Origin of the sequence: Paracoccus aminovorans (assembly GCF_001546115.1) — a bacterium.
In the GTDB taxonomy this organism is placed as follows: Bacteria; Pseudomonadota; Alphaproteobacteria; order Rhodobacterales; family Rhodobacteraceae; genus Paracoccus; species Paracoccus aminovorans_B.
This window is the reverse complement of the sequence record NZ_KQ955209.1, coordinates 1-56,321: the sequence shown is the minus strand read 5'-3', so window position 1 is coordinate 56,321 and position 56,321 is coordinate 1. Positions and strand designations below refer to the sequence as shown.

Here is a 56,321-nt window from a genome sequence, read left to right as displayed (position 1 = left end):
GCAGAGGAGAGCCCGGGGCCGGACCGCGACGGGGCGGATGCGGCCGGGTTTGCGGCGCGCCAACCCGGACACCCGGGCGGGTCCGCCCCGCGTGCAACGATCATGGGAGGAACGTAATGAGGAAATTCCTGCTGGCGAGCGCCTGTGCCGCCACCTTCGCGGGCGCGGCTTCGGCCGAGACCATCGGCGTCTCTATGGCACTCTTTGACGACAATTTCCTGACCGTGCTGCGCAACGGCATGCAAGATTATGCCAAGGCGCAGGACGGCGTGACGCTGCAGGTCGAGGACGCGCAGAACGATGTCGGCAAGCAGCTGAACCAGATCGAGAATTTCGTGGCCTCGGGCGTCGATGCGATCATCGTGAACCCGGTCGATACCGATGCCACCGTCGCCATGAGCGCCGCCGCGCAGAACGCGGGCATTCCGCTGGTCTATGTCAACCGCCAGCCGGTGAATCTGGACAGCCTGCCCGAGAAACAGGCCTTCGTCGCCTCGGACGAAAAGGAATCCGGCACGCTGGAGACGCAGGAGGTCTGCCGGCTGCTGAAGGAGCAGGGCAAGACCGAGGCCAAGGCCGTGGTGCTGATGGGCGAGCTGTCGAACCAGGCGGCGCGGATGCGCACCCAGGACATCAAGGACGTGCTGGCGACGCCGGATTGCGGCTTCATCACCATCGTGCAGGAGCAGACCGCGAACTGGTCGCGCACCCAGGGCGCCGACCTGGTCAGCAACTGGCTTTCCGCCGGGACCGAGTTCGACGCCATTATCTCGAACAACGACGAGATGGCGATCGGCGCCATCCAGGCGCTGAAATCGGCCGGCCGCGACATGAATTCGGTGGTCATCGGCGGCGTCGACGCGACGCAGGACGCGCTGGCGGCGATGAAGGCGGGCGAGCTGGACGTGACGGTGTTCCAGGATGCCGCCGGCCAGGGCAAGGGCGCGGTCGACACCGCGCTGAAGCTCGCGCGCGGCGAGGTGGTCGAGCAGAAGGTCTTCGTGCCCTTCCAGCTGGTCACGCCGCAGAACCTGGACCAGTTCCTGTCCAAGAACTGAAGCCTGCGGCGGGGCCGCCCAAGGCCCCGCCCGAACACGACAGGGGGAAGGCGATGCTTGACCGGACCGGCGCCTGGCAGGGCGAGTTCATTCTGGAAGTCGACAATATCACCAAGGAATTCCCGGGCGTGAAGGCGCTCGACGGGGTGCAGCTGAAGATCCGCCCCGGCACCGTCCATGCGCTGATGGGCGAGAACGGCGCCGGCAAATCGACGCTGATGAAGATCATCGCCGGGGTCTATACGCCCGACGGCGGCGAGGTGCGCTTTGCCGGCCAGCCGCTGAGCGTGAAGACCCCGCTCGACGCGCTGAACTCGGGCATCGCCATGATCCATCAGGAGCTGAACCTGATGAACTGGATGACGGTGGCCGAGAACATCTGGATCCGGCGCGAGCCGCTGAACCGCCTGGGCCTGGTCGATCACGGCCGCATGCGCCAGATGACCGCCGACCTGCTGGGCCGGCTGAACATCCGGCTGGACCCCGACGCCCAGGTCAGCGACCTGACCGTGGCGCAGAAGCAGATGGTCGAGATCGCCAAGGCGGTCAGCTACAATTCCGACGTGCTGATCATGGACGAACCGACCAGCGCCATCACCGAGGCCGAGGTCGAGCATCTTTTCGCCATCATCCGCGACCTGAAATCGCGCGGCATCGGCATCGTCTACATCACCCACAAGATGAACGAGCTGTTCGAGATCGCCGACGAATTCACCGTCTTCCGCGACGGCAAATATGTCGGCACGCATCCCTCCAGCAGCGTCACCCGCGACGACATCATCCGCATGATGGTCGGGCGCGAGATCACCGAGATGTTCCCCAAGATCGACTGCGAGATCGGCGAGACCATCCTGGAGGTCCGCAACCTGACCCTGCCGGGCGTGTTCCACGACGTCAGCTTCAACGTCCGCAAGGGCGAGATCCTGGGCATCGCCGGGCTGGTCGGCTCGAAACGCTCGAACGTGGCCGAGGCGATCTTCGGCGTCCATCCCGCGCCCTTGGGCGACATCCTGATCGACGGCCGGCATGCGCGCATCACCTGTCCTTCGGACGCCATGGCGCATGGCATGGCCTTCCTGACCGAGGACCGCAAGGAGACCGGCTGCTTCCTGATCCTCGACTGCCTGGAAAACATCCAGTCGGCGCTGATCACCCGCGGCCATGTGAAGAACGGCTTCCTGGACCAGAAGACCATCACCGCCAAGGCCGAGGAGATGGCCGCGACGCTGCGCGTCAAGACCCCGAACCTGTTTGAGCGGGTCGAGAACCTGTCGGGCGGCAACCAGCAGAAGCTCTTGATCGCGCGCTGGCTTCTGACCGAGCCGCGCATCCTGATCCTGGATGAGCCGACCCGGGGCATCGACGTCGGCGCCAAGTCCGAAATCCACCGCCTGATCACCGGCCTGGCCGCGCAGGGCGTGGCGATCGTGATGATCTCCTCGGAAATGCCCGAGGTTCTGGGAATGAGCGACCGCATCATGGTCATGCACGAAGGCCACGTCTCGGGCTTCCTGAACCGCGACGAGGCGACCCAGGTCAAGATCATGTCTCTGGCCGCCAAGTAACCAAGAGGGATACCCATGTCAGACGCAAGCCTTGCCGCGCAGCCGCGACGGCACCGCCCGATGATGGCGGAACTCAATATCCTGCTGGTCCTGGTCGGCATCAGCCTGACCTTCGAGATCCTGGGCTGGATCACCCAGGGCCAAAGCTTCCTCGGCAACTGGCAACGGCTGTCGATCATGATCCTGCAGGTCTCGGTGGTGGGCATCATCGCCATCGGCGTGACGCAGGTCATCATCTCGGGCGGCATCGACCTGTCCTCGGGCTCGATCGTCGGCGCCACGGCCATGGTCTCGATGAGCCTGGCACAGGCCGCCGGCTATGAGCGCGCGGTCTATCCGGCGCTGACCGGCCTGCCGGTGCTGGTGCCGCTGCTGGTCGGGCTGCTGTTCGGATTGCTCTGCGGCATTATCAACGGCGCGCTGATCGCCTATACCAGGATCCCGCCCTTCATCGCCACGCTGGGCATGATGGTGACGGCGCGCGGCTTTGCCAAATGGTATACCAAGGGCCAGCCGATCAGCTTTCCCTCGGACAGTTTCGCCGCCATCGGCAAGGGCATGATGCCGGTCGTCATCTTCCTGGTGGTGGCGCTGATCTTCCATGTCGCGCTGAAATACACCCGCTATGGCAAGTTCACCTATGCCATCGGCGCCAATCCGCAGGCGGCGCGCGTCTCGGGCATCAATGTCGAGCGGCAGCTGGTCAAGATCTATGCCGTGGCCGGGCTTCTGTCGGCGCTGGCCGGGATCGTGGTCGCGGCGCGCGGCCTGACGGCGCAGGCCGGCATGGGCACCATGTACGAACTCGACGCCATCGCCATGGCGGTGATCGGCGGCGTGTCGCTGACCGGGGGCAGGGGCTCGATCCTGGGCACGATGATCGGCATGGTGATCTTCGGCGTCATCATCTCGGGCTTCACCTTCCTGCGGCTCGACGCCTATTACCAGGAAATGATCAAGGGCGTGATCATCGTCGCCGCCGTGGTGGCCGATGTCTATCGTCAGAAAAAGCGCAAGAAGGTCTGAGCCATGACCCGCGCTTCCCTGGGTGTCGCCCTGATCGGCACCGGCTTCATGGGCAAATGCCACGCGATGGCCTGGCGCAACCTGGCGACCGCCTTCGGCGGCCTGCCGCCCCGGCTCGAGATCCTGGCCGACACGCCTGCCGACAAGGCCGAATCCCTGGCCGCGTCATGGGGCTTTGCCCGCGCCGGCGGCGACTGGCGGGCGGCGGTGGCGGACCCGGCGGTGGATGTGGTGTCCATCACCACGCCGAACGGCCTGCATCGCGAGATGGCCGAGGCGGCGCTGGCGGCCGGCAAGCATGTCTGGCTGGAAAAGCCGATGGCGCTGACGCTTGCTGATGCCGAGGCCATGCAGGCCGCCGCCACGGCCTCGGGCCGGGTGACGATGCTGGGCTACAACTACACCCGCTCGCCCGCCTTCCGCGCCGCCGTGGACCTGGTGGCCCAAGGCGCCATCGGCCGGCCGATCCATTTTCGCGGCGTCTATGACGAGGATTACATGGCCGACCCGGCTTTGCCCTGGAGCTGGCGGCTGACCCGCAAGGACGGCGGCCTTGGCGCGCTTGGCGATCTGGGCTGCCACCTCGTCTCGGTCATGCTGGCGCTGATGGGTCCGGTCGCCCGGCTCTATGCGCAGGCCGATACCGTGATCGCCACCCGCCCGCACCAGGGCGGCACGGCGCGGGTCGAGAACGAGGACCAGGCCCAGGCGCTGATCCGCTTCGCCTCCGGCGCCTCGGGCGAGTTCTCGTGTTCGCGGGTGGCGCGCGGCTATCGCTGCCGCCTGGCCTGGGAGGTGCAGGGCAGCGAAGGCACGCTGCGCTTCGACCAGGAGCGGATGAACGAGCTCTGGCTCTATCAGCCCGGCGCGGCGCAGGCGGACGGCTTCCGCCGCATCCTGACCGGCCCGGCGCAGCCCGGCTTCGCCGCCTTCTGCCCGGCACCGGGGCATAACTTCGGCTTCAACGAACAGAAGGTGGTCGAGGCGCAGATGCTGCGCGAGGCCATCGAGACCGCCACCCCCGCCTGGCCCGATTTCACCGCCGGGCTGACCATCGAACGCATCATCCACGGCATGGCCCGCTCGGCCGAGACCGGCCAGGCCGTCAACCTGTAAAGGCCACCATGAAAATTGCCATCGACCCCTTTATGCACCGCCATCTGCCGCTGGAGCAGATCCCCGCCAAGGTCAAGGAACTCGGCTACGACTGGATCGAGCTCAGCCCGCGCGGCGATTTCCTGGAATGGTTCAAGGCGCCGCGCGTCTTTCCCGACCGCATCAAGGCGCTGAAGCAGGCACTGAAGGGCGCCGAGGTGGGCATCGCCAGCCTGTTGCCGATGTATCGCTGGGCCAGCAATGACGAGGCCGAGCGCCAGGCCGCCGTCAAGCACTGGAAGCGCGCCATCGAGATCGCCGTCGAGCTGGGCGTGGACACCATGAACAGCGAATTCGGCCGCGGCCCGCATCCCGACAAGGGCAGCTGCTATTGCTGCCACACCGGCAGCATGATCGAGGCCTGCGAGGATGCCTGGTGGCGCAGCATCGAAGAGCTGGTGCCGATCCTGGAACGCGAGGGCATCCAGCTGAACGTCGAGCCGCATCCCGAGGACTGGTGCGAGACGCTGCAGCCGGCGCTCGACATCATCCGCACGGTAAACAGCAAGGCGGTGAAGTTCCTTTATTGCGCGCCGCATACCTTCTATTTCGGCGACGACACCAAGGCGATGCTGCGCGAAAGCGCCGATGTGCTGGCGCATGTCCATGTCGGCGACACCTTCAACCACAAGGCCAGCTCGGGCCTGCGCTATATCCTGAACCCTCCGGGCACCCAGGCGCGCGTACACCAGCACCTGAACATCGGCCAGGGCGAGGTCCCTTGGGACGATTTCTTCGGCACGCTCCACGAGATCGGCTTCGACGGCATCATGACCGCCTGCGTCTTCGCGTGGGAGGACAAGGCGGACCAATCCGGAACCTTCATGCGCAACGAAATGCAGCGCTACATCGACCAATACTGGGGAAAGAAATGACAGTGAACATCGGAGTCATCGGCACCGGCGCCATCGGCCAGGACCACACGCGGCGCATCAACCAGGTGCTGGCCGGCGCCAGGGTCGTGGCGCTGAACGACTTGAACCGCGCCAATGCCGAAAGCTGCCAGCGCGATTTCGCCCCCGAGGCGCGGATCTTCGACGATGCCCATGCGCTGATCGCCGATCCCGGCGTCGATGCGGTGCTGGTCTGTTCCTGGGGCCAGACGCATGAGGAATATGTCCTGGCCGCCATCGCCGCCGGCAAGCCCTGCTTCTGCGAAAAGCCGCTGGCCACCACTGCCGAGGGCGCCCGCCGCATCGTCGAGGCCGAAGAGGCCGCCGGCAAGCGGCTGGTACAGGTCGGCTTCATGCGCCGCTACGACCCGGGCTATGTTGCGCTGAAGCGCGCCGTGGCCGAGGTCACCGGCGCGCCGCTGATGGTCCATGCCGCGCATCGCAACCCGCGCGTCGGCGACAGCTACCTGACCCCGATGGCGATCCACGACACGCTGATCCATGAAATCGACGTGCTGCGCTGGCTTCTGGACGACGATTATGTCAGCGCCCGGGTGTTCTTCCCGCGCAAGTCGCCCCGCGCCCATGAAAAGCTGCGCGATCCGCAGGTGGTGGTGCTGGAAACCGCCAAGGGCGTGGTGATCGACGTCGAGGTCTTCGTGAACTGCCATTACGGCTATGACATCCAATGCGAGATCGTGGGCGAGGACGGCATCGCCAGGCTGCCCGAGCCGATGTCGATCCAGACCCGATCCGGCGCGGTCCTGGGCAATCCGATCCTGATGGACTGGAAGGACCGCTTCATCGACAGCTACGACGTCGAGCTGGCCGATTTCGTCAAGGCGGCCGCCGCCGGCACCGCCGCCGGGCCGACCGCCTGGGACGGCTATGTCGCCGCCGTCACCGCCGATGCCTGCGTGGCCGCGCAGGAAACCGAAGGGCAGGCGGTCGACATCGCGCTGCCCGCCCGTCCCGCGCTTTACAACTGAGGTGTGCCCATGCGTTTCGCCCTGAACCATATCGTCGCCCCGCGCCTGCCGCTCGCCGATTTCCTGGCGCTGGCCGGCCGGCTCGGCTGCCATGAGGTCGAGATCCGCAACGACCTGCCCGACGTGACCGGCCAGCCCCCGGCCGAGGTCGCCCGCATGGCCGGCGACGCCGGCCAGACCATCCTGTCGGTCAACGCGCTTTACCCTTTCAACCAGTGGTCGTCCGACCTGGCCGCGCGCGCCGAGCGGCTGGCGGATTTCGCCGCGGGCGCCGGGGCGCAGGCGCTGGTGCTGTGCCCGCTGAACGACGGCACCGCCATCGCCCATTCGGCGACGGTCGAGGCGCTGGACCGGCTGGGCGAGATCCTGGCCGCGCGCGGCCTGCGCGGCCTGGTCGAGCCGCTGGGCTTTCCGCAAAGCTCGCTGCGCCGCAAGGCCGAGGCCATCGCCGCGATCACCGAGGCCGGCGGCTTCGACCGCTTCGGCCTGCTGCACGACACCTTCCACCACCATCTGGCCGGCGAGACCCAGGTCTATCCGCGCCGCACCGCGCTGGTGCATGTCTCGGGCGTGACCGACCCAGGCCTGCCGGTGGCCGGGATGCTCGACGCGCATCGCGTGCTGGTGGACGGCGCCGACCGGCTGGAGAACCTGGCGCAGCTGCGCGCGCTGATCGCCGACGGCTATGACGGCCCGGTCAGCTTCGAGCCCTTCGCGCCCGAGGTCCACGCGCTTGACGACATCGAGGCCGCGCTGCGCGCCAGCATGGAGCTGCTGCGCGCCGGTGTCGAAACCGCCGAGGCATAGCGCCATGAAATCCCTTGACGTCATCACGATCGGCCGTTCGTCGGTCGATCTCTATGGCCAGCAGATTGGCGGCCGGCTGGAGGATATGGGGTCGTTCGCCAAGTATATCGGCGGCTCGCCCACCAATATCGCCTGCGGCACGGCGCGGCTGGGGCTGCGCTCGGCGGTGATCACCCGGGTCGGCGACGAGCATATGGGCCGCTTCATCCGCGAGCAGCTGGTCCGCGAAGGCGTCGATGTGCGCGGCGTCGCCACCGACCCCGAGCGGCTGACAGCGCTGGTGCTGCTGGGCATCCGCGACGAGGACAGTTTCCCGCTGATCTTCTATCGCGAGAATTGCGCCGACATGGCGCTGTCCGAGGCCGACATCGACGAGGGCTTCATCGCCGAGGCGCGCTCGGTGCTGGCGACCGGCACGCATCTGAGCCATCCGCGCACCGAGGCGGCGGTGCTGAAGGCGCTGAAGCTGGCGCGGAAGCACGGCGCGAAGACGGCGCTCGACATCGACTATCGCCCGAACCTCTGGGGCGTGGCCGGGCATGACGCGGGCGAGAGCCGCTTCGTGGAAAGCGCCGCGGTGACCGCCAAGCTGCAATCGACGCTGCATCTCTTCGACCTGATCGTCGGCACCGAGGAGGAATTCCACATCGCCGGCGGCTCGACCGACACCATCGCGGCGCTGCGCGCGGTGCGTGCGGTCTCGGGGGCCACGCTGATCTGCAAGCGCGGCGCGGCGGGGGCCGTGGCCTTCCAGGGCGCGATCCCGGACAGCCTCGATGCGGGCGAGACCGGCCCCGGATTCCCGATCGAGGTGTTCAACGTGCTGGGCGCGGGCGATGGGTTCTTCTCGGGGTTGCTGAAGGGCTGGCTCGACGGCGAGGACTGGCCCAGGGCGCTGGAATACGCCAATGCCTGCGGCGCCTTCGCGGTTTCCCGCCACGGTTGCACGCCGGCCTATCCCTCGCTGGCGGAGCTGGAGTTCTTCCTCGGGCGCGGCGTGCTGCGGCCGGACTTGAGGAACGATGCCGAGCTGGAGCAGATCCACTGGTCGACGAACCGCCAGGGCCGGATGGGCGGCGACTGGTCCAGCATGCGGGTCTTTGCCTTCGACCATCGCCTCCAGCTCGAGGAGATGCCGGGCTACACGCCGGAAAAGGGCGGCGCCTTCAAGGAGCTGTGCCTGCAGGCGGCGCTGAAGGTCGCCGACGGCCAGCCCGGCCATGGCATCCTGTGTGACAACCGAATCGGCCGGCGGGCGCTGCATGCGGCCTCGGGGACGGGGCTGTGGATCGGGCGCCCCTGCGAAGCCCCCGGCTCGCGGCCGCTGGACCTGGAGCCGGAACTGGGCCCGGATTGCGGCGCGCTGGCCGAATGGGCGCGCGAGAATGTGGTCAAGGTGCTGTGCTTCTGCCATCCTGGGGACGGTGCCGAAACGCGCGCCGCGCAGGAAGCGACGGTCAAGCGGCTGTTCGCGGCCGCCCGCCGCAATGGGCTGGAGTTCCTGCTGGAGGTGATCCCCTCGAAGGTCGGGCCGGTCGATGACGACACCACCGCCACGCTGATCCGGCAGTTCTATGCCATCGGCGTCTATCCCGACTGGTGGAAGCTGGAGCCGATGCAGACCCGGGCCGCCTGGGCCAATGCCATCGCCGCCATCAAGGAGAACGACCGCCACACCCGCGGCATCGTGGTGCTGGGGCTGGACGCGCCCGAAGAGGAGTTGCGCGCCAGCTTCCAGGTCGCCGCCGGTTTCGACCTGGTCAAGGGCTTTGCCGTTGGCCGCACGATCTTCGGCACGGTCGCGCGGCAATGGCTGACGGGCGAGGTCGGCGACGAGGCGGCCGTGGCCGAGATGGCCGACCGCTACCAGAGACTCTGCGCGGTCTGGGACCAGGCGCGGGAAAAGGCGCTGGCCGCGGCCTGAGCGGTGGGGCGCGAGCGGCGAGGCGGGGCCGGGGGCTCTGCCCCCCACGTCCGGCAGACCCCTCGACGGGGTCTGCCGGACGTCCCCCCCCGGGATATTTGGACACAAAAGAGAAAGCACGGGCGTGGACCCGGGAAGGTGCGAGATGAGCGGAACGGTGCGTTTGACGGCGGCGCAGGCGATGGTGCGCTGGCTCTCGGTGCAGATGACGGAAGAGGGCGAGCGCTTCGTCGAGGGCTGTTGGGCCATCTTCGGCCATGGCAACGTCGCCGGGATCGGCGAGGCGCTGCACGGCATCGGCACCGCCTTTCCGACCTGGCGCGGCCAGAACGAGCAGACCATGGCCCATGCCGCCATCGCCTATGCCAAGGGCAAGGCGCGGCGGCGGGCGCAGGCGGTGACCAGCTCCATCGGGCCGGGGGCCACCAATATGGTGACGGCGGCGGCGCTGGCGCATGTGAACCGGCTGCCGGTGCTGTTCATCGCCGGCGACGTCTTTGCCAGCCGCCGGCCCGACCCGGTGCTGCAACAGGTCGAGGATTTCGGCGACGGCACCGTTTCGGCCAATGACTGTTTCCGCCCGGTGGTGCGCTATTTCGACCGCATCCAGCGCCCCGAGCAGTTGCTGAGCGCGCTGCCGCGCGCCCTGCGGGTGATGACCGATCCGGCCGATTGCGGGCCGGTCTGCCTGGCCTTCTGCCAGGACGTGCAGGCCGAGGCGTTCGACTGGCCCGGGGCCTTCTTTGCCGAGCGGGTCTGGAAGATCCGCCGGCCCGAGCCCGATGCGGCCGAACTGGCCGAGGTGGCGGCGCTGATCCGGGCGGCGAAGGCGCCGGTGATCGTGGCCGGTGGCGGCGTGATCTATTCCGGGGCCGAGGCGGCGCTGGCGGAATTCGCCAACCGTCACGGCATTCCGGTGGCCGAGACCCAGGCCGGCAAGTCGGCCCTGGCGCAGTCGCATGCGCTGAACCTGGGCGCCTCGGGCGTCGACGGCTCGGCGGCGGCGAATGCCGCGCTTGCCGCAGCCGACCTGGTGATCGGCGTCGGCACGCGCTTGCAGGATTTCACCACCGGCTCGCGCACGCTGTTCTCGGGCCGGCTGGTGTCGATCAACGTGCAGCCCTACGACGCGGCCAAGCATGGCGCGGTGAGCCTGGTCGCGGATGCCCGGGTGGCGCTGGAGCGGCTGACGGCGGCCCTGGGCGATCATCGCACCGCCTTCGACGGCGCGGCGCGGGCCGAGTGGCTGGCGGCGGTCGATGCGCATTGCGCCGCCCCGGCCGAGGGCAATGCGCTGCCGACCGACGCGCAGGTGATCGGCGCCGTGCAGCGCGCTGCCCCCGAGGCCATCGCCATGTGCGCCGCCGGCACCATGCCGGGTGCGCTGAAGTTGCTCTGGCAGCCGGCGCAGGGCGGCTATCACATGGAATACGGCTATTCCTGCATGGGCTACGAGATCGCCGGCGCGCTGGGGTTAAAGCTGGCGCGGCCGGAGCGCGAGGTGATCTGCTTCGTCGGCGACGGCAGCTACATGATGGCCAACAGCGAGCTGGCGACGGCGGTGATGCGGCGCGTGCCCTTCACCGTGGTGCTGACCGACAACCGCGGCTATGGCTGCATCAACCGGTTGCAGGCCGGCACCGGCGGCGCGGCCTTCAACAACATGTATGCCGATTGCGCCGTCGAGGCGCAGCCGCAGATCGACTATGTCGCCCATGCCGCATCCATGGGCGCCCATGCCGTCAAGGCCGGCGGCATCGCCGATCTGGAGGCCGAGATCGCCGCCGCCCGGTCCCGCGACATCCCCACGGTCATCGTCATCGACACCACCGCCGCCCCCGGCCCCGGCGACGGGCTGACCGGCGCCGGCCATTGGTGGGACGTCGCCGTGCCCGAGGTCGGCGACACCGACCGGCTGCGCACAGCCTATGCCAGATACATCGAAAACAGCCGCAACCAGGCAACCGTCAATTGAAGGACTGACAGAATGATCCGCTATGGCACCAATCCCATCGCCTGGGCCAATGACGACGACCCGTCGATCGGCGCCCATATCCCGACCGAACAGATCCTGCACGAGGCGGGCGAGGTGATCGGCTTCGACGGCATCGAGAACGGCCACCGCTGGCCCGAGGATCCGCAGGCGCTGAAGGCGCTTCTGGGCCGCTATGGGCTGGCCTTCGTCTCGGGCTGGTATTCGACGGCGCTGCTGACCCGCTCGGTCGAGGAGGAAATCGCCGCCGTGCAAGGGCACCTGGCCAAGCTCAAGGCCAATGGCTGCACGGTCTGCATCGCCTGCGAATGCTCGAACACCGTGCATGGCAGCCCCGACGTGGCGGTGAACGACCGGCCCCGGCTGACCCCGGCCGAGATGGCGGAATTCGGCGCCAGGATGGAGGTATTCGCCGCCTATCTGGCGGGGCAGGGCATCACGCTGGCCTATCACCATCACATGGGCACCGTGGTCGAGACGCCCGAGGAGATCGACGCCTTCATGGCCGCCACCGGCCCGGCCACGCATCTGCTGTTCGACAGCGGGCATTGCACCTTTGGCGGCGGCAACCCCGAGGAGGTGTTGGCGCGCCATGTCGGCCGCGTCGCGCATTTCCACGCCAAGAACATCCGGCCGGCCGTGACCGCGCGGGTGCGGGCCGAGAACCTGTCCTTTCTCCAGGGCGTGCTGGCCGGGGCCTTTACCGTGCCGGGCGATCCCGAGGGCGCCATCGACTTCACGCCGCTGCTGAAGATCCTGGCCGGCGCGGGCTATGACGGCTGGCTGGTCATCGAGGCCGAGCAGGATCCCGAGGTCCGCAACCCGCTCGCCTATCAGTCCATGGGCCTGAAGGCGCTGAAGGACATGGCGCAGGCCGCCGGTCTGCACTAACCTGCCGCCATGCTGGTCGATCCCCAACACCCGTTCTTCCGCCGCCTCTGGGTCCGTGTCCTCTGCGCGCTCCTGCCGCTTCTCTGGGCGGGGGTGGAGCTGACCTCGGGCAATGTGTTCTGGGCCATCCTGTTCGGGGCGGCGGGGATCTACCTGGTCGTGGCGCTGTTCATCATCCGCAAGGAGGAGCCATGAAACTGCTGCGCAAGCCGGACGGCCAGACCGGCCTGGTCCATCACGTCACCCCGGAAAACGCCGGCTGGTCCTATGTCGGCTTCGACCTGTGGCGGCTCGGGCCGGGCGAGTCCGCCTCGGGCAGCCTTGGGGGCGACGAGGCGATCCTGGTCATCGTCGAGGGACGCGCCCGCGTCACCGCCGCCGGCCGCGACTGGGGCGAGCTCGGCCAGCGGCTCGACGTCTTCGAAAAGACGCCGCCGCATTGCCTCTATCTGCCCGATGGCAGCGACTGGCGGGCCGAGGCCACGACACCACTGACGCTGGCGGTCTGCCGCGCGCCGGGCAAGGGCGGCCATGCCGCCCGTCGCATCGGCCCCGAGGGCATCGCGCTGACCCAGCGCGGCCAGGGCGCGAACACCCGCTTCATCAACAACATCGCCATGGAAAGCGAGGATTTCTGCGACAGCCTGCTGGTGACCGAGGTCTTCACCCCGGCTGGAAACTGGTCGAGCTATCCGCCGCATCGTCATGATGAGGATGACTTTCCCCGGATGACCTATCTGGAGGAGACCTATTACCACCGGCTGAACCCGGCCCAGGGCTATGGCATCCAGCGCGTCTTTACCGAGGACGGCAGCCTGGACGAGACCATGGCGGTCGCCGATCACGACGTGGTGCTGGTGCCGCGCGGCCACCACCCCTGCGGCGTGCCCTATGGCTACGAGATGTATTACCTCAATGTCATGGCCGGGCCGATCCGCAAGTGGCGCTATGAGAATCATCCCGACCACGACTGGATCTGGCAGCGCGACAACGCCTGAAGGGCGCCGATCCGCATGGTTCGGGCACCGCGGCCGGCCTTCCGGTCGGGGCGCCAAGCAAGCATAACGCCGGAATCCTGACGCGGTTTTCGGCGTTTCGTCGCGTCATTCCAGCAGAACGACGATAAATCCCGGCAAAGCACTTGACCTGTCAGGCAGATTCGTTTGCATCAGGGACAGTGCAAAATAAGTCCAGACATGGGAGGCAATATGTCGTTCTTCTCCACCCGTTTCCTCGCTGCATCCGCGCTGGCGCTGGTCGCGGCGACGCCCTTGAGCGCCAAGACCTTCGTCTATTGCTCCGAGGGTTCGCCCGAAGGCTTCGACCCCGCCCCCTATACCGCGGGCACGACCTTCGACGCCTCGGGTCACGCGGTCTACAACCGCCTGGTGCAGTTCAAGCCCGGCACCACGGAAATCGAGCCGGCGCTGGCCGAAAGCTGGGATGTCAGCGAGGACGGGCTGACCTATACCTTCCACTTGCGCAAGGGCGTCAAGTTCCACTCGAACGACAAGTTCACCCCCTCGCGCGACTTCAACGCCGATGACGTGATCTTCACCTTCGAGCGCCAGGCCAGCGCCGACAATCCCTGGCACGAATACATCTCGGGCATCACCTACGAATATTATTCCTCGATGGAGATGGACAAGCTGATCAAGTCCATCGAGAAGGTCGACGACAACACCGTCAAGTTCACCCTGAACCACCCCGAGGCGCCGTTCCTGGCCAACGTCGCCATGCCCTTCGTCTCGATCGTCAGCAAGGAATATGCCGACACGCTGGAAAAAGCCGGCACGCGCGAGGACCTGAACAACGCCCCGATCGGCACCGGCCCGTTCAAGTTCGTGGCCTATCAGAAGGACGCGGTGATCCGTTACCAGAAGAACGCCGATTACTGGGGCGAGGCGCCCAAGATCGACGACCTGGTCTTTGCCATCACCCCCGACGCCTCGGTGCGGCTGCAGAAGCTGAAGGCCGGCGAATGCCACCTGATGCCCTATCCCTCGCCCGCCGACATCGCCGACATCAAGGCCGATCCGAACCTGAAGCTGGACGAGCAGGCCGGGCTGAATGTCGGCTATCTGGCCTATAACACCACCGTCGCACCCTTCGACAAGCCCGAGGTGCGCAAGGCGCTGAACATGGCCATCGACAAGAAGGCGCTGGTCGACGCGGTCTATCAGGGCGACGCGGAAATCGCCAAGAACCCGATCCCGCCGACCATGTGGGGCTATAACGACGCCATCGAGGCCGACAAATACGACCCCGAAGCCGCCAAGGCCGCGCTGGAGGCCGCCGGCGTCAAGGATCTGTCGATGGAAGTCTGGGCCATGCCGGTGCAGCGCCCCTACATGCCCAACGCCCGCCGCGCCGCCGAGCTGATCCAGAGCGATTTCGCCAAGGTCGGCGTCAAGGTCGACATCGTCAGCTACGAATGGGGCGAATACCTGAAGAAGTCGATGGAGCCCGGCCGCAAGGGCGCGGTGATCCTGGGCTGGACCGGCGACAACGGCGACCCGGACAACTTCCTGTCGGTGCTGCTGAGCTGCGCCGCGGCCCAGGACGGCGGCGCCAACCGCGCCTTCTGGTGCAACCAGGAGTTCTCGGACGTGATCGCCAAGGCCAAGGCCACCAGCGACCACGACGAGCGGGTCAAGCTCTATGAAGAGGCGCAGGTCATCTTCAAGAAGGACGAGCCCTGGGCCACGCTGGCGCATTCGACGCAATATGTGCCGATGCGCAAGGAAGTCACCGGCTTCGTGCAATCGCCGCTGGGCGATTACACTTTCGAAAACGTCGATCTGACCGAATAATCTTCGGCGATCATGACAGCGGCCGTGCGGGGACATGCCCCGCACGGCCCTTTTGGATCAGGGTTCGATGCTGAGATTCATCCTCACCAAACTGCTTTACCTGATCCCGACCATGCTCGGGATCACGCTGGTGGCTTTCGGGTTCATCCGCCTGCTGCCCGGCGATCCCGTGCTGCTGATGGCCGGCGAGCGCGGCGTCTCGGCCGAGCGCTACGCCCAGATCGCGGCGCAGCTCGGCTATGACAAGCCGATCTGGCAGCAATATCTGCATTACCTCGGCAATCTGCTGCAGGGCGACCTCGGCAATTCGCTGGTGACGAAAAAGCCGGTGCTGGCCGAATTCCTGACCCTGTTCCCGGCCACGGTCGAACTGGGCCTGGTCGCCATCATCATCGCCACCGTGATCGGCGTGCCGGTCGGCGTCATCGCCGCGATCAAGCGCGGCAGCTGGTTCGACCAGATCTCGATGACCGGGGCGCTGGTCGGGTTTTCCATGCCGATCTTCTGGTGGGGGCTGCTGCTCATCATCCTGTTTTCCGGCATCCTGCAATGGACCCCGGTCTCGGGCCGCATCAGCCTGATGTATTTCTTCCCGCCGGTGACCGGCTTCATGCTGATCGACAGCCTGATCTCGGGGCAGGCGGGCGCGTTCAGATCGGCGCTGAGCCACCTGATCCTGCCCTCGGTGGTGCTGGCGACGATCCCGCTGGCGGTGATCGCGCGCCAGACCCGTTCCGCCATGCTGGAGGTGATGGGCGAGGATTACGTCCGCACCGCCCGCGCCAAGGGCCTGTCGCCCCGCCGCGTCATCGGCGTGCATGCGCTGCGCAATGCGATGATCCCGGTCATCACCACCATCGGCTTGCAGATCGGCGTGCTGCTGGCCGGCGCCATCCTGACCGAGACGATCTTTTCCTGGCCCGGCATCGGCAAGTGGATGATCGACTCGATCTCGCGCCGCGACTATCCGGTCGTGCAATCCGGCCTCTTGCTGATCGCCGCCATCGTGATGATCGTGAACCTGATCGTCGACCTGACCTATGGTCTCATCAACCCGAGGATCCGGCACAAATGACCGATACCACCGTGAAACTCTCGGATGCGGCCATCCGGCGCCGGCAGATCAAGGAATTCTGGTTCTATTTCAGCCAGAACCGGGGCGCGGTGATCGGGCTCGCGGTCTTCGTGCTCTTGGTGCTGACCGCGTTCCTAGCGCCGCTGCTGGCGCCGCACGATCCGACGCAGCAATACCGCGACGCGCTGCTGGTGCCGCCGATCTGGCAGGACGGCGGCCGGGCCGGTTTCCTGCTGGGCACCGACGCCGTCGGCCGGGACATGCTGTCGCGGCTGATCTACGGCGCGCAATATTCGCTGTTCATCGGCATCGTCGTCGTCGCCATCGCCCTGACCGGCGGCATCATCATCGGGCTGATCGCCGGCTTCTACGGCGGCTGGGTCGACAGCGTCATCATGCGGGTCATGGACGTGGTGCTGGCCTTCCCCTCGCTGCTTCTGGCGCTGGTGCTGGTCGCCATCCTGGGCCCGGGCCTGACCAATGCGATGATCGCCATCGCCATCGTCTACCAGCCGCATTTCGCCCGCCTGACCCGCGCCGCGGTGATGGGCGAGAAGGCGCGCGAATATGTCGCCGCCGCCAAGGTGGCCGGGGCCTCGAACCTGCGGCTGATGTTCAAGACCATCCTGCCGAACTGCCTGGCGCCGCTGATCGTGCAGGCGACGCTTTCGTTCAGCTCGGCGGTGCTCGACAGCGCGGCGCTGGGTTTCCTCGGCATGGGCGCGCAGCCGCCGGCCTCGGAATGGGGCACCATGCTGGCCGAGGCGCGCGAGTTCATCCTGCGCGCCTGGTGGGTCGTCACCTTCCCCGGCCTCGCCATCCTCATTTCGGTGCTGGCGATCAACCTGATGGGCGACGGTCTGCGCGACGCGCTCGACCCGAAACTGAAGCGGAGCTGAGCCATGGCCTTGCTGACAATCCGCAACCTGACCGTGCGCTTCGCCACCTCGACCGGCAGCTTCACCGCCGTGGACGGCATCGACGTGACCGTGGACAAGGGAGAGGTGCTGGCCATCGTGGGCGAGTCCGGCTCGGGCAAGTCGGTCTCGATGCTGGCGGCGATGGGGCTCTTGCCCGATACCGCCATGGTGACTGCCGACGAGATGAGCTTCGACGGCAAGGACCTGCTCAAGATGACCCCGCGCCAGCGCCGCCGCGTCATCGGGCGCGAGATCACCATGATCTTCCAGGAACCCATCGCCTCGCTGAACCCCAGCTTCACCACCGGCTACCAGATCGAGGAGGTGCTGCGCTTCAACGCCGGCATGTCGAAACGCGCCGCCCGCGCCCGCGCGCTGGACCTGTTCCGCCAGGTTGGCATTCCCGACCCCGAGGAAAAGCTGAAATCCTATCCGCACCAGATGTCCGGGGGCCAATGCCAGCGGGTGATGATCGCCATGGCCATCGCCACCAACCCGCGCCTGTTGATCGCCGACGAGCCGACGACGGCGCTGGACGTGACCATCCAGAAGCAGATCCTGGACCTGCTGATGGATCTCCAGGAAAAGACCGGCATGGCGCTGATCCTGATCACCCATGACATGGGCGTGGTCGCGGAAACCGCCGACCGGGTGCAGGTGCAATACAAGGGCAGGAAGATGGAAGAGGCCGACGTGCTGTCGCTGTTCGAGGCGCCGAAACACCCCTATACCCGGGCGCTGCTCTCGGCCCTGCCGGAAAACGCCACCGGCGACCGCCTGCCCACCGTGGGCTCGTTCCTCGAGGAGGCCGCGAAATGAGCGTGGTGCAGGGCAAGAACATCATCCGCGACTATCACGTCCCCGGCTCGTTGACCCGCCGGGCCCGCGAGGTGCGCGCGGTCAAGGGCATCAGCTTCTCGGTCGATCGCGGCAAGACCCTGGCCATCGTCGGCGAATCCGGCTCGGGCAAGTCGACGCTGGCGCGCATCGTCGCGCTGATCGACCCCGCGACCGAGGGCGAGCTCAAGATCGAGGGCAAGCCGGTCGACATCACCAAGGGCCTGACGCGCGAGATGCGCTCCAAGGTGCAGATGGTGTTCCAGAACCCCTATGGCTCGCTGAACCCGCGCCAGAAGATCGGCGACGTGCTGATGGAGCCGCTGCTGCTGAACACCGACACCCCCGCCGCCGAGCGCCGCCGCCGGGCCGAGGAAATGCTGGTCAAGGTCGGGCTGCCGGCCGAGCATTTCAACCGCTATCCGCATATGTTCTCGGGCGGGCAGCGCCAGCGCATCGCCATCGCGCGGGCCCTGATGCTGAACCCGACGCTCTTGGTGCTGGACGAGCCGGTCTCGGCGCTGGACCTGTCGGTGCAGGCGCAGGTGCTGAACCTGCTGGCCGATCTTCAGGACGAATTCGACCTGGCCTATGTCTTCATCAGCCATGACCTGTCGGTGGTGCGCTACATCGCCGACGACGTTCTGGTCATGCACAAGGGCGAGGCGGTCGAGCAGGGCACGCGCGAGGCGGTCTTCGCCGCGCCCTCGCACCCCTATACCCGCGAGCTTTTCGCCGCGACCCCGGTCGCCGATATCGAGGCGATCCGCCAGCGCGTCGCCCGCCGCCAGGCGCTGCGCGCCGCCACGGCTTGACCCTGCCCCGGGGCGGGGCCGAACGCTCCGCGCCAGGCTTCTTTGTTTGCCAAATACCCTCGGGGGGTCCGGGGGGCGAAGCGCCCCCGGTCCTCAACCCTGCGGATCGCGATAATCGTGCCAGTTTCCGCGCCAGTCGCGGATGCGCCAGCGGCCGCCGCCCTCGGCCACCGCATCGCCCGATTCCAGCCCGACCTTGCCATGGCCGCCCGGCAGGTCCAGCACATAGCGCGGCAGCGCCGTGCCCGAGATCCGGCCGCGCATGCTCGCCATGATCGCCAGCCCCTCGGCGATGCTGGTGCGGAAATGCCCGGTGCCGCGCGCCAGGTCGCAGTGATGCAGGTAATAGGGCTTGACCCGGTTCCGCAGCAGCGCCCGGAACAGTTCCTCCAGCACCGCGGGATCGGCGTTCACCCCGCGCAACAGCACCGTCTGCGACAGCAGCGGCAGCCCGGCATCGGCCAGCCGCGCCAGGGCGGCCCGCGCCGCGTCGGTCAGTTCCGCCGCATGGTTGGTGTGGATCACCACCCAGACCGCCAGCCGCCCGGGACGCAGCGCCGCCAGCATGGCGTCGTCGATGCGATGCGGCGCCACCACGGGCACCCGGGTATGAAAGCGCACCAGGTCGAGATGCGGGATCGCGTCCAGCCGCGCCAGCAGCGCCGCGATGCGCCGCGCCGACAGCACCATCGGATCGCCGCCGGTCAGGACGACCTCGCGGATCGCCGGCACCGCCGCGATGTAATCCAGCGCCGCGGCCAGGTCGGATTCGGGCAGGCTGCCGTCCTCGCCCACCACCTCGCGGCGGAAGCAGAAGCGGCAATAGACCTCGCAGGTCTTGGTGATGTGCAGGATGACGCGGTCGGGATAGCGATGCGTCAGGCCGGGGGCGGGGCTATGCGCCGCATCGCCGATCGGGTCGACCAGCTCCTCGGGGCGCACCAGCAATTCGCGGGCATCGGGCACGAATTGCGCGGCCACCCCGGGGGCGGCCGCAGCCTGGCGCATGGCCGGCGTCACGCGGATGCGAAAGCCGGCCGCGACCTGCTCCAGCACCCCGGCCTCGGCCGCATCGACCAGCCCGGCATCGACCATGCCGGAAACCGAGGTGAGGGGGCGGGTGGACAAGCGGCGACTCCGGCGGCTGAAAAACCCGGCTTATCGACCCGGCAAGGCCGCTTGACAAGCCCCGCGCGCCATGAAGGCGCGGCGGGGCAGGGGATCAGAACGTGAAGTCGCCCATGTCGAGCTGCGCCCGGTCCATGTCGCGGATCGTGACCGTGGTATCGGCCGACAGCCGGAGCACCAGATCGTCGCCGACCTGGCGGGCGCCATTGATGACCTGTTGCACCTGGGCGCGGCTGAAATCGTCGAAGTCGAGCCGGTCGACGCCGTTCTGGAAGTCGCCGATCACATCGGCGCCTTGGCCGCGTTCGAATTCGAAGACATCGGCTTCGGCGCCGCCCCACAGCACGTCATTGCCGCGCCCGCCGTCCAGCGTGTCCCGGCCGGCGCCGCCATAGAGGATGTCGTTGCCGGCATCGCCGTCCATCTCGTCATTGCCGGCCTCGCCATGCAGCGTGTCATTGCCATGGCCGCCCTCGAGATCGTCATTGCCGAGGCCGCCGAACAGCCGATCCGCGCCGTGGCCGCCGTCCAGCTCGTCATTGCCGACACCGCCCCAGAGCGAATCATTGCCGTGCCCGCCTTCCAACTCGTCATTGCCGACGCCACCCCACAGCGAATCGAAGCCGTTGCCGCCGAACAGGTCGTCATGGCCGTCGCCGCCGGCGATGGAATCATTGCCGTCGCCGCCCCAAAGGCTGTCGTTGCCGCCGCCGCCATACAGGCTGTCCTGGCCGCCAAACCCGTAGACCCGGTCATTGCCGTTCAGTCCTGACAGCCAATCGGCCAGGTTGGTCCCCTGCAGCACATCGGCGAAATTCGTTCCGGTCTTGCGTACCATGATCATGGTCCTTTCAGGTTGCGGGCGGGCGCGTTGCGCGCGTCGATGGCCCGGGGTTGGCTCGCGGCGATCAAGGGTGCCGCGATCAGAATATCCTGCTGATGCCACAGGCTGGCTGACAGCCCTCTGACCCGGGCTGTCAGCGTTCTGTCAGCACCGCGACCAGGAAGATCCAGGTCGCAAAATGTCAGGCCGCTGTCAGTCGCGCCACGCTATCCGACAGGCATGAAACCGCTCATCGCCCTCTTTCTGGTCCTGTTGCTGCCGCCGGTCGCCGCCCGGGCGCAATTCACCCCGACGCCCGATTACGAATTCGCCCGCGACGCGGTCGCGCGCGGCGAGATCCTGTCTCTTGCCGAGGTGCTCGCCAGGTTGCAGGATTCGCATCCCGGCCGGGTGGTCGATGTGGAGCTGGAACAGGACGACGACATGCTGATCTACGAGGTCGAATTGGTGACGCGCGACGGCCGGCTGATCGAGGTCGAGATCGACGCGGCCACCGGTCGCATCATCAGCCTCGACGAGGACGCCGGCTGATGCGCGCCCTAGTGGTCGAGGACGACGCCCGCATCGCCGCCGATCTGGAACGCGCGCTGACCGCGGCAGGCTTCCGGGTCGAAGGCGCGGCCGATGGCGACACCGCTTGGTTTCGCGGCGGGACCGAGAATTACGACCTGATCGTGCTGGACCTGAACCTGCCGCGTCTTGACGGGTTGACGGTGCTGAAGCGCTGGCGGGCCGAGGGCTGCGAAAGCCCGGTGCTGATCCTGACCGCGCGCGGCGGCTGGACCGAGCGGGTCGAGGGCATCGACGCCGGCGCCGACGACTACCTGCCGAAGCCCTTCCGCATGGAGGAACTGATCGCCCGTGCCCGCGCCCTGGTGCGCCGCGCCGGCGGGCGCGGCACCGCCACCCAGCAGGTCGGCCGGCTGACCGTGGACCTGAACCGGATGACGGCGGCCATCGACGGCATCCCGGTGGCGCTGACACCGCTGGAGTTCCGGCTGATCGCCTATCTGGCGCTGAACCGCGACCGCACCGTGCCGCCGACCGAGCTGCTGGAACATCTCTACGGCGACGACGATGCGCGCGAGGCCAATGCCGTCGAGGCCGTCATCACCCGGCTGCGCCGCAAGCTCGGCGCCGGCGTGATCGCGACCCGGCGCGGCTTCGGCTATCACCTGGAGGGCGGCGCGGCCCCGGGGGCGGCATGATGCGTTCGATCCGCTGGCGGCTGGTGCTGGCGGGCGGGCTCGCCATCGCGCTGGCGCTGGCGCTGTCGGGCATGGGCCTCGCGGTGCTCTTTGATCGCCATGTCGCCCGCGTCGCTGCCGCCGACCTGCGCAACCGCGCGCTGGCGCTGGCCGCCATGGTCGAGCCGCGCGGCGCCAGCCTGCGCGCCCCGCCGGAAGACCCGCTCTATGACCAGCCCTTCTCGGGGCATTACTGGCAGGTCAGCCTGGGCGAGGAAACGCGCCGCTCGCGCTCGCTCTGGGACTATGCGCTGCCGCTCGAGGGCAGGCCGCTGCCGCCGGGCCAGAGCCGGGTGCTGAACCTGCCCGGCCCGCGCGGCGAGCCGCTCCTGGCGGTCGAGCAAAGCCTCGCGGTCGGGCAGGGCGCGGCGGCGCTGCCCCTGCGCATCGTGGTGGCCGAGGACCGCAGCCGGCTCGCCCTGGCGAAACAGGGCTTTCTGGGCGATCTGCTGCCCTATCTGTCGCTGCTGGGCCTGGCGCTTCTGCTGGCCAGCTGGGTGCAGATCACCATCGGCCTGCGCCCGCTGGCCCAGGTCGGCGCCCGGGTGGCGGGGCTGGTTGCCGGCACCCGGCCGCGCATGGGCCGGGACCTGCCGACCGAGGTGACGCCGCTCGCCAACCAGATCGACAGCCTGCTCGACGCCCGCGACCAGGAACTGGAACGCGCCCGCCACCGCGCGGCCAATCTGGCGCATGGCTTCAAGACCCCGCTCCAGGCCCTTCTGGGCGATGCCGCGCAATTGCGCGGCCGGGGCGAAACGGAACTCGCGCGCAGCATCGAGACCATTGCCACCGAAATGCGCCGCCACGTCGACCGCGAGCTGGCCCGGGCCCGGATCCAGACCGCAGGCCCGGCCAGCGGCGCCGTCCCGGCCGAGATCGCCGGCAAGCTGATCGGCGTGCTGCGCCGCACGCCGGCGGGCGCCGGACTCGACTGGCAGCTCGACGCCGCGCCCGGGCTGCGCGCCCGCATCGACCCGGGCGACCTGACCGAGGCCATGGGCGCGCTGATGGAGAACGCCATGCGCCATGCCCGCAGCCGCGTGCAGATTACCGTCCGCGCCGAAGCCCCGCGCCTCGTCATCGCCATCCGCGACGACGGCCCCGGCGTCGCCGAGGCCGAGCTTGCCAGCCTGACCCGGCGCGGCCTCAGCCTCGATCCCAGCGGCCAGGGCCAGGGCATCGGCCTGGCCATGGTGGCCGACATCACCGACGCCGCCCAGGGCGAGCTGAGCCTGCAAAACGCCCAGCCCGGTTTCCTGGCCGAGCTGCGCTTCGACCTCATGCCCTGACCGGATTTTCACCGTTTTCCAAATACTCCGGCGACGCTTCAGCCGGTCGCCACCGCGACATTGTCGATCAGCCGCACGCCGTCCAGCCAGGCCGCGACCAGCAGCCGCGCCGGTTGCCCGGGCCGGGCCGGGCCCAGGCTCTCGCCGTCGCGCAGCTCCAGGTAATCGACCGGGCCGATGCCCGCCGCGTCCAGCCCGGCGCGCGCCTCGGCCAGAGCCGCCTCTGGCTCGGCGCCCGCCTCGATCGCCCGCGCGGCCGCGAACAGCGCCTGCGGCAGGGCGGCGGCGCGGGCGCGCGCCTCGGGGTCCAGCCGCTGGTTGCGCGAGGACAAGGCCAGCCCGTCCTCGGCCCGCACGCAGGGGCAGGGCACGATCTCGCAGGGCAGCTTCAGGTCGGCGACCAGCCGGCGCACCAGCTGCAATTGCTGCCAGTCCTTCTCGCCGAAATAGGCCCGGTCGGCGCCGGTCATGTTCAGAAGCAGTGTCACCACCGTCGCCACGCCGTCGAAATGCCCGGGCCGATGGGCGCCTTCCAAAGGCGCGGTCACGCCCGAGACCGAGACCACCGTGGCGTGGTCCGGCGGATAGATCTCGGCCGCGTCCGGCACGAACAGCGCATCGACCGACAACGGCGCCAGCAGCGCGGCATCGGCATGTTCGGTGCGGGGATATTTGGCGAAATCCTCGGCATTGTTGAACTGGCGCGGGTTGACGAACAGCGTCACGATCACCCGGTCGCAGCCGGCTTTCGCGGCTCGGACCAGGCTCAGGTGCCCCTCGTGCAGGGCGCCCATGGTCGGCACCACGCCGATGGTCTCGCCTGCGGCCTTCCAGCCCCGGACCAGGGCGCTGAGCTCGGCCAGCGGCCGGATGATGGGCGTGGTCATTCCGGCTTGCCCTCGGCGAAGCCGTGCTCGGGGCCGGGGAAGGCGCGGGCGCGCACCTCCTCGGCATAGGCGGCGATGGCAGCCCCGGCCGCTTCGCCCAGTTCGGCATAGCGCTTGACGAATTTCGGCCGGAAGTCCGAGAACAGCCCCAGCATGTCATCGACCACCAGCACTTGGCCGTCGCAATCCACCCCGGCGCCGATGCCGATGGTCGGCACCGCGATCTCGGCGCTGATGCGGGCGCCAAGCGCGCTCGGCAGTTTCTCCAGCACCACGGCGAAGGCGCCGGCATCGGCCAGTGCCGCGGCATCGACGGCGATGCGGTCGGCCTCGTGATGGCTGCGGCCCTGCACCTTGTAGCCGCCCAGCGTGTTGACCGATTGCGGCGTCAACCCGACATGGCCCATGACCGGGATGCCGCGCGCGACCAGGAAGCCGACCGTCTCGGCCATGTGCCGCCCGCCCTCGAGCTTCACCGCCTGGCAGCCGGTCTCGGCCAGCAGCCGCGCGGCATTGCGGAACGCCTGCTCGGGGCTTTCCTCGTAGCTGCCGAAGGGCATGTCCACGACCACGCAAGAGCGCGTGGCACCGCGCATCACCGCCTTGCCGTGCAGGATCATCATCTCCATGGTCACGCCCAGGGTCGAGGGCAAGCCGTGCAGCACCATGCCCAGGCTGTCGCCGACCAGGGTCACGTCGCAATGCGCGTCCACCAGTTGCGCCATGGGCGTGGTATAGGCGGTCAGGCAGACCACGGGCTGGATGCCCTCGCGGGCGCGGATGTCGCCGGGGCTCAGCCGGGCCTTGCGCTCGGGTGTCGCGCTCATCAGTTCCTCCGTTATCCAAGGCCTCGGCGGCCGCTGCCCGAATATTTGATTCCTTCCGCCATGTCTCGCAATAAAATGATGCAGATGCAGCATTCCTGCGCACGAAAAGAAGCCTCGTCCTTCATGCGCCCTGCCGAGTTCTCAACTTTAATAAATAAATTCAACAGGATAAGTTTCGTCGAACGGACCGAAGCGAGCATGGCAGTGCCGACGGGACTGCCATTGGCGCGCTGTCAGCGACCTCATCTGCAAGAGGTCTGAAGTTTATATAGCATTTTCCGCTAGTTGAACTTGATTATTTATCCTATTTCTCAAGAAAATGACAACGAGCGGCGCGCGCATTCGTGCAAACGGGCGTGCCCTGCAACCTGGCCGGCGGCTTGACATGCCGGAAGCCCGGGCCTAGTGCCGGTTTTCGGCCCCCGCGGGCCTGACAACCAGCGCCGCGCCTGCGCGGCCAGTTTCCTCGGGATCACGACATGACGCTGAAAGCTGCCATCCTGGGCGCCTCGGGCTATACGGGCGCCGAACTCGTGCGGATCCTCGCCACGCATCCCTCGATCGAGGTCGCGGCGCTGTCGGCCGACCGCAAGGCGGGGCAGGGCTATGACACGGTCTTTCCGCATCTGCGTCACCTGAACCTGCCGGCGCTGGTCCGGATGGAAGAGATCGACTTCTCGGCCATTGACCTGGTGTTCTGCGCCCTACCGCATGGGCTCAGCCAGCCGCTGGTCGGGCAGATCCCGGGCGATGTGAAGATCGTCGACCTGGGCGCCGATTTCCGGCTGCGCGACCCGGCGGAATACAAGAAATGGTACGGGCTCGACCATGCCGCGCCCGAGGTCCAGCCGCAGGCGGTCTATGGCCTGACCGAATTCTATCGCGACCAGATCAAGGGTGCGCGGCTGGTCGCCGGCACCGGCTGCAACGCCGCCACCGTGCAATTCGCGCTGCGGCCGCTGATCGGATCGGGGCTGATCGACCTCGACGACATCATCTGCGACCTGAAGAACGGCGTGTCCGGGGCAGGGCGGTCGCTCAAGGAAAACATGCTGTTTGCTGAACGCTCCGAGGATGTGGCCGGCTATTCCCAGGGCGGCAAGCACCGCCACCTGGGCGAGTTCGATCAGGAATTCTCGCTGCTGGCCGGCCGGCCGGTGCAGATCCAGTTCACCCCGCATCTTGTGCCGGTGAACCGCGGCATCCTGGCCTCGTGCTATCTGAAGGGCGAGCCGCAGGCGGTCCATGCCGCGTTGGCCCAGGCTTACGCCGACGAGCCCTTTGTCGTGGTGCTGCCCTTTGGCCAGTTGCCGGCGATGGCGCATGTGCAGGGCTCGAACTTCTGCCATATCGGCGTGACCGGGGACCGCATTTCGGGCCGCACGCTGGTGGTCTCGACGCTGGACAACCTGTGCAAGGGTTCCTCGGGGCAGGCGGTGCAGAACGCGAACCTGATGCTGGGCCTGCCCGAGACCGAAGGGCTGATGCTGGCGCCGATCTTCCCCTGAACCCAGCGGCCTGCGGCGCTTTCTTCCGCGTTTTCCCGGGAACCCCGGGCCTTCCCTGCGCGTCTTGTTGCCAGAGCGGCGGCGGCATGTCGCCGCAGCAGAGGAGGATCTGGAATGCGTAGCCTGTTTGCGACTGCCGCTTCCGTCATGGTGCTGGCGCTGGCCGCCTGCGGCGACAATGCCACCGAACGCGCCGCGACCGGCGGCATCGGTGGCGCGGTGGTGGCCGGACCCGTCGGCGCCGTGGCCGGGGCCACCGTCGGCGCCGCGACGACCCCGTGAGGCCATGAAAAAGGGCAGGGCCTCGCGGCCCCGCCCGTCATGCGCCCGTCAAGACCTCAGGCCTTGGCGCGTTCCACATAGGTCAGGTCGGCGGTGTTGATGATCACCTTGGTGCCGACGCCGATATGCGGCGGCACCATGATGCGCACGCCGTTATGCGCCATCGCCGGCTTGTAGCTGGACGAGGCGGTCTGGCCCTTGACCACCGGCTCGGTCTCGACCACCTCGACGGTGACTTTCTGCGGCAGTTCGATGGCGATGGCGACGCCGTTATGGACCTGCAGGAAAACGCTGATGCCGTCCTCCAGGAACACCTTGTCGTCGCCGACCACGTCGGGCGAGACGACGACCTGCTCATAGCTTTCCGGCTCCATGAAATGGAAGCCCTCGCCGTCCTCGTAGAGGAAGTTGTAGGCGCGTTCGTCGACATGGGCACGCTCGACCTGTTCGGTGGTCTTCCAGCGTTCCGAGACCTTGTTGCCGTCCGAGATGCGGCGCAGGTCGACCTGCGTCGTCGGCGTGCCCTTGCCGGGGTGGAAGTTGGTCGCCGTCAGGACGACATGAAGCTTGCCGTCGATCTCGACGACATTGCCTTTGCGAAGGCTGGAGGCGATAACTTTCAAGGCGGTTTCCCTTGCCTGCTTTTCAAATTCCGACGCGCCGGCTATGCCGGCGATGATGGTTTCCCTTAGCGCCTCGCGCGGCTTTGCGCCAGTCGCAAGCGGCGAAAAACGAGGTCTGCGATGAAAACCGCCCCTGAAACGCCCTGGTGGGACCGCGACCGCCACGCCGGCCGCCGGCCGCTGCTTCTGGCCCGCAACCGCATCCAGCGCGCCATCCGAGACTGGCTTGAGGCCCAGGATTTCACCGAGGTCGATCCGCTGGCCCTGGCCGTGAGCCCCGGAAACGAGGCGCATCTGCATGCGTTCGAGACCCGGCAGATCGGCAACGACGGCCAGCCCCGGCCGATGTATCTGCATACCAGCCCGGAATTCGCCATGAAGAAGCTGCTGGCGGCGGGTGAGGCGCGCATCTTCGCCTTCAGCCATGTCTGGCGCAACCGCGAGCGCGGCCGGCTGCACAGCCCCGAGTTCTGCATGCTGGAATGGTATCGCGCCGGAGAGGATTATCGCGTGCTTTTCGAGGATTGCGCGCAGTATCTGCGGCTGGCCGCCGAGGCTGCCGGGGCCGAAATGCTGCGGTTCCACGATATGGAATGCGACCCTTTCGCCGCGCCGCAGGTGATGAGCGTGGCCGAGGCGTTTCGCGAACATGCCGGCATCGACCTGCTCGCGACCTGCGACGGCGCCGAGACCGATGCCGCCGGCTTGCGCGCCCAGGCCGAGGGGCAGGGCATCCGCCTTGGTGCCGACGATAGCTGGTCCGACATGCTGTCACGGATCCTGGTCGAGAAAGTCGAGCCGCATCTGGGCCAGGGCCGGCCGCTGATCCTGGACCGCTATCCCGCCGCCGAGGCCGCACTGGCCCGGCCGGCAAGCGACGAGCCGCGCGAGGCCGAACGCTTCGAGCTTTACGCCTGCGGCGTCGAACTGGCGAATGGCTTCGGTGAGTTGACCGATCCCGCCGAACAGCGCCGCCGGTTTGAACTTGAGATGCAGGAAAAGGCCCGAATCTACGGCGAGCGTTATCCGCTGGACGAGGATTTCCTGGCGGCCTTGGCGCAGATGCCGCCGGCCTCGGGCTGCGCGCTGGGATTCGACCGGCTGGTGATGCTGGCCACCGGCGCGCCACGCATCGACGAGGTGATCTGGACGCCACTGGCGCAATAACAACCTGTTGCACGCGACAGTTGATGTTTTTTCGAGATGCGGCGCGGCCGCGGATGCGCGACGCCTTGCCGCCGCCGTGATTTCGCCTTTCGGCCCGATCACGGGAACGCTAGGTTGAAAAAAACACATGCGCGAGGGGCAGGGGAATGCGGTTTTCATTGCGACTGACAGCCACTTTGACGGCTTTGGCCTTGGTTCTGGGCGGATGCAGCGGCGGGATGTACTCCCCGCGCGGTGGCGTGCCGCAGCAGAGCCAGGAGATCAAATGGGGCCGCAACCAGAACCCGCCGCCGGCCAAGGTCGCCGGGCTGAACCAGTGGATCGCCGGCTTCAAGGCCAATGCGCGCGCCCAGGGCATCAGCGACAGCACGCTGGATTTCGCCTTCCGCGACGTGGTCTACAACCCCGAGGTGGTCAAGCGCAGCCAGAACCAGGCCGAGTTCAAGAAATCCCTTTGGGAATATCTGGAAAACGCGGTCTCGGAAAAGCGCCAGACCAACGGCCGCGCCGCGCTGGGGCAATATGGCGGCGTGCTGAGCCGCGTCGAGGCGACCTATGGCGTCGACAAGGAGATCGTCGCCGCGGTCTGGGGCATGGAATCGACCTATGGCGAGCGGCGTGGCGACCTGCCGCTGATCGAGGCGCTGTCCACCTTGTCCTATGAGGGATATCGCGGCGATTTCTTCCGCAGCCAGTTGATGGCCTCGCTGAAGATCCTGCAAGCGGGCGATATCGACCCCGCCCATATGACCGGCAGCTGGGCCGGCGCCATGGGGCATACCCAGTTCATTCCGACGACCTATCTGGCCTATGCCGTTGATTTCACGGGCGATGGCCGCCGTGACATCTGGTCGAACGACCCGTCGGATTCCCTGGCCTCGACGGCGAATTACCTGGCGAAATCCGGCTGGCAGCCCGGCCTGCCGGCCGCGGTCGAGGTGACGCTGCCCGCCGGCTTTAACATCGGCCTTGCCGGCAAGGGCAAGCGGCGCTCGGTTTCGGAATGGCAGTCGCTGGGCATCCGCCAGGCCACCTCGCGGCCCTTGCCGCCGGCCGGTGCCTCGACCGAGATGCTGATTCCCGGCGGCGCCGACGGCGCGGCCTTCCTGATCACCCGCAACTTCCACGCCATCCTGCGCTACAACAACGCCGACAGCTATGCGCTGGCGGTGGCGCATCTGGCCGACCGGCTGAAAGGCTATCCGGGACTGGCGAACCCGTGGCCGGCCAGCCACCCCGGCCTGCGCATCGAGCAGCGCAAGGAGATGCAGCGCCTGCTGACCGCGCGCGGTTTCGACACCCAAGGCGTGGACGGCAATGTCGGCTCGAACACCATCAACGCGATCCGGGCCTATCAGACCTCGCGCGGGCTGCCGCCGACCGGCACGCCCTCGGCCGCGCTGCTGGAGCAGCTGCGCCGCGGTTGACGGCAGGAATGACGAACGGGCGAAGGCCACCACAACCTTCGCCCGTTTCGCGTCGGAACGACTTGGGACCGCTTACCACCACAACAAGCGCACCGCTGACCGACATGATCCTTTTGTCGCGCGCCGGGCGCCGGATGTGAAGCTGGCATTTTGGGCAGGTCGTGGCCGGCAGGATGCGCAGCACAGTTTATTTTACATAACTCTGGTTATCGGAAAATCCTTGCGGAAGGGCGGCGGTTCTATTGTCGAACAACCGGGATTCATCCATCCGAGCCGGACAAATTCATCCTAAACCCGATCCACCAGATGCCGGGACTGAACAGCTGGGATGCGCTTTGCCGGGGTTCAGCTTTATGTCATCAATCCGCCCAATCGATAGATTGCAGCGCATCCTTGACGGTCGCGAGGTCCAGCCCGGCGCGCCATGTCTTGCAGCATGGCCGCCCGCTCGCGCCTTGCCGCCGTGGTCGTAAGCCTGCATCGAGCGCACCACGTCGATAGCGACGGCCGCAGGCGCGGTTGCGGATCGGATCGCCCATGGCCGCCTCATCGTTGCAGGACATAGGTGCCGGGCGCAGCGGCCAGCGCCGGATAACCGCGCTCGGGCGCGCCCGCGCCGGGGGGCGGAACCTGCGGGCCGGAGGATTGCGCCGCCAACCAGTCCGCCCATTCGAGCCACCACGAGCCCTCCTTCTCGGCCGCGCTTTCCAGCCATTCGGCGGGAGCCAGATAGGGATCGGCCATCCGCTTCAGCGCCACGCGGAAATGCCGGTGCCCGGTGCCCGGCTCGCTGAGGATGCCGGCATTGTGGCCGCCGCCGGTCAGCACGAAGGTGATGTCGGTGTCGCAAAGCTGGTGGACCTTGTAGACCGAGGGCCAGGGCGCCATGTGGTCGCGCTCGGTTCCCACCACGAACAGCGGCACGCGGATGTTCTGCAACGCCGCGGGCCGGCCGTCGACCATGAACCGGCCGCTGGCCAGTTCGTTGTCGATGTAAAGCCGCTGCAGATATTCGGCGTGCATCCGGTAGGGCATCCGGGTCGAATCGGCATTCCAGGCCATGATGTCGAACATCGGCGTGCGCTCGCCCATCAGATAGTCGTGGACCAGCCGCGACCAGATCAGGTCGTTGCTGCGCAAGAGCTGGAAGGCCCCCGCCATCTGGTCCGCCGACAGATAGCCGCGGTTCCACATCATGCTTTCCAGGAAATGCATCTGGCTGTGGTCGATGAACAGCGCCAGTTCGCCCGGCTCGGTGAAATCCGTCTGCGCCGCCAGCAGCGTGAGCGAGGCCAGCCGGTCGTCCCCGGCATGCGCCATGGCCGCCGCAGCGATGGAGAGCAGCGTGCCGCCCAGGCAGTAGCCCGCGGCGTGGACCTTTTGTCCCGGCACGATGGCGTTGATCCCATCCAGCGCCGCCATCACCCCCAGCCGGCGATAGTCGTCCATGGTCAGGTCGCGGTCCTCGGCGGTCGGGTTGCGCCACGAGATGCAGAACACCGTATGCCCCTGCCCGACCAGATAGCGGATCAGCGAGTTCTGCGGCGACAGGTCGAGGATATAGTATTTCATGATCCAGGCCGGGACGATCAGGACCGGCTCGGGCCGGACCGTTTCGGTCGCGGGGGCATACTGGATCAGCTCGATCAGGTGGTTGCGCCAGACCACCTGCCCCGGCGTGCCGGCGACGTTGCGGCCGACGACGAAATCCTCGGTCCCGGCGGACGGCTGGCCCGCCGCCAGCCGACTGGCATCCTCCAGCCAGTTCTGGAACCCCTGCACGAAATTGGCGCCGCCGGTGGCCAGCGCCTTGCCGATCACCTCGGGGTTGCCGAAGGGATTGTTCGAGGGCGAAAAGATGTCCAGCCATTGCCGGGCGGCGAAAGAGATCACCTCCTCATGGTGGGGGGTGACGCCGGGCACCTCGCGCGTGGCATTGTGCCACCATTGCTGGTTCAGCAGGAACGCCTGCGACCAGAAACGCCATGGCTGCTTTTGCCAGCCCTCGGCCCGGAAGCGGTGGTCCCCCGGCAAGGGCTCGATGCAGGGCGGGGTGTCGGGGCACAGCCGGGCGGCGGCCATATGGGTCGCCAGCCGCTGGAGCTTGGTCATCGCCTTGTAGGCCAGTTCCAGGCGCTTGCCCGGCGCCATCGCCAGATGGATGGACCAGTCGAACACCGCCAGCGCCAGCGCCGCCGGCGACAGGCCGCCGGTCATCTGCGCGGCCAGCGCCTCGCGCATCCGGTCCATGCTGCGGAACGCTTCGAAGCCAAGGGTTCCGTCCTGTCCCTGCGGGGATTGCGGCAGGTTCTTCGTCATTTGTCCGGGTCCTCCTCTGCGCCCGCGGCCGCGCCGGCAGGCAGGCCGCCGATATGGGCGATCGTGGTTGCCAACAGGTGGTCGAGGTCGCCGCCCGCGCCCTCGCGCAGCGGCGCGATCTCCAGAACGTTGCGCAAGATGCCGACACCGGCCAGCAGCGCGGCGATGACAGCGGCCCGCATCGCCGCCGGATCGTCCAGCCGCGCCCCGAGGGGTGCGACAAATTCGCGCATGATGCAGTCGCGCACCACGCGGGACGCCGCCGGGCTGGACAAGGAATGGATGATGATGTCCAGCGGCCCGATTTCCCTGGGCGTCGCCTGCCCGTCGCGGTGGAACACCTGCGCGGACAGGTGACGGCTCAGGTCGCGCGGCTCTTCGGCCAGGACATGCTGCATTCCGGTCGAGGCCAGGACGGCCTGCGCAAACAGCTGTTCCTTGGACCCGAAGCAGCGGTGCGCATAAGCGACGTCGACACCGGCATCGGCGGCGATGTCGCGCAAGCCGGTTTCCTCGTAGGAATTCCGTGCAAACCGCTGGACCGCTGCCTGCAGAATGCGGGCGCGGACGGGAATTGCGTGCAGATCGGGGGCCGGGGCGCGGCGCATCGGGGGACTCGCGGGATCAGGTTGCCAATACCGCATTTGGTAAACTCGAACGCAGTCAACCGTTGTTGTCCTGGATCAAGGTGCGGCGCATTTTTCGCGGGCATGTCACCTCTGCCGGGATCGCAAGCAGGAGACGAGCATGGCGAATCATCGAAGGGTCGCGGGCGCGGCTGCGGCGGCAAGCCAGCCGCGGATCGAACGCCCCGGAAACGAACGGCTCCGAACCAAGAGGGTGCTGCCATGAAGTCCAATTCCAGAAGGTGGCTGCTGGCCGCCGTTGCCATCATCATCGTCGCGGGCGCCTGGCTGGCCTGGCAACGGCTGGGCGCGGCCGGCCTGCCTTCGGGACTGGCCGGCGGCAATGGCCGCATCGAGGCGGTGGAAATCGACATCTCGACCCGGACGGCGGGCCGGCTGAAGGAAATCCTTGCCGACGAAGGCGATTTCGTCGAGGCCGGCCAGCCGCTGGCCCGGATGGACACCGTCCAGCTGGACAGCAAGCGCCTGCAGGCCGAGGCCGAGCTGAAGCGGGCGCGGATCGGCGTGGACACCGCGAAGATCCAGATCCTGCAACGCGAGGCCGAGCGCGAGGCAGCCGCGGCCGTGGTCGCGCAGCGCGAGGCGCAGCTGGACGCCGCCGACCGCCGGCTGGCCCGCAGCGAGCAGCTGGCCCGGAGCAACGCGACCAGCCAGCAGGTGCTGGACGACGACCGCGCCACCCGGCAGGGCGCCAGGGCAGCAGTCGAGGCCGCGAAGGCCCAGCTGGCCGCGACCGAAGCCGGGATCAACGCCGCCCGCGCGCAGGTGGTCGATGCCGAGGCCGCCGTCGGCGCCGCCGAGGCCGCGGTCGCCAGCATCGTCTCGGACATCGACGACAGCACGCTGACCGCGCCGCGCGCCGGCCGCATCCAGTATCGCGTCGCCGAGCCGGGCGAGGTTCTGGGCGCCGGCGGCCGGGTGCTGTCGCTGGTCGATGTGGGGAATGTCCATATGACCTTCTTCCTGCCGACCTCGCAGGCGGGACGGGTGGCGCTGGGAAGCGATGTCCGCATCGTGCTGGACGCGGCGCCGCAATATGTCATCCCCGCCCGCGTCAGCTTCGTGGCCGACGTGGCCCAGTTCACCCCCAAGACCGTCGAAACCGAGGAGGAGCGCCAGAAGCTGATGTTCCGCATCAAGGCCAAGGTTTCGCCCGAATTGCTGGGCAAACACGTCCAGCAGGTCAAGACCGGGCTGCCCGGCATGGCCTATGTCAAGATCGACCCCGCCGCCGAATGGCCGACCGAACTGGCGGAAACCGTGCAATGATCCCGGCGGGGGAAGCGGGGCCGGTGGTCCGGGTTCAGGGCGTCGGCCTGTCCTATGGCAAGACCCGCGCTTTGCGGGACGTGACGCTGGATGTGCCCGCCGGCTGCATGGTCGGGTTGATCGGGCCGGACGGGGTGGGCAAGTCCAGCCTGCTGTCGCTGATCGCCGGGGCCCGCGTGCTGCAGTCCGGCCGCGTCGCGGTGCTGGGCGGCGACATTGCCGATGCCCGCCACCGCCAGGCCGCCTTTCCCCGCATCGCCTATATGCCGCAGGGTCTGGGCAAGAACCTTTATCCGACGCTTTCGGTGTTCGAGAACATCGACTTCTTCGGGCGGCTGTTCGGCCATGACCGGGCCGAGCGCGAACGCCGCATTCAGGAATTGCTGGCCCGCACCGGCATGTCGGCCTTTTCGGACCGTCCAGCCGGCAAGCTGTCGGGCGGGATGAAGCAGAAGACCAGCCTGTGCTGCTCGCTGATCCACGACCCGGACCTGCTGATCCTGGACGAGCCGACCACCGGCGTGGACCCGCTGTCCCGCCGCCAGTTCTGGCAGCTGATCGACGACATCCGCCGCGACCGGCCGGGGATGAGCGTCATCGTCGCCACCGCCTATATGGAGGAAGCCGCGCGCTTCGACTGGCTGGTGGCGATGAACGACGGGCAGGTGCTGGCGACCGGCGCGCCCGACGCGCTGTTGCAGCAGACCGGCGCCGCCAGTCTGGACGCCGCCTTCATCGCCCTGCTGCCCGAGACCGCGCGCAAGGACCACCACGAGGTCGTGATCCCGCCCCGCCCCGCCACCGCCGACCAGGACATCGCGATCGAGGCCCGGGGCGTCACCGTCCGCTTCGGCGACTTCACCGCCGTGGACAATGTCAGCTTCCGCATCCCGCGCGGGGAAATCTTCGGCTTCCTGGGCTCGAACGGCTGCGGCAAGACCACCACGATGAAGGTGCTGACCGGCCTTTTGCCCGCCAGCGAAGGCACCGCGCGGCTGTTCGGGGCCGAGGTCGATCCCGACGACATCGCCGTGCGCCGCCGCGTCGGCTACATGAGCCAGGCGTTCTCGCTGTATACGGAACTGACGGTGCGGCAGAACCTGCAATTGCACGCGGAACTGTTCGGCATAGCCGCCGGCGCGATCGGGCCGCGGATCGCGGAACTGGCCGGGCGCTTCGACCTGACCGAGGTCATGGATACGCTGCCCGACGCGCTGCCGCTGGGCATCCGCCAGCGGCTGTCGCTGGCGGTGGCGCTGATCCATTCGCCGGAAATCCTGATCCTGGACGAGCCGACCTCGGGCGTGGACCCGGTGGCGCGCGACGGCTTCTGGCAGATTCTCTCGGACCTGTCGCGCAAGGACAATGTGACGATCTTCGTCTCGACCCATTTCATGAACGAAGCCGAGCTTTGCGACCGCATTTCGCTGATGCACGCCGGCAAGGTGCTGGTCAGCGACACGCCTGCCGCCATCGTGCAAAGCCGCGGGGCCGGGACGCTGGAACAGGCTTTCGTCGCCTGTCTGGAGGAGGCGATCGGCACGCCCCCCGAAGCGCCGGCCGCAGCCCCTGCCCCGCCGGCCGGACCGGCAGCCGGGCGCGCGCCACCCGCACCTGCGCCCGCGCGGCGGTTTTTCGACCTGCGGCGCATGCTGGCCTATACCCGGCGCGAGGCGCTGGAATTGCGCCGCGACCCGATCCGGGCGACGCTGGCGATCATCGGCAGCGTGCTGTTGATGTTCGTGATCGGCTATGGCGTTAACATGGATGTCGAGGATCTCAGCTTTGCCGTCCTCGACCGCGACGACACCACCGTCAGCCGCGACTATGTGCTGCAACTCTCGGGCTCGCGCTATTTCACCGAGCAGCCGCCGATCACCGATTACGACGACATGGACCGGCGGATGCGCAATGGCGAGATCAGCCTGGCCATCGAGATCCCGCCCGGCTTTGGCCGCGACGCCACCCGCGGGCGCGCGGTCGAAATCGCCGCCTGGATCGACGGCGCCATGCCGACGCGGGCCGAGACCGTCCGCGGCTATGTCCAGGGGATGCACGCCGCCTGGCTGACCCAGAAATCGCGCGAGCTTTACGGCGACGCCGCGACGCAGGGCAATTTTCAGCTGGCCCTGCGCTATCGCTATAACCCCGATGTGCAAAGCCTTGTCGCCATGGTGCCCGCCGTCATCCCGCTGCTGCTGCTGATGATCCCGGCCATGCTGGCGGTGCTGAGCGTGGTGCGGGAAAAGGAACTGGGCTCGATCATCAACTTCTATGTCACGCCGGTGTCCAGGGCCGAGTTCCTGCTGGGCAAGCAGATGCCCTATATCGCGCTGGCCTTCCTGAATTTCCTGATGCTGGCGGCTTTCGCGGTCTTCGTCTTCCGCGTGCCCTTCACCGGCAGCTTCGCCACGCTGGTGGCGGCGGCGCTGCTGTATTCCTTCATCACCACCGGCATGGGGCTGGTCATCTCGACCTTCATCGACAGCCAGATCGCGGCGCTGTTCGCCACCGCGCTGATAACGCTGATCCCGGCGGTGCAGTATTCCGGCCTGATCGACCCGGTGTCGTCCTTGCAGGGGCTGGGGGCCTTCATCGGCCGGATCTATCCGACAACCTATTTCGTGACGATCACCCGCGGCACCTTCTCCAAGGGGCTGGACTTTGCCGACTTGGCCGGGGCCTTCCTGCCGCTGCTGATCGCCGTGCCGGTCCTGCTGGGTGCCGGCGTTCTTTTCCTCAAGAAACAGGCAAGCTGACATGAGCATGGCCAATGTCCTGAAACTGGGGATCAAGGAGCTGCGCCGGCTGATGCGCGACCCGGTGCTGCTGGTGCTGATCGTCTATGCCTTCTCGCTGGCGATCTATACCGCGGCCAAGGCGATGCCGGAAACGCTGAACCAGGCCGCCATCGCCATCGTGGACGAGGACCAGTCGCCGGTCTCATCCCGCATCATCACCGCCTTCTACCCGCCCTATTTCGTGCCGCCGCACCTGATTACGGCGCAGGAAATGGACAGCCGGCTGGACGCGGGAACCGACACTTTCGCGCTGAACATCCCGCCCGATTTCCAGCGCGACCTGCTGGCCGGGCGCGTGCCCACCATCCAGCTGAACGTGGACGCCACCCGCATGAGCCAGGCCTTCAGCGGCGGCGGCTATGTCCAGTCCATCGTCACCAGCGAGATCAGCGAATTCCTGGACCGCCATCGCAGCCAGGCCACCGTGCCGGTGGCGCTGAACCTGCGCGCCCGCTTCAACCAGGAACTGAACAAGGGCTGGTTCGGCGCCATCTCGAACGTGATTTCCTCGGTCACCATGCTGTCGATCATCCTGACCGGCGCCGCGCTGATCCGCGAACGCGAGCATGGCACCATCGAACATCTGCTGGTGATGCCCGTCACGCCGACCGAGATCATGGTCAGCAAGATCTGGTCCATGGCGCTGGTGGTGCTGCTGGCCTCGGGCTTCGCGCTGGTCTTTGTCGTAAAGGGCGCGCTGGCGGTGCCCGTACAGGGCTCGATCCTGCTGTTCCTGGCCGGGGCGGCGCTGCACCTGTTCGCCACGACCAGCCTGGGGATATTCCTGGCTACGGTCGCCGGGTCCATGCCGCAGTTCGGGCTGCTGCTGATGCTGGTGCTGCTGCCGCTTCAGGTGCTGTCGGGCGGCGTCACGCCGCGCGAGAGCATGCCCGAGGTCATCCAGACCATCATGCTGGCCGCGCCGAACACGCATTTCATGATGCTGTCGCAGTCGATCCTGTTCCGCGGCGCAGGGCTTGGCGTGGTGTGGCCGCAGTTCCTGGCGCTGTTCCTGATCGGGCTGGTGCTGTTCCGGTTCTCGTTGCACCGGTTCCGCAGCTTTTTGCGCTAGGTCAGGACTTCGGTAACGGGGTCGTCCCAGTCAAGCGGTTTTGCGCATACGGGATGTGCCGCCGGAGCGCGCGGTCTTGTTCTTTGAGAAAGTGATCTGCTTCCCTGTTCGGCAGCCTTCGCCTGAGATCGACCCGGGTGCATGCTTCGGTCCGTGGTCAGCGCTGTGGCTGCCAACATGATGCTGGTTCAATGCAATTCCGATGTGCCCATCTCATTGGCGTGCTCGATACGATCGGCATCAGTCCTGAGCACGGCATCACCGGAACCGCGTCCCGTGGGGACCTCGAAGGCCCGCGATCAGGCGGGCAGCAGTCTGGAATCTGTGTCTTCAGCCGGCATGAAGCACGGGAATGTCAAAACGGAAGTCGGTGTCATCCTTCCACATCCGGTGCAGGATCACGGCGATGCGGCGGGCCAGCGCAACCATCGCGCGCTTGGCACCCCGACGGCGCGCAAGTTTTGCCGCCCAGGTTCGCAGCCAGCTCGCCCGTCCACGATGCATCATGACGGTTGCGGCCTGGCACAGCGCGCGTCGAAGGTTGACGTCGCCTGCCTTGGTGATCCCGCCCGAGATGTCGCGCTCGCCCGACTGGTTGCGAGACGGCGTCAGGCCGACCCATGGTCCGACCTTCTTCGAGGATGTGAAGCGGGCGGGATCATCGACAGCGGATCGATAGGTCAACGCCACGACGGCGCCGATCCCGGGCATCGACATCAGCCGACGACAGACCGGATCTTCCTGGGAGAGTTGACGGACATTGCGTTCAAGACCCGCCAGCTCTCGCCGCAGCGCCGCGCGCGCGCGAAGCATGGGTTCGGTTGCCGCTTCCAGCATCGGGTTGCCCGCCGCCAGTTCGCGGATACGCTGTTCGAACCTGCCGCGGGATATGGTGCCAACCTTGAGCCCGAAGTTCCGCAGCAGCCCGCGCAGTGACATTTCCAGCGTGATAAACCCTTGTTGCACAGCCTTACGAGCGCTGAGCACCGCTCTAACCTCCTGTGCAGACACCGATTTGCAATGAACGGGTCGGAACCAACCAAGATGAATCAGACGTGCAATACCCTCTGCATCCCGCCGGTCCGTCTTGATCGGCATGGCCTTCAGGGCGCCTTTTACCTGTCTGGTTTCCATTAGAACGACAGGTAGTCCCGCATCTGACAACCCGCGATGCAGCCACTGCGACAAGGGGCCAGCCTCAAGCCCGACGGCGGCAATTGCGCCGTCCTGGTCGCAGATCCAGCACGACAGCGCTTTGGGCTCGCTGGCCACCTGCGCCTCCTTCACGATCTTCCCATGCTCGCTGATCACGCAGATCGCGGTCTTCTCCAGCGACACATCCAGCCCGACAAACAGCTTCATCCCGCAGTCCTCCATGTAGATCCGATACGGGAATGGCGCCAGCTTGCCCTCAATCTTGCAACGGTAACGGGCGGGTCGCGACGCAGGCCCCGTTACGGCATCTCGTTCACGTGTCATAGCCAGAACATGACGGTTGCGGCGAGAGCGACGGCAGACAGGAAGACCCCTTCGGGCACGCGCGCAGATCGCTTCGCGGAACCGCGCGCCGCCGCCTCTGGTGCAGTCGCGGATTGCAGCCTATGCAACCGCTATGAGCAGCCCTGCCGATCCCGACAGCGATTCCCCCCGTGGCCTGGTCCTGGTGATCCTGACCTATGTCCTGTGGGGCTTTCTGCCGCTTTACATGAAGGCGCTGGCGCATGTGCCGCCGATCGAGGTCGTCGCCCATCGGGTGATCTGGTCGCTGCCCATCGCGGCGGCGGTGCTGATCTGGCAAGGGCGCGCGGCCGAGGTGATCGCGGCCCTGCGCACGCCGCGCCTGCTGGCCATGGCGGTGCTGACGGCCATGCTGATCTCGGCCAACTGGCTGATCTATGTCTGGGCCATCGCCAACGATCACGCGATGGAGGCGGCGCTGGGTTACTATATCAATCCCCTGTTCAGCGTCTTCCTGGGGGCGGTGCTGCTGAAGGAGCGCCTGGGCCGGACGCAGCGCATGGCCATCGCGCTGGCGGCGGCCGCGGTCGTCATCATGACCGTGCAGGCCGGCCGCCTGCCGCTGGTGGCGCTGGGGCTGACCCTGTCCTGGGGCATCTACGCCTATTGCAAGAAGAGCCTGCCGCTCGGCCCCAACCAGGGCTTCACGCTCGAGGTCCTGGTGCTCTGTCCCTTTGCGGCGGCCATCCTGCTGTGGCTGGCGCTGACCGGGCAGTCGCATTTCGGCGTGGGTTCGGGCGCCGACACGCTGCTCTTGCTGGGCTGCGGCGTGGTCACGGCGGTGCCGCTGATGCTCTATGCCAATGGCGCCAAGCTGGTGCGGCTGTCCACCGTCGGCATCCTGCAATATATCGCGCCGACGCTGATCTTTCTCTGCGCGGTGCTGGTCTTCGGCGAGCCGTTCGACCAGTCGCGGCGGATCGCCTTTCCGCTGATCTGGGCGGCACTGGTGCTGTATTCCCTGGGGTTGTGGCGGCAATATGGTGCCGCGCGCCGCAAGGCCAGGGTGACCGGCCGGATGCAATAGGCCGGCTCCGTCGTCGTGCCGGACTTGCGGTAGGACCGGCGGCACATTCCGGCGAGCCGTCTCTCGCGCCACATATCCCCGATAGAGAAACCGGTCAGCATGAAGCTCGGAGGTGACCGGTAATCGTCAGGTGCGGAGGTTCACGGTGCAAGCACCCACCGGATGACCATGGCCACAAGGCCAAGGGTCAGGACGCTGGCGGTCCAGATCGCGGCCATCCAGGCCAGCCGCTTCCACAGCGCAGCCTCGCCCGCCATCAATGGTAGCCGTGCGTTCCGACCTTGCCGCGGAACACCCAATAGGCCCAGCCGGTATAGGCCAGGATGATCGGGATGATGAACACGGCGCCGGCCAGCATGAAGGACTGGCTGCGCGGCGGCGCGGCCGCGGCCCAGATCGTCACCGAGCGCGGCACCGCATAGGGAAAGATGCTGATGCCCAGCCCGATGAAGCACAGCAGGAACAGGGCAAGGAGCATCAGGAAGGGCAGCCGCTCGGCCCCGGCGGCCAGGCTGCGCAGCAGCACGAAGGCGCAGATCGCGACCAGCAGCGGCACCTGCGCCGTCAGCAGCACGCCCGGGACGTCGAACCAGCGCCGCCAGTAGTCGTAATTCAGGAAGGGCGTCGCGGCGCTGACCGCGATCAGCATGGCGATCATGGCCGGGACAAGCAGATGCACCATGCGACGGGCGTGGCTCTGGGCGCCGCCCTCGGTCTTCCAGTTGAGCCAGGCCGCGCCGAGCGCCGCATAGCCCGTCAGCAGCGCCACCCCGGTCAGCAGGCTGAACGGGCTGAGCCAGTCCAGCCAGCCGCCGGCATAGGCACCCTCCCGGACCCGGATGCCCTGCAGGATGGCGCCAAGCGCGATGCCCTGCGACAGCGCCGCCACCACCGAACCGGCGGTGAAGGCCAGATCCCAGAAGGCACGGTGGCGGGGATCGCGCCAGCGGAATTCGAAGGCGACGCCGCGAAAGATCAGGCCCAGCAGCATGGCGATCATCAGCGGATAGGTCGCCGGCAGGATGATGGCATAGGCCAGCGGAAAGGCCGCCATCAGCCCTCCGCCGCCCAGCACCAGCCAGGTCTCGTTGCCGTCCCAGACCGGCGCGATGGAGTTCATCGCTTGGTCGCGCTCTTCGCCGACCTTCAGCGTCGGGAACAGGATGCCGATGCCCAGGTCGAACCCGTCCATGACCACATAGGCGAAGACCGCAAAGCCGATGATCAGCGCCCAGACGACGGTCAGGTCGATGCTTTCCATGTCAACGCTCCATGCTGGCGGTGGCGGGCGCGGGGGTGATCCCGGCGGCGCGCTGCGGCTGGGGCGGTGGCTCGGTCTCGTCCGGTTGCGGCGGCTTGGCCATCAGGCGCAGCAGGTAATAGATCCCCGCCCCGAAGGCGAAGAAATAAACGACGACGAAGGCGATCAGCGAGGTCGCGACGGCGGGCGCGGCCAGCGGCGAATGCGACTCGGCGGTGCGCAGCAGGCCATAGACGGTGAAGGGCTGGCGGCCGACCTCGGTGGTGATCCAGCCCGCGATCACGGCGACGAAGCCCGCAGGCCCCATGACCAGCGCCGCCCGGTGCAGCCAGCGCCAGTCGTAAAGCCCGCCGCGCCAGCGCGCGAACAGGCTCCAGAGCCCCAGCCCCAGCATGGCGAAGCCCAGACCGACCATGATGCGGAAGGACCAGAAGACGATGGCCACTGGCGGCCAGTCCTCGCGCGGGAAATCGCTCAGCCCCGGCAGGGCGGCGTTCGGATCGTGCTTCAGGATCAGCGAGCCGAGCTTCGGCACCTCGACGGCGTAATCGACGCGCGCGGCCTGGCTGTCGGGCAGGCCGAACAGGATCAGCGAGGCGCCCTCGGGGCTGGGCTCGTAATGGCCCTCGATGGCCAGGATCTTGGCGGGCTGGTGCTCCAGCGTGTTCAGCCCATGCGCGTCGCCGACCAGGACCTGGATCGGCGCGACGATGGCCGCCATCCACATCGCCATCGAGAACATCTTGCGCGCACCGGGATTGGCGCGGTCGCGCAGCAGGTGCCAGGCCCCGACCGCGCCCACCGCCAGCGCCGTGGTCAGATAGGCGGCGATGACCGTATGCACCAGCCGGTAAGGGAAGCTTGCGGTGAAGATGATGGCCCACCAGGACGGCCCCGGCACGAACTGCCCCTGTTCGGTAAGCAGATGGCCCGCCGGGGTCTGCATCCAGCTGTTCGCCGCCAGGATCCAGGTGGCCGAGATCAGCGTCCCCAGCGCGACCATGCAGGTGGCCAGGAAATGCAGCCCCTTGCCGACCTTGTTCATCCCGAACAGCATCACGCCCAGGAACCCCGCCTCGAGGAAGAAGGCCGTCATCACCTCATAGGCCATCAGCGGGCCGATCACCGGCCCGGCCTTTTCCGAAAAGACCGACCAGTTGGTGCCGAACTGATAGGACATCACCACGCCCGACACGACGCCCATGCCGAACACCACCGAAAAGATCTTCAGCCAATAGCGGAACAGGTTGGCATAGACGCCCCTGCCCGTGCGCAGCCACAGCGCCTCGAGCACCATGAGATAGCTCGCCAGCCCGATCGAGAAGGCCGGAAAGACGAAGTGGAACGAGACCGTGAAGGCGAATTGCACGCGGGCCAGGACGACGGCGTCCAGATGTTCAAGCATGGCTGTCCCTCCGGGGGATCGGGTGGCGATGCGAACGGGAATGGATTTCGCGGCGGGCGTGCCGCTGATCCGGTCAATGTAATCAAGCGGCAGAAGCGGATTCGGTTCCGGATAATATCCCGCGACAGAACCGCGCGGCATCGGACAGGCGACGACCGCCAGTCCCGCCACCCGCGGGCATCGCAGCCTGCGCTGTCGCCGACCGGCCCGCCCGCCGAGAGGCTGACGGCCGAGACGGTGCGGTCTTCGCGCGCGAGAGCCGGCACCGCCGACCCGACCTCGGGCAGGCCGATGCTGCTGCCGACGGGCGGCACGCGGCGCCCCGGGGGCCGGGATCAGCCCTGCCGCGTCGGGTCGAAGCGCAGCAGGCGAAGGGCGTTCAGCGTCACCAGCACCGTCGCCCCGGTATCGGCCAGGATGGCGATCCAGAGCCCGGTGATGCCCAGGATCGAGGTGACCAGGAACACCGCCTTCAGCCCCAGCGCGATGCCGACGTTCTGGCGGATATTGCCCATGGCCGCCCGCGCCAGCCGGATCAGCGCCGGCACGTCCTCGACCCGGTCGCGCAGGATCGCCGCATCGGCGGTTTCCAGCGCCACGTCGGTGCCCGAGCCCATGGCGACGCCGACGCCGGCCTGCTTCAGCGCCGGGGCATCGTTGATGCCGTCGCCGATCATCATCACGCCCGCCTGCGCCTGCAGGCTGCGGATGGCGTCGAGCTTGTCCTCGGGCAGCATTTCGGCGCGGAAGTCGATGCCCAGCTGGTCGGCGATGGCCTCGGCGGTGCGGGGATTGTCGCCGGTCAGCATCAGGGGCGCGATGCCAAGCGCGCGCAGCTGCGCCATGGCCGATGCGGCATCGGCGCGCGGCTCGTCGCGCAGCGCGATCAGGCCCAGGGGTGCGGCCTCGCGGAACACAGCGACCACGGTCTTGCCCTGCGATTCCAGGGCGGCGGCCCGGGCGGCATGCGCGGGGGCGATGCCGCCCGCCGCCTGCGCGTGGCGGGGCGAGGCCACCCAGGCCAGGCTGCCCCCGACCCGCGCCTCGGCGCCCTTGCCGGGCAGCGCGCGCGCCTCGGCGGCCGGCGGCGGGGCGACACCGGCGGCCTCGGCCCGCGCCAGGATCGCCCGCGCCAACGGGTGGCTTGAGCCCGCCTCGACCCCGGCCGCGACCGCGAGCAGCTCGGCCTCCGAAACGCCAGGGCCCGGCAGCAGGTCGGTGACCTGCGGCTTGCCATGGGTCAGCGTGCCGGTCTTGTCGAAGGCGACGCGGCTGACCCCGGCCGCCGCCTCGATCACCGCCCCGCCCTTCATCAGCAGCCCCTTGCGCGCCCCCGCCGACAGCGCCGAGGCGATCGAGGCCGGGACCGAGATCACCAGCGCGCAGGGGCAGCCGATCAACAGCAGCGCCAGGCCGCGATAGACCCAGGTGCCCCAGTCCTGGCCCAGGGCCAGCGGCGGCAGCAGCATGACCAGCCCGGCCAGGGCGACGATGGCCGGCATGTACCAGCGGCTGAAACGATCGATGAAACGCTCGGTCGGGGCACGGGCCTCCTCGGCCTCCTCGACCAGGCGGATGATGCGGGCGATGGTGTTATCGGCTGCCTCGCGCCCGACGCGCAGGCGCAGGGCGGCCTCGGTGTTGATGGCCCCGGCGAAGACCGCGTCGCCGGGGCCGCGCGTCACCGGCACGCTTTCGCCGGTGACCGGGCTTTCGTCGATGCCGCTGCTGCCTTCGACGATCTCGCCATCGGCGGGGATGCGGTCGCCGGGCCGGACCAGCACGGTCTGGCCGATGCGCAGGCTTTCGGCCGGCACCTCGCGGGTGCGGCCGTCCTGCTCCAGCAGCGCGGTCTTGGGCACCAGCGCGCCGAGAGCCCGGATGCCGTCGCGGGCCTTGCCGGCGGCGACGCCTTCGAGCAGCTCGCCGACCGCGAACAGGAAGACGACCAGCGCCGCCTCTTCGGCCGCGCCGATGACCAGGGCGCCGATGGCGGCGATGGTCATCAGGCCTTCGATGGTGAAGGGCTGGCCCATGCGCAGCGCCTGGAAGGCGCGGGCCGCGACCGGGGCGACGCCGATCAGGCAGGCGGCGAGAAAGGCCCAGTAACCGATGCGGGCCGAGCTCAGCAGCTCGACCGCCCAGGCCAGCGCCAAGAGGGCGCCGGTCAGGATCACCAGCCGGCCCTTGCCGGTGCGATACCAGGTCAGGCCGCGCTCGGCCGGGGCGTCGTGGCTGTGGCCATGGCCGGTCTCGACCTGCGGCGCGCCGTGGTCGTGGTCGTGCCCCCTGCAGCAGCTTTCCTGCGCGCCCGGCCCGTGTCGTGACGCCTCGGCGCCGCGCGGCGCGATGCGATAGCCAAGCTTGCGCACGGTTTCCTCGACCGCATCGGCCGAGCCGGCGGGGGCGAGATCAAGGCTCAGCCGCTCGGCCATCAGCGCGACGCTGACGCCGCTGACGCCGGGCAGGCGCTCCACGGCCCGGGTCACCTTCAGGGTGCAGGCGGCACAATCCATGCCGCTGACCGTCCATTCGCGCCGTGTCGTCTGATCCATCGCCGGTCTCTCCTGCCCGGCCGTTGCCGGGGCCGCTCAACTCCATCGATTCGGAAATCTAGGGGCTCTAGCAACTAGAGCTTCAAGAGGTTTCGCGGCAAAGCGGGAAAAATCGCTCCTACGGGAAAGCATGGCCGCCGCCGAGGCCGCCGATGTGACCGACCTCCTGAGCAACCGGGGCATCCTCATGCGCCACGGCCATGGAAAGCGCCGGAAAGCTGCTGGCCGGGCGACGCGGTCATGATGCGCCCTGCCCCCGTGCCGGCGCCGCCTTGACGCCGAACGCGCCGCTGACATCGGCGAGCTGCTCGTGCAACTCCTCGATCAGCTTCGCGCGCGGGCCAAGCGGGCGCTTGAGCAGGCCGATCTGGCGAAAGGCCGGCGGCTCGCCAAAGGGCAGCATGACCAGCCCCCGGCGCTCGATGGCGGCGATCCGCGGGACGACCGAGACGCCCAGCCCGTTCTCGACGCAGGCGGTGACGGCGGCGATGGTGTCCATCTCGGCGATGTCGTTCAGCGTCAGGTTCATGCGCCCCAGTTCGGACTCGATCAGCAGCGCCAGCGGCACGTTGCTGCGGAACCGCACGAAGGGATGCGCGGCCAGCATCTGCGACACCGGCATCATCGCCGTGCCGGGCGGCGCGATCAGGTAAAGCGGCTCGCGGATGAAGGGCTGCCAGCTCAGTTCGCGCAGCGAGACGCTGTTCTCGGCGATGATCGCGGCGTCCAGCCGCCCGGCGGCCACGTCCTGGACCAGATCGCCGGAATTGCCGACTCGCAGCTTGATCTTCAGCCCCGGATGCGACGCCACCATGCGCGAGATCGCCTGCGGCAGCAGTCCGATGGCGCTGGTGCGCACCGATCCGATCGAGAACGTTCCCACGATGCGCCGGCCCGAGATGGCATCGAGCGCATTTTCCGTCGCCCGCACCAGCTCGGCCGCGGCCTCGACCATCTGGTGCCCGGCCGTGGTCAGGGTCGGCGGGCGGTTTTCGCGATTGAAAAGGCTGACCCCGACTTCGGCCTCAAGCGCCTGAATCTGCTGGCTGACCGCCGAGGGCGTCAGCGAGACCTTCCCGGCCGCGCGGGCAAAGCTGCCGGTCTCGACGATGGCGAGAAGCGTCCTGAGCTGGCGTGTATCCATTTCATCCAGTTTTTCTTAATTAGATAAACAGAATTATCCGCTTTCATTTAGCATGGCAACTCTTATGAACTGTCTCCATTCTGACGCTGTCGGAGAGTGGGGGAGATGAGCGAAAATATCCTGATCACCGGGCCGAGCCTTGCGCCCGAGGCCGATGCCGTGCTGAAGAACGCCGGCTACAACCCGGTCTACCTGCCGCCCTATACCGAGGGCGAGGGTCTGCTGAAGATCGCGGCCGAAGCCCAGCCCGTCGGCATCCTGGTCCGCATGGGCCGCATCGACGAGGCGCTGTTCGCGCATACACCGAAGCTGCGCGTGATCTCGAAACACGGGGTCGGCGTCGACAACATCGACCTCGCGGCCGCCAGTGCCCGCAATATTCCCGTGGTGGTGGCGACCGGCGCCAATGCGGTCTCGGTGGCGGAACATGCCATGGCGCTGCTCTTCGCGGTGGCCAAGAAGATCCTGCCGCTGGACCGCAGCTTGCGCGAAGGCCGCTGGGAAAAGCCCGGCTTCCTGGGACGCGAACTGGCCGGCTCGACAATGGGCCTGGTGGCCTTCGGCGCCATCGCGCAGCAGACCGCGCGCTTTGCCAAAGCCTTCGGCATCGATGTCGTCGCCTATGACCCCTTCGCGCCCGACGCGCTGTTCAAGGCCGAGGGCGTGGCCCGGATCACCGATCTAGACGCCCTGCTGGCGCAAAGCGACATCGTCAGCCTGCACAGCCCGCTGACGCCCGAGACCCGCAACCTGATCAATGCCGAGCGTCTGGCGCTGATGAAGCCCGACGCCATCATCGTCAACACCGCCCGCGGCGGGCTGATCGACGAGCCGGCGCTGCTCGCGGCGCTGCGCGAGAACCGCATCGCCGGCGCCGGCCTCGACACCTTCGCCAAGGAACCCGCCGATCCGGACCATCCGTTCTGGGCCGAGCCGCGCCTGGTGGTGACGCCCCATATCGGCGGCGTCACCCGCGCTGCCAACCTGCGCGTCGGCACCGATGCGGCCCAGGCCATCGTCGACTATCTTGCGGGCAAGGAACTGCCGCGCAACCGCATCTTCAACCGTCAGCTCCTTGCCGCCGCCCCCGCGCGCGCGGCCAATTGAAGGTTCACGCCATGTCCATCGGTTTCCGCATCCTGAACCGCCAGCGCGTCGTTCCGGCCGAACTGGTCGCCCGTTTCGCCGCCCTTCCCGTGGCCAATGTCAGCGACAGCATGCACCGCACCATCGCCGCCGGCGACCGCCTTCGCAAGATCCACCGCGACGGCGTGCTGGCCGGCCCGGCCCTGACCGTCCGGTCCCGCCCCGGCGACAACCTGATGCTGCACAAGGCCATCGACCTGGCCCAGCCCGGCGACGTGATCGTCTGCGACGCCGGGGGCGACCTGACCAACTCGCTGATGGGCGAGCTGATGTTGGCCTATGCGGTCAAGCGCGGCGTCGCGGGCTTCGTGCTGAACGGCGCCATCCGTGACCTCGATGCCTTCGTGCAGACCAATCTGCCGGTCTATGCCGCGGGCGTGACGCATCGCGGCCCCTACAAGGACGGCCCCGGAGAGATCAACGTGCCCATCGCCATCGACGGCATGGTGATCGAGCCCGGCGACCTGATCCTGGGAGACAGCGACGGCGTGCTTTGCGTGCCCTTCGCCGATGCCGAGACGGTCTATGCCAAGACCGCCGCCAAGCAGGACGCCGAGCAGAAGCAGATGGCCGCGATCGAGGCGGGCACCAACGACCGCGCCTGGGTCGACGCCTCGCTGAAGCGGCTCGGCTGCGAATTCCCGGCATAACTTCGATTCAACAGGGTCGCGGCGGGAGGCTGCGACCAAAGGGAGGATATCATGAAGACCTTGCTTGCCTTGCCGCTCGCGGCAGTTCTCTCCGCCGGCTTCGCCACCACGGCGCTGGCCGACTGGCCGACCGACCGGCCGATCGAGTTGATCGTCGCCTATTCGCCCGGCGGCGGCACCGACATCATGCTTCGCACCCTGGCGCCCTATCTCGAGGCCGACCTGGGCACGCAGATCCCGGTCCTGAACCGCCCCGGCGCCTCGGGCGAGATCGCCTATACCGCGCTGTCGCAGGCCCGTCCCGACGGCTATACCCTGTCGTCGCTGAACGTGCCGGGCTTCCTGACCATGCGCATCGGCCGCAAGCTGCGTTTCGACCCGGCCGATATCTGCCCGGTGGCGCGCATCGTCGAGGATCCGGGCATGTTCGTGGTGCAGGCGGATTCGCCCTACAACTCGCTGGCCGATGTGGTGGCCTATGCCAAGGATCATCCCGGTGCGGTCTCGGTGGGCACCACCGGCGTCGGCACCGACGAGCACCTGGCGATGCTGCAGCTCGAGCAATCGGCCGGGATCAAGCTGACCGCGGTGCCCTTCGGCGGCGCCAACGAGGCCAGGACCGCGCTGCTGGGCGGTCATGTCACGCTGATCGGCCTGAACGCCGGCGAATTTGCCAGCACCGAGCCCGGCCAGATCAAGGCACTGGGCCAGTTCGGCGAGCAGCGCTCGACCCTGGCGCCCGACCTGCCGACCGCCAAGGAGCAGGGCTTCGACGTGCTCATGGCGTCCGAGCGCGGCATGGCGACGCGCTGCGACGTGCCCGAGGAGATCCGGGCCAGGCTGGCGGCTTCGGTCGAAAAGGCGCTGACCAATCCCGAGTTCCAGGAAAAGGCCAAGCAGCAAGGTCTGGCGCTGTCCTATCAGTCGGGCGCCGACTGGTCCGCGGCCATGCCGGCGCGGCTTGAGCGGTTCCAGGAGATCTTCAAGCTCATCAAGGACCGCCAGTGATGGCCGGGCCGGGTGTTCCGAACAAGGGCGACCGCCCCGACCTGCTGACGGCGGCGATTTTCATCGGGCTTGGCGCACTCGGCCTGTGGCAGACGAGCGCGCTCGATGGCGGCACGCTGGCGATGATGGGGCCGGGCTACCTGCCCCGCGTCGTCTGCGGCCTTCTGATCGCCATCGGCCTGGTCGTCGGCTTCAACGCCATGCGGCGCGAGGCGGTCGCGATCGACCCGATCAAGCTGCGGCCGGTGATCGTCATCACCCTGTCGATCGTCGTCTTCGCCTATGCCGCGACCCATGCCGGGTTCGTCCTGGCCTCGCTGTTCCTGATCATCGCGGGCTCGCTGGCCGATCCGGGCGGCAAGTGGCGCACGACGCTGCTGCTGGCCGCCGGGCTGACGCTGTTCGGTGCGCTGGTCTTTGTCTACGGGCTGGGCGTGCAAGTCCCGCTCTGGCCGTTCTGAGCCACGCCTGGGGAGGGTAAAATGAACTTCATCGACCTGCTCATGCTCGGGTTCGGCGAGGCGATGACCTTGCAGAATCTCAGCTTCTGCCTGTTGGGCGCGCTGCTGGGCACGCTCATCGGGGTGCTTCCGGGGATCGGCCCGACCGCGACCATCGCGGTCCTGCTGCCGATCACCTTCTTCCTGCCGCCGCTGGCGGGCATCATCATGCTGGCCGGCATCTATTACGGCGCGCAATACGGCGGCTCGACCACGGCGATCCTGGTCAACCTGCCGGGCGAGGCTTCGGCCGTGGTCACCACGCTCGACGGCTACCAGATGGCGCAGCAGGGCCGCGCCGGGGCGGCGCTGGCCGTGGCGGCGCTGGGGTCGTTCTTTGCCGGCACGGTCGCGACCTTCGCCATCGCCATCGCCGGGCCGATGCTGTCGCAATTCGCCCTGTCCTTCGGCCCGGCGGAATATGTGGCGCTGATGGTCTTCGGCCTGCTCGCCGCCACCATCCTGGCCAGCGGCCCGGTTCTCAAGGCCATCGGCATGATCCTGGTCGGCCTGCTGCTGGGCATGGTCGGCACCGACCAGGCCACCGGGGCCGAGCGGCTGACCTTCGGCGCGGTCGAGCTGTTCGACGGCATCGACTTTATCGTCATCGCCATCGGCCTGTTCGGCTTTTCCGAGATCATCGCCAACCTGGAACGCAGCGGCTCGGAAGGCGTGACCGTCGCACCGATCACCCGGCTCTGGCCCACGCGCGATGACTTCCGCCGCTCGTGGCGCGCCGTCCTGCGCGGCACCGGCCTCGGCACGCTGCTGGGCCTGCTGCCGGGCGGCGGCGCGACGCTGGCCTCGTTCAGCGCCTATTCGCTGGAAAAGCGCGTCTCGCGCCATCCGGAGCAATTCGGCAAGGGCGTCGTCGAGGGCGTCGCCGCCCCCGAGGCCGCCAACAACGCCGCCGCGCAATCGTCCTTCATCCCGCTGCTGACGCTGGGCATTCCGTCGAACAACATGATGGCGATGATGCTGTCGGCCTTCATGATCCACGGCATCACCCCGGGCCCCTCGGTGCTGACCAACCAGCCCGAGATCTTCTGGGGCCTTGTCGCCAGCATGTGGATCGGCAACCTGCTGCTGGTCGTCATCAACCTGCCGATGATCGGGCTGTGGGTCAAGCTGCTCAACGTGCCCTACCGCCTGCTCTATCCCGCGATCCTGCTGTTTTGCTGCATCGGCGTCTACAGCATGAACAACCGCATCTTCGACGTGATGCTGGCCGCGGGCTTCGGGCTGCTGGGCTATGCCTTCCGCAAGGCGAAATGCGAGCCAGGCCCGCTGCTTCTGGGCTTCGTGCTTGGCCCGCTGCTGGAGGCGAACCTGCGCCGCACGCTGCTGATCGAACAGGGCGACCCCTCGATCTTCGTGGAGCGTCCGATCAGCCTGGTGATGCTGATCGCCACGGTGGCGCTGCTGGCGATGATGATCTTCCCGGCCTTCCGCAAGAAGCGCGAAGAGGCCTTCCAGGAAGAAGAAGCCTGACACCGCCTCGCCGCGCAAGACCAGGCCCCGCCGGATCCGATCCGGCGGGCCTTGCCATGGAACGGCCGGGACTATGAGAAGCCCGGCTCTTCCGCCGTCGCGATCATGGCGCCATCGGCGAGGAGCCCATGGACCCGAGCAATCGCCTGCCGTCTCCAGGCAGGTGGTCGCCAGCTGCGGAATCCCGGTCGTGATCGGCGTCGCGATGTCCGCGGATTCCAAGCTGTTCCCGGACTTCGAGCCCGAGCGCCGGCGCAGGACGACCGGCTATGCCTTTCTCGCCGTGTGTCGGAACTGATTCGCCGTTTCCAAGCAGCGCAGACCCGTTTTTCAGGATGCAACGGCGGGTTGATGGCGCAGACCGAAAAGGGCTCATTCGGACAGAATGTACCAGTTTGGCCGCTCGCCCCGCCTGCTCCATGGTCAGAATGTCCGAAGATCGGGTGGCCGCATCGCGGTCGGCGGACAATGTGGCCAATCAACACATTGATATAAATCAATAAAATATTGACAGCCAGAGCCAATACGGCGTTCCTGCACTTGGGGGCATCGTCGGAAACGCTGCATGCGGGCACCGGCCGTCAGGGGAAGGGAGGAAATGATGCGTCATTCCAGCATGCCGGCAGGGCTGCCGCCAGCGGCGCCAGATGCCCGGCGGGCCACGGCCTGCCTCGATGAGCGACCCTAACCAGGGCTGTGAGCTGCATCGCGGCCGGATGTCTTTGCGGCGCCCCATACCGCAGATCTCTGGCATCTGACGGAATCGACCGGGCCGGCGGATGAAGCCGGCTTGCGGGTGATCGTTTAGGCACAACCTTCAGCACCAAGAACATCATCATGGCATACAAGAGCGACTCGGAAATCGCCTCGGAGGCGGCCAAGCTGCCGATCCGGGACGTCGCGGCAAAGCTCGGCATCGCGGTCGAGGACATGCTGCCCTATGGCCACGACAAGGCCAAGATCAGCCGGCAGTTCATCGACGGGCTGGCCGACCGGCCGCTGGGCCGGCTGGTGCTGGTCACGGCGATCAACCCGACCCCGGCCGGCGAGGGCAAGACCACCACCACCGTCGGCCTGGGCGACGCGCTGAACCGCATCGGCCGGCGCGCCTGCATCTGCATCCGCGAGGCTTCACTCGGGCCGAACTTCGGCATGAAGGGCGGCGCGGCGGGCGGCGGTCATGCGCAGGTGATCCCGATGGAGGACATGAACCTGCATTTCACCGGCGATTTCCACGCCATCACCAGCGCCCACAACCTGCTGTCGGCGATGATCGACAATCATATCTACTGGGGCAACGAGCAGCAGATCGACCTGCGCCGCGTGGTCTGGCGCCGCGTGCTGGACATGAACGACCGCGCGCTGCGGCAGATCACCTGCTCGCTGGGCGGCGTGACCAACGGTTTCCCGCGCGAGACCGGCTTCGACATCACCGTCGCCTCCGAGGTGATGGCGATCCTGTGCCTGGCGACCGACCTTGACGATCTGGGGCGGCGGCTGGGCGACATGATCGTCGCCTATCGGCGCGACAGGACGCCGGTCTATTGCCGCGACATCAAGGCGGACGGCGCGATGACCGTGCTGCTGAAGGACGCGATGCAGCCCAACCTGGTGCAGACGCTGGAGAACAACCCGGCCTTCGTCCATGGCGGGCCCTTCGCCAATATCGCCCATGGCTGCAATTCGGTGATCGCCACCGCCACGGCGCTAAAGCTGGCCGATTACGTGGTGACCGAGGCCGGCTTCGGCGCCGACCTGGGGGCCGAGAAATTCTTCGACATCAAATGCCGCAAGGCCGGGCTGAAGCCGGACGTGGCGGTGATCGTCGCCACGGTGCGCGCGCTGAAGATGAACGGCGGCGTCGCCAAGGCGGATCTGGCGGCCGAGAATGTCGAGGCGCTGCGCAAGGGCTGCGCCAATCTGGGCCGTCACATCGCCAATATGAAATCCTTCGGCGTGCCGGTGGTCGTCGCGGTCAATCACTTCGCCGGCGATACCGAGGCCGAGATCCGGGCGCTGCAGGATTATGCCAGGGCGCGCGGGGTCGAGGCGATCCTGTGCAGGCATTGGGCCGAGGGCTCGGAAGGCGCGGTCGAGCTGGCGCAGAAGGTCGTGCAGATCGCCGAGGCGGGCGGCGCGGAATTCGCCCCGCTCTATCCCGACGACCTGCCGCTGTTCGCCAAGATCGAGACCATCGCCAGGCGCATCTACCATGCCGACGCGGTGCTGGCCGATACCGCGATCCGCAACCAGCTGAAGGAATGGGAAGGCCAGGGCTATGGCCACCTGCCGATCTGCATGGCCAAGACCCAATACAGCTTCACCACCGACCCGGATCGGCGCGGCGCGCCCGAGGGCCATTCCGTGCCGATCCGCGAGGTGCGGCTGGCCGCCGGCGCCGGCTTCGTCGTCGTCATCTGCGGCGAGATCATGACCATGCCCGGACTGCCCCGGCAGCCCGCCGCCGAGGCGATCGGGCTGAACGGCGCGCGCGAGGTCGAAGGTCTGTTCTGACCGCCCGACCCTTTGCCCGTGCCAGGCGAACCAGCGGGCCTGCCCATGCTGCGGGACCGGACGCATCATCAGGAAAGGAAGACAATGAACGCCAAGATCATCGACGGCAAGGCTTTTGCGGCGACGGTCCGGGACCGGGTGGCCGGGACCGTGGAACGGCTGAAGGCGGATGCCGGCATCACCCCGGGACTGGCGGTCGTGCTGGTGGGCGAGAACCCGGCCTCCGAAGTCTATGTCCGCTCCAAGGGCAAGGCGACGCTGGAAGCGGGGATGAACTCCTGGGAGCACAAGCTGGATGCCGATACCTCGGAACCTGACCTGCTGGCGCTGATCGAGCGGCTGAATAACGATCCCGAGGTGCATGGCATCCTGGTGCAGCTGCCGCTGCCGGCGCATCTGGACCCGGACGTGGTCATCAATGCCATCGACCCGGCGAAGGATGTGGACGGCTTTCACATCTCGAATGTCGGGCTGCTGGGGACGGGACAGAAGAGCATGGTGCCCTGCACGCCGCTGGGCTGCCTGCTGATGCTGCGCGAGCATCACGGCTCGCTCTCGGGGCTGAACGCGGTCATCGTAGGCCGCTCGAACATCGTCGGCAAGCCGATGGCGCAGCTTTTGCTGGGCGACAGCTGCACGGTGACCATCGCCCACAGCCGGACCCGGAACCTGGCCGAGATCTGCCGCACCGCCGACATCCTGATCGCGGCGGTGGGCCGGCCGCGGATGATCCCCGGCGCCTGGGTCAAGCCCGGCGCCACCGTGATCGATGTCGGCATCAACCGCATCGAGAGAGAGGGCAAGACCCGGCTGGTCGGCGACGTCGATTTCGACAGCGCCGCGGCAGTCGCCGGCGCCATCACCCCGGTGCCGGGCGGGGTCGGGCCGATGACCATCGCCTGCCTGCTGGCCAATACCGTCACCGCCTGCGCGCGGGCGCATGGCCTGCCCGAACCGGAAGGGCTGACCTCCTAAGGGGGCGGCGAGCTGGAACCGAAGGAAGAAGGAACCCGCCATGAGTTTCTTCCCGATCGAACCCGCGCCCGCCCGCCTGAACCGCAGCGAGCTCGCCGTGCCCGGCAGCCAACCGAACATGTTTGAAAAGGCCGCCGAATCCGAGGCCGACGTCATCTTCCTGGACCTCGAGGACGCGGTCGCCCCGGATGAAAAGGCCGAAGCGCGCCGGAACATCATCCGGGCGCTGAACGAGATCGACTGGGGCAGCAAGACCATGTCGGTGCGCATCAACGGCCTGGATACGCATTACATGTATCGCGACGTCGTGGACGTGGTCGAACAAGCCGGCGAGCGGCTGGACCTGATCATGATCCCCAAGGTCGGCACCGCCGCCGATGTCTATGCGGTGGACATGCTGGTCACGCAGATCGAGGACGCGAAGGGCCTGAAGAAGCCCATCGGTTTCGAGCATATCATCGAGACGGCGCTGGGGATGCAGAACATCAACGAGATCGCCGCCGCGTCCAAGCGCAATGAAAGCCTGCATTTCGGCGTCGCCGATTACGCCGCCTCGACCCGCGCGCGCACCACGATCATCGGCGGCGTGAACCCCGATTACGCCGTCCTGACCGATCCCGACGAGCATGGCGGCCGCCAGCGCCACTGGGGCGACATGTGGCATTATGCCATCGCCAAGATGGTCGTCGCGGCGCGGGCCAACGGCTTGCGTCCCATCGACGGGCCCTTCGGCGATTTCTCGGATCCCGACGGCTACAAGGCCGCCGCCTATCGCGCCGCGGTGCTGGGCTGCGAGGGCAAATGGGCCATCCACCCCAGCCAGATCGCGCTGGCCAACGAGGTGATGAGCCCCTCGGCCGCCGAGGTGGACCGGGCGCAGCGCATCCTCGACGCCATGGCCCAGGCCGAGGCCGAGGGCAAGGGCGCGGTCTCGCTGGACGGGCGGCTGATCGACTATGCCTCGATCCGCCAGGCCGAGGTGCTGGTCGCCAAGGCCCGGCAGATCGCGGCGTGAGCGTCGGCCTG

Annotated in this window: 50 protein-coding genes and 1 pseudogene; 36 read left to right on the top strand and 15 right to left on the bottom strand. The window is 67.7% G+C overall.

Annotated elements, in window-relative coordinates:
- Window positions 1–116: 116 nt before the first annotated feature.
- From ASV56_RS12235 to ASV56_RS12155, 17 genes are all read left to right on the top strand, one after another.
- The gene (locus tag ASV56_RS12235) at window positions 117–1,058 is read left to right on the top strand and encodes a sugar ABC transporter substrate-binding protein (RefSeq protein ID WP_062562378.1); all 942 of its coding nucleotides are present in this window, start codon (window positions 117–119) and stop codon (window positions 1,056–1,058) included.
- Window positions 1,059–1,111: 53 nt separating this feature from the next.
- Window positions 1,112–2,623, top strand: a complete 1,512-nt coding sequence (locus tag ASV56_RS12230) for a sugar ABC transporter ATP-binding protein (protein ID WP_062562377.1) — start codon at window positions 1,112–1,114, stop codon at window positions 2,621–2,623.
- A 15-nt stretch (window positions 2,624–2,638) separates the two neighbouring features.
- Window positions 2,639–3,649: an ABC transporter permease gene (locus ASV56_RS12225; protein WP_062562376.1), complete on the top strand. Its 1,011-nt coding sequence runs from the start codon at window positions 2,639–2,641 to the stop codon at window positions 3,647–3,649.
- A gap of 3 nt (window positions 3,650–3,652) precedes the next feature.
- A complete protein-coding gene (locus ASV56_RS12220; RefSeq protein WP_062562375.1) occupies window positions 3,653–4,765 on the top strand; it encodes a Gfo/Idh/MocA family protein in 1,113 nt (370 codons plus the stop codon).
- Window positions 4,766–4,773: 8 nt separating this feature from the next.
- Entirely contained in the window at window positions 4,774–5,679 is a 906-nt protein-coding gene (locus tag ASV56_RS12215; RefSeq protein ID WP_062562374.1) for a sugar phosphate isomerase/epimerase family protein, read from the top strand.
- Window positions 5,676–6,686, top strand: coding sequence for a Gfo/Idh/MocA family protein (locus tag ASV56_RS12210; RefSeq protein WP_062562373.1), 1,011 nt, complete (start codon window positions 5,676–5,678; stop codon window positions 6,684–6,686). Before ASV56_RS12215 ends, ASV56_RS12210 begins: the two co-directional genes overlap by 4 nt.
- A 9-nt stretch (window positions 6,687–6,695) precedes the next feature.
- The gene (locus tag ASV56_RS12205; RefSeq protein ID WP_062562372.1) at window positions 6,696–7,493 is read left to right on the top strand and encodes a TIM barrel protein; all 798 of its coding nucleotides are present in this window, start codon (window positions 6,696–6,698) and stop codon (window positions 7,491–7,493) included.
- A 4-nt stretch (window positions 7,494–7,497) separates the two neighbouring features.
- A complete protein-coding gene (locus ASV56_RS12200; protein ID WP_062562371.1) occupies window positions 7,498–9,417 on the top strand; it encodes a bifunctional 5-dehydro-2-deoxygluconokinase/5-dehydro-2-deoxyphosphogluconate aldolase in 1,920 nt (639 codons plus the stop codon).
- A gap of 145 nt (window positions 9,418–9,562) precedes the next feature.
- A complete protein-coding gene (gene iolD / locus ASV56_RS12195) occupies window positions 9,563–11,392 on the top strand; it encodes a 3D-(3,5/4)-trihydroxycyclohexane-1,2-dione acylhydrolase (decyclizing) (RefSeq protein WP_062562370.1) in 1,830 nt (609 codons plus the stop codon).
- Between the two features lie 12 nt (window positions 11,393–11,404).
- The gene (gene iolE / locus ASV56_RS12190) at window positions 11,405–12,301 is read left to right on the top strand and encodes a myo-inosose-2 dehydratase (RefSeq protein ID WP_062562369.1); all 897 of its coding nucleotides are present in this window, start codon (window positions 11,405–11,407) and stop codon (window positions 12,299–12,301) included.
- 9 nt (window positions 12,302–12,310) lie between these two features.
- Window positions 12,311–12,496, top strand: coding sequence for a hypothetical protein (locus ASV56_RS12185; protein ID WP_062562368.1), 186 nt, complete (start codon window positions 12,311–12,313; stop codon window positions 12,494–12,496).
- On the top strand, window positions 12,493–13,299 hold the full coding sequence (gene iolB, locus ASV56_RS12180) for a 5-deoxy-glucuronate isomerase (RefSeq protein WP_062562367.1): 807 nt from the start codon (window positions 12,493–12,495) through the stop codon (window positions 13,297–13,299). The genes ASV56_RS12185 and iolB overlap by 4 nt, the downstream gene beginning before the upstream one ends.
- Window positions 13,300–13,509: 210 nt before the next feature.
- Complete coding sequence (locus tag ASV56_RS12175) at window positions 13,510–15,114, top strand: ABC transporter substrate-binding protein (protein ID WP_062562366.1); 1,605 nt, start codon at window positions 13,510–13,512, stop codon at window positions 15,112–15,114.
- Window positions 15,115–15,181: 67 nt separating this feature from the next.
- Window positions 15,182–16,189, top strand: coding sequence for an ABC transporter permease subunit (locus ASV56_RS12170; protein WP_062563296.1), 1,008 nt, complete (start codon window positions 15,182–15,184; stop codon window positions 16,187–16,189).
- Window positions 16,186–17,088 (top strand): ABC transporter permease subunit, encoded by a 903-nt coding sequence (locus tag ASV56_RS12165; RefSeq protein ID WP_062562365.1) that lies wholly within the window; start codon window positions 16,186–16,188, stop codon window positions 17,086–17,088. Before ASV56_RS12170 ends, ASV56_RS12165 begins: the two co-directional genes overlap by 4 nt.
- A gap of 3 nt (window positions 17,089–17,091) precedes the next feature.
- On the top strand, window positions 17,092–17,928 hold the full coding sequence (locus tag ASV56_RS12160) for an ABC transporter ATP-binding protein (protein WP_062562364.1): 837 nt from the start codon (window positions 17,092–17,094) through the stop codon (window positions 17,926–17,928).
- The gene (locus tag ASV56_RS12155; RefSeq protein WP_062562363.1) at window positions 17,925–18,761 is read left to right on the top strand and encodes an ATP-binding cassette domain-containing protein; all 837 of its coding nucleotides are present in this window, start codon (window positions 17,925–17,927) and stop codon (window positions 18,759–18,761) included. Before ASV56_RS12160 ends, ASV56_RS12155 begins: the two co-directional genes overlap by 4 nt.
- 93 nt (window positions 18,762–18,854) lie before the next feature.
- On the opposite strand, the gene ASV56_RS12150 is transcribed toward ASV56_RS12155, so the two are convergent.
- Together ASV56_RS12150 and ASV56_RS12145 are read right to left on the bottom strand one after the other, a co-directional pair.
- A complete protein-coding gene (locus ASV56_RS12150) occupies window positions 18,855–19,856 on the bottom strand; it encodes a lysine-2,3-aminomutase-like protein (RefSeq protein WP_062562362.1) in 1,002 nt (333 codons plus the stop codon).
- A 127-nt stretch (window positions 19,857–19,983) separates the two neighbouring features.
- Complete coding sequence (locus ASV56_RS12145) at window positions 19,984–20,727, bottom strand: calcium-binding protein (protein WP_253880013.1); 744 nt, start codon at window positions 20,725–20,727, stop codon at window positions 19,984–19,986.
- A 225-nt stretch (window positions 20,728–20,952) separates the two neighbouring features.
- Between ASV56_RS12145 and ASV56_RS12140 the strand changes: the two genes are divergently transcribed.
- From ASV56_RS12140 to ASV56_RS12130, 3 genes are read left to right on the top strand one after another with little or no spacing between them, the layout of a single operon-like run.
- The gene (locus ASV56_RS12140; RefSeq protein WP_062562361.1) at window positions 20,953–21,264 is read left to right on the top strand and encodes a PepSY domain-containing protein; all 312 of its coding nucleotides are present in this window, start codon (window positions 20,953–20,955) and stop codon (window positions 21,262–21,264) included.
- Window positions 21,264–21,941, top strand: a complete 678-nt coding sequence (locus ASV56_RS12135) for a response regulator transcription factor (protein WP_062562360.1) — start codon at window positions 21,264–21,266, stop codon at window positions 21,939–21,941. Before ASV56_RS12140 ends, ASV56_RS12135 begins: the two co-directional genes overlap by 1 nt.
- Entirely contained in the window at window positions 21,938–23,272 is a 1,335-nt protein-coding gene (locus tag ASV56_RS12130; protein WP_062562359.1) for a sensor histidine kinase, read from the top strand. The genes ASV56_RS12135 and ASV56_RS12130 overlap by 4 nt, the downstream gene beginning before the upstream one ends.
- A 38-nt stretch (window positions 23,273–23,310) precedes the next feature.
- On the opposite strand, the gene panC is transcribed toward ASV56_RS12130, so the two are convergent.
- Both panC and panB read right to left on the bottom strand, forming a co-directional pair.
- Window positions 23,311–24,159 carry a pantoate--beta-alanine ligase gene (gene panC, locus ASV56_RS12125; RefSeq protein ID WP_062562358.1) on the bottom strand — a complete coding sequence of 283 codons (849 nt, stop codon included), beginning with the start codon at window positions 24,157–24,159 and terminating at the stop codon, window positions 23,311–23,313.
- Entirely contained in the window at window positions 24,156–24,986 is an 831-nt protein-coding gene (panB, locus tag ASV56_RS12120) for a 3-methyl-2-oxobutanoate hydroxymethyltransferase (RefSeq protein WP_062562357.1), read from the bottom strand. The genes panC and panB overlap by 4 nt, the downstream gene beginning before the upstream one ends.
- Before the next feature lie 479 nt (window positions 24,987–25,465).
- On the opposite strand from panB, the gene argC reads away from it, so the two are divergent.
- On the top strand, window positions 25,466–26,494 hold the full coding sequence (gene argC / locus ASV56_RS12115) for an N-acetyl-gamma-glutamyl-phosphate reductase (RefSeq protein WP_062562356.1): 1,029 nt from the start codon (window positions 25,466–25,468) through the stop codon (window positions 26,492–26,494).
- A 114-nt stretch (window positions 26,495–26,608) separates the two neighbouring features.
- The gene (locus tag ASV56_RS23585; protein WP_156429149.1) at window positions 26,609–26,776 is read left to right on the top strand and encodes a hypothetical protein; all 168 of its coding nucleotides are present in this window, start codon (window positions 26,609–26,611) and stop codon (window positions 26,774–26,776) included.
- Window positions 26,777–26,832: 56 nt separating this feature from the next.
- Here ASV56_RS23585 and efp read toward each other — a convergent pair whose 3' ends face one another.
- Entirely contained in the window at window positions 26,833–27,399 is a 567-nt protein-coding gene (gene efp, locus ASV56_RS12110; protein ID WP_062562355.1) for an elongation factor P, read from the bottom strand.
- Window positions 27,400–27,519: 120 nt separating this feature from the next.
- Here efp and epmA point away from each other — a divergent pair, with 120 nt between their 5' ends.
- Both epmA and ASV56_RS12100 read left to right on the top strand, forming a co-directional pair.
- Window positions 27,520–28,566: an EF-P lysine aminoacylase EpmA gene (gene epmA, locus ASV56_RS12105; protein WP_062562354.1), complete on the top strand. Its 1,047-nt coding sequence runs from the start codon at window positions 27,520–27,522 to the stop codon at window positions 28,564–28,566.
- A gap of 146 nt (window positions 28,567–28,712) precedes the next feature.
- Window positions 28,713–29,993 carry a lytic murein transglycosylase gene (locus tag ASV56_RS12100; RefSeq protein WP_062562353.1) on the top strand — a complete coding sequence of 427 codons (1,281 nt, stop codon included), beginning with the start codon at window positions 28,713–28,715 and terminating at the stop codon, window positions 29,991–29,993.
- 359 nt (window positions 29,994–30,352) lie between these two features.
- Here ASV56_RS12100 and ASV56_RS23580 read toward each other — a convergent pair whose 3' ends face one another.
- Genes ASV56_RS23580 through ASV56_RS12090 form a run of 3 tightly spaced genes read right to left on the bottom strand, consistent with a single transcriptional unit; the run spans window position 30,353 to window position 32,920 of the window.
- Window positions 30,353–30,532, bottom strand: a complete 180-nt coding sequence (locus ASV56_RS23580; RefSeq protein ID WP_156429148.1) for a hypothetical protein — start codon at window positions 30,530–30,532, stop codon at window positions 30,353–30,355.
- A gap of 7 nt (window positions 30,533–30,539) precedes the next feature.
- Window positions 30,540–32,312 carry a PHA/PHB synthase family protein gene (locus ASV56_RS12095; RefSeq protein ID WP_062562352.1) on the bottom strand — a complete coding sequence of 591 codons (1,773 nt, stop codon included), beginning with the start codon at window positions 32,310–32,312 and terminating at the stop codon, window positions 30,540–30,542.
- Window positions 32,309–32,920: a TetR/AcrR family transcriptional regulator gene (locus tag ASV56_RS12090; RefSeq protein ID WP_062562351.1), complete on the bottom strand. Its 612-nt coding sequence runs from the start codon at window positions 32,918–32,920 to the stop codon at window positions 32,309–32,311. Before ASV56_RS12090 ends, ASV56_RS12095 begins: the two co-directional genes overlap by 4 nt.
- A gap of 240 nt (window positions 32,921–33,160) precedes the next feature.
- Here ASV56_RS12090 and ASV56_RS12085 point away from each other — a divergent pair, with 240 nt between their 5' ends.
- The 3 genes from ASV56_RS12085 to ASV56_RS12075 are packed head-to-tail and all read left to right on the top strand — an operon-like array spanning window position 33,161 to window position 38,101.
- Window positions 33,161–34,228: an HlyD family secretion protein gene (locus ASV56_RS12085; RefSeq protein WP_062562350.1), complete on the top strand. Its 1,068-nt coding sequence runs from the start codon at window positions 33,161–33,163 to the stop codon at window positions 34,226–34,228.
- A complete protein-coding gene (gene rbbA / locus ASV56_RS12080) occupies window positions 34,225–36,987 on the top strand; it encodes a ribosome-associated ATPase/putative transporter RbbA (RefSeq protein WP_216635388.1) in 2,763 nt (920 codons plus the stop codon). The genes ASV56_RS12085 and rbbA overlap by 4 nt, the downstream gene beginning before the upstream one ends.
- A 1-nt stretch (window position 36,988) precedes the next feature.
- Window positions 36,989–38,101: an ABC transporter permease gene (locus ASV56_RS12075; protein ID WP_062562348.1), complete on the top strand. Its 1,113-nt coding sequence runs from the start codon at window positions 36,989–36,991 to the stop codon at window positions 38,099–38,101.
- Window positions 38,102–38,431: 330 nt separating this feature from the next.
- On the opposite strand, the gene ASV56_RS12070 is transcribed toward ASV56_RS12075, so the two are convergent.
- Window positions 38,432–39,463, bottom strand: a complete 1,032-nt coding sequence (locus ASV56_RS12070; RefSeq protein ID WP_062560594.1) for an IS110 family RNA-guided transposase — start codon at window positions 39,461–39,463, stop codon at window positions 38,432–38,434.
- A 113-nt stretch (window positions 39,464–39,576) separates the two neighbouring features.
- Window positions 39,577–39,666 (bottom strand): annotated as a pseudogene (locus tag ASV56_RS25045) (IS5/IS1182 family transposase); the annotation flags it as partial.
- A gap of 47 nt (window positions 39,667–39,713) precedes the next feature.
- Between ASV56_RS25045 and rarD the strand changes: the two are divergent.
- Complete coding sequence (rarD, locus tag ASV56_RS12065; protein ID WP_062562347.1) at window positions 39,714–40,646, top strand: EamA family transporter RarD; 933 nt, start codon at window positions 39,714–39,716, stop codon at window positions 40,644–40,646.
- Between the two features lie 140 nt (window positions 40,647–40,786).
- Here the strand turns inward: rarD and ASV56_RS22770 are convergent, their stop codons facing one another.
- From ASV56_RS22770 to ASV56_RS12045, 5 genes are all read right to left on the bottom strand, one after another.
- A complete protein-coding gene (locus ASV56_RS22770; protein ID WP_082724821.1) occupies window positions 40,787–40,903 on the bottom strand; it encodes a DUF2474 family protein in 117 nt (38 codons plus the stop codon).
- The gene (cydB, locus tag ASV56_RS12060) at window positions 40,903–41,907 is read right to left on the bottom strand and encodes a cytochrome d ubiquinol oxidase subunit II (RefSeq protein ID WP_062562346.1); all 1,005 of its coding nucleotides are present in this window, start codon (window positions 41,905–41,907) and stop codon (window positions 40,903–40,905) included. Before cydB ends, ASV56_RS22770 begins: the two co-directional genes overlap by 1 nt.
- A gap of 1 nt (window position 41,908) precedes the next feature.
- A complete protein-coding gene (locus tag ASV56_RS12055; protein WP_062562345.1) occupies window positions 41,909–43,312 on the bottom strand; it encodes a cytochrome ubiquinol oxidase subunit I in 1,404 nt (467 codons plus the stop codon).
- A 335-nt stretch (window positions 43,313–43,647) separates the two neighbouring features.
- Window positions 43,648–45,867, bottom strand: coding sequence for a heavy metal translocating P-type ATPase (locus tag ASV56_RS12050; protein ID WP_062562344.1), 2,220 nt, complete (start codon window positions 45,865–45,867; stop codon window positions 43,648–43,650).
- Between the two features lie 238 nt (window positions 45,868–46,105).
- Complete coding sequence (locus ASV56_RS12045; protein WP_062562343.1) at window positions 46,106–47,011, bottom strand: LysR family transcriptional regulator; 906 nt, start codon at window positions 47,009–47,011, stop codon at window positions 46,106–46,108.
- A 105-nt stretch (window positions 47,012–47,116) separates the two neighbouring features.
- Here ASV56_RS12045 and ASV56_RS12040 point away from each other — a divergent pair, with 105 nt between their 5' ends.
- The 8 genes from ASV56_RS12040 (at window position 47,117) to ASV56_RS12005 (ending at window position 56,310) form a co-directional block, all read left to right on the top strand.
- On the top strand, window positions 47,117–48,118 hold the full coding sequence (locus ASV56_RS12040) for a hydroxyacid dehydrogenase (protein WP_062562342.1): 1,002 nt from the start codon (window positions 47,117–47,119) through the stop codon (window positions 48,116–48,118).
- A gap of 11 nt (window positions 48,119–48,129) precedes the next feature.
- The gene (locus ASV56_RS12035; protein ID WP_062562341.1) at window positions 48,130–48,807 is read left to right on the top strand and encodes an RraA family protein; all 678 of its coding nucleotides are present in this window, start codon (window positions 48,130–48,132) and stop codon (window positions 48,805–48,807) included.
- A 51-nt stretch (window positions 48,808–48,858) separates the two neighbouring features.
- Window positions 48,859–49,815, top strand: a complete 957-nt coding sequence (locus ASV56_RS12030) for a tripartite tricarboxylate transporter substrate binding protein (RefSeq protein ID WP_062562340.1) — start codon at window positions 48,859–48,861, stop codon at window positions 49,813–49,815.
- A complete protein-coding gene (locus tag ASV56_RS12025) occupies window positions 49,815–50,276 on the top strand; it encodes a tripartite tricarboxylate transporter TctB family protein (protein WP_062562339.1) in 462 nt (153 codons plus the stop codon). Before ASV56_RS12030 ends, ASV56_RS12025 begins: the two co-directional genes overlap by 1 nt.
- 21 nt (window positions 50,277–50,297) lie before the next feature.
- Window positions 50,298–51,806, top strand: coding sequence for a tripartite tricarboxylate transporter permease (locus ASV56_RS12020; RefSeq protein ID WP_062562338.1), 1,509 nt, complete (start codon window positions 50,298–50,300; stop codon window positions 51,804–51,806).
- An 837-nt stretch (window positions 51,807–52,643) separates the two neighbouring features.
- Complete coding sequence (locus tag ASV56_RS12015; RefSeq protein ID WP_062562337.1) at window positions 52,644–54,320, top strand: formate--tetrahydrofolate ligase; 1,677 nt, start codon at window positions 52,644–52,646, stop codon at window positions 54,318–54,320.
- An 84-nt stretch (window positions 54,321–54,404) separates the two neighbouring features.
- A complete protein-coding gene (folD, locus tag ASV56_RS12010; protein ID WP_062562336.1) occupies window positions 54,405–55,295 on the top strand; it encodes a bifunctional methylenetetrahydrofolate dehydrogenase/methenyltetrahydrofolate cyclohydrolase FolD in 891 nt (296 codons plus the stop codon).
- 40 nt (window positions 55,296–55,335) lie between these two features.
- The gene (locus ASV56_RS12005) at window positions 55,336–56,310 is read left to right on the top strand and encodes an HpcH/HpaI aldolase/citrate lyase family protein (RefSeq protein ID WP_062562335.1); all 975 of its coding nucleotides are present in this window, start codon (window positions 55,336–55,338) and stop codon (window positions 56,308–56,310) included.
- Window positions 56,311–56,321: the final 11 nt, after the last annotated feature.

What these genes read in the sequence shown, in the direction of transcription:
- ASV56_RS12235 (WP_062562378.1), top strand. Translation starts at nt 117, where the DNA reads ATGAGGAAATTCCTGCTGGCGAGCGCCTGTGCCGCCACCTTCGCGGGC.
- ASV56_RS12230 (WP_062562377.1), top strand. Translation starts at nt 1,112, where the DNA reads ATGCTTGACCGGACCGGCGCCTGGCAGGGCGAGTTCATTCTGGAAGTC.
- ASV56_RS12225 (WP_062562376.1), top strand. Translation starts at nt 2,639, where the DNA reads ATGTCAGACGCAAGCCTTGCCGCGCAGCCGCGACGGCACCGCCCGATG.
- ASV56_RS12220 (WP_062562375.1), top strand. Translation starts at nt 3,653, where the DNA reads ATGACCCGCGCTTCCCTGGGTGTCGCCCTGATCGGCACCGGCTTCATG.
- ASV56_RS12215 (WP_062562374.1), top strand. Translation starts at nt 4,774, where the DNA reads ATGAAAATTGCCATCGACCCCTTTATGCACCGCCATCTGCCGCTGGAG.
- ASV56_RS12210 (WP_062562373.1), top strand. Translation starts at nt 5,676, where the DNA reads ATGACAGTGAACATCGGAGTCATCGGCACCGGCGCCATCGGCCAGGAC.
- ASV56_RS12205 (WP_062562372.1), top strand. Translation starts at nt 6,696, where the DNA reads ATGCGTTTCGCCCTGAACCATATCGTCGCCCCGCGCCTGCCGCTCGCC.
- ASV56_RS12200 (WP_062562371.1), top strand. Translation starts at nt 7,498, where the DNA reads ATGAAATCCCTTGACGTCATCACGATCGGCCGTTCGTCGGTCGATCTC.
- iolD (WP_062562370.1), top strand. Translation starts at nt 9,563, where the DNA reads ATGAGCGGAACGGTGCGTTTGACGGCGGCGCAGGCGATGGTGCGCTGG.
- iolE (WP_062562369.1), top strand. Translation starts at nt 11,405, where the DNA reads ATGATCCGCTATGGCACCAATCCCATCGCCTGGGCCAATGACGACGAC.
- ASV56_RS12185 (WP_062562368.1), top strand. Translation starts at nt 12,311, where the DNA reads ATGCTGGTCGATCCCCAACACCCGTTCTTCCGCCGCCTCTGGGTCCGT.
- iolB (WP_062562367.1), top strand. Translation starts at nt 12,493, where the DNA reads ATGAAACTGCTGCGCAAGCCGGACGGCCAGACCGGCCTGGTCCATCAC.
- ASV56_RS12175 (WP_062562366.1), top strand. Translation starts at nt 13,510, where the DNA reads ATGTCGTTCTTCTCCACCCGTTTCCTCGCTGCATCCGCGCTGGCGCTG.
- ASV56_RS12170 (WP_062563296.1), top strand. Translation starts at nt 15,182, where the DNA reads ATGCTGAGATTCATCCTCACCAAACTGCTTTACCTGATCCCGACCATG.
- ASV56_RS12165 (WP_062562365.1), top strand. Translation starts at nt 16,186, where the DNA reads ATGACCGATACCACCGTGAAACTCTCGGATGCGGCCATCCGGCGCCGG.
- ASV56_RS12160 (WP_062562364.1), top strand. Translation starts at nt 17,092, where the DNA reads ATGGCCTTGCTGACAATCCGCAACCTGACCGTGCGCTTCGCCACCTCG.
- ASV56_RS12155 (WP_062562363.1), top strand. Translation starts at nt 17,925, where the DNA reads ATGAGCGTGGTGCAGGGCAAGAACATCATCCGCGACTATCACGTCCCC.
- ASV56_RS12150 (WP_062562362.1), bottom strand. Translation starts at nt 19,856, where the DNA reads ATGGTCGATGCCGGGCTGGTCGATGCGGCCGAGGCCGGGGTGCTGGAG.
- ASV56_RS12145 (WP_253880013.1), bottom strand. Translation starts at nt 20,727, where the DNA reads ATGGTACGCAAGACCGGAACGAATTTCGCCGATGTGCTGCAGGGGACC.
- ASV56_RS12140 (WP_062562361.1), top strand. Translation starts at nt 20,953, where the DNA reads ATGAAACCGCTCATCGCCCTCTTTCTGGTCCTGTTGCTGCCGCCGGTC.
- ASV56_RS12135 (WP_062562360.1), top strand. Translation starts at nt 21,264, where the DNA reads ATGCGCGCCCTAGTGGTCGAGGACGACGCCCGCATCGCCGCCGATCTG.
- ASV56_RS12130 (WP_062562359.1), top strand. Translation starts at nt 21,938, where the DNA reads ATGATGCGTTCGATCCGCTGGCGGCTGGTGCTGGCGGGCGGGCTCGCC.
- panC (WP_062562358.1), bottom strand. Translation starts at nt 24,159, where the DNA reads ATGACCACGCCCATCATCCGGCCGCTGGCCGAGCTCAGCGCCCTGGTC.
- panB (WP_062562357.1), bottom strand. Translation starts at nt 24,986, where the DNA reads ATGAGCGCGACACCCGAGCGCAAGGCCCGGCTGAGCCCCGGCGACATC.
- argC (WP_062562356.1), top strand. Translation starts at nt 25,466, where the DNA reads ATGACGCTGAAAGCTGCCATCCTGGGCGCCTCGGGCTATACGGGCGCC.
- ASV56_RS23585 (WP_156429149.1), top strand. Translation starts at nt 26,609, where the DNA reads ATGCGTAGCCTGTTTGCGACTGCCGCTTCCGTCATGGTGCTGGCGCTG.
- epmA (WP_062562354.1), top strand. Translation starts at nt 27,520, where the DNA reads ATGAAAACCGCCCCTGAAACGCCCTGGTGGGACCGCGACCGCCACGCC.
- ASV56_RS12100 (WP_062562353.1), top strand. Translation starts at nt 28,713, where the DNA reads ATGCGGTTTTCATTGCGACTGACAGCCACTTTGACGGCTTTGGCCTTG.
- ASV56_RS23580 (WP_156429148.1), bottom strand. Translation starts at nt 30,532, where the DNA reads ATGGGCGATCCGATCCGCAACCGCGCCTGCGGCCGTCGCTATCGACGT.
- ASV56_RS12095 (WP_062562352.1), bottom strand. Translation starts at nt 32,312, where the DNA reads ATGACGAAGAACCTGCCGCAATCCCCGCAGGGACAGGACGGAACCCTT.
- ASV56_RS12090 (WP_062562351.1), bottom strand. Translation starts at nt 32,920, where the DNA reads ATGCGCCGCGCCCCGGCCCCCGATCTGCACGCAATTCCCGTCCGCGCC.
- ASV56_RS12085 (WP_062562350.1), top strand. Translation starts at nt 33,161, where the DNA reads ATGAAGTCCAATTCCAGAAGGTGGCTGCTGGCCGCCGTTGCCATCATC.
- rbbA (WP_216635388.1), top strand. Translation starts at nt 34,225, where the DNA reads ATGATCCCGGCGGGGGAAGCGGGGCCGGTGGTCCGGGTTCAGGGCGTC.
- ASV56_RS12075 (WP_062562348.1), top strand. Translation starts at nt 36,989, where the DNA reads ATGAGCATGGCCAATGTCCTGAAACTGGGGATCAAGGAGCTGCGCCGG.
- ASV56_RS12070 (WP_062560594.1), bottom strand. Translation starts at nt 39,463, where the DNA reads ATGAAGCTGTTTGTCGGGCTGGATGTGTCGCTGGAGAAGACCGCGATC.
- rarD (WP_062562347.1), top strand. Translation starts at nt 39,714, where the DNA reads ATGAGCAGCCCTGCCGATCCCGACAGCGATTCCCCCCGTGGCCTGGTC.
- ASV56_RS22770 (WP_082724821.1), bottom strand. Translation starts at nt 40,903, where the DNA reads ATGGCGGGCGAGGCTGCGCTGTGGAAGCGGCTGGCCTGGATGGCCGCG.
- cydB (WP_062562346.1), bottom strand. Translation starts at nt 41,907, where the DNA reads ATGGAAAGCATCGACCTGACCGTCGTCTGGGCGCTGATCATCGGCTTT.
- ASV56_RS12055 (WP_062562345.1), bottom strand. Translation starts at nt 43,312, where the DNA reads ATGCTTGAACATCTGGACGCCGTCGTCCTGGCCCGCGTGCAATTCGCC.
- ASV56_RS12050 (WP_062562344.1), bottom strand. Translation starts at nt 45,867, where the DNA reads ATGGATCAGACGACACGGCGCGAATGGACGGTCAGCGGCATGGATTGT.
- ASV56_RS12045 (WP_062562343.1), bottom strand. Translation starts at nt 47,011, where the DNA reads ATGGATACACGCCAGCTCAGGACGCTTCTCGCCATCGTCGAGACCGGC.
- ASV56_RS12040 (WP_062562342.1), top strand. Translation starts at nt 47,117, where the DNA reads ATGAGCGAAAATATCCTGATCACCGGGCCGAGCCTTGCGCCCGAGGCC.
- ASV56_RS12035 (WP_062562341.1), top strand. Translation starts at nt 48,130, where the DNA reads ATGTCCATCGGTTTCCGCATCCTGAACCGCCAGCGCGTCGTTCCGGCC.
- ASV56_RS12030 (WP_062562340.1), top strand. Translation starts at nt 48,859, where the DNA reads ATGAAGACCTTGCTTGCCTTGCCGCTCGCGGCAGTTCTCTCCGCCGGC.
- ASV56_RS12025 (WP_062562339.1), top strand. Translation starts at nt 49,815, where the DNA reads ATGGCCGGGCCGGGTGTTCCGAACAAGGGCGACCGCCCCGACCTGCTG.
- ASV56_RS12020 (WP_062562338.1), top strand. Translation starts at nt 50,298, where the DNA reads ATGAACTTCATCGACCTGCTCATGCTCGGGTTCGGCGAGGCGATGACC.
- ASV56_RS12015 (WP_062562337.1), top strand. Translation starts at nt 52,644, where the DNA reads ATGGCATACAAGAGCGACTCGGAAATCGCCTCGGAGGCGGCCAAGCTG.
- folD (WP_062562336.1), top strand. Translation starts at nt 54,405, where the DNA reads ATGAACGCCAAGATCATCGACGGCAAGGCTTTTGCGGCGACGGTCCGG.
- ASV56_RS12005 (WP_062562335.1), top strand. Translation starts at nt 55,336, where the DNA reads ATGAGTTTCTTCCCGATCGAACCCGCGCCCGCCCGCCTGAACCGCAGC.